General features: G+C 29.1%; 48 protein-coding genes. 25 read left to right on the forward strand and 23 right to left on the reverse strand.

The features are described from left to right. Nucleotides 1–169: 169 nt before the first annotated feature. From ACXLDF_RS08780 to fni, 5 genes are all read right to left on the reverse strand, one after another. Nucleotides 170–1,258, reverse strand: a complete 1,089-nt coding sequence (locus tag ACXLDF_RS08780; RefSeq protein WP_457558141.1) for a hypothetical protein — start codon at nt 1,256–1,258, stop codon at nt 170–172. 106 nt (nt 1,259–1,364) lie between these two features. Next, nucleotides 1,365–2,735, reverse strand: coding sequence for a hypothetical protein (locus tag ACXLDF_RS08785; RefSeq protein WP_457558142.1), 1,371 nt, complete (start codon nt 2,733–2,735; stop codon nt 1,365–1,367). A gap of 43 nt (nt 2,736–2,778) precedes the next feature. Continuing rightward, nucleotides 2,779–5,784, reverse strand: coding sequence for a PEP/pyruvate-binding domain-containing protein (locus ACXLDF_RS08790; RefSeq protein ID WP_457558143.1), 3,006 nt, complete (start codon nt 5,782–5,784; stop codon nt 2,779–2,781). A 116-nt stretch (nt 5,785–5,900) separates the two neighbouring features. After that, complete coding sequence (locus ACXLDF_RS08795; protein ID WP_457558144.1) at nt 5,901–6,890, reverse strand: polyprenyl synthetase family protein; 990 nt, start codon at nt 6,888–6,890, stop codon at nt 5,901–5,903. A 99-nt stretch (nt 6,891–6,989) separates the two neighbouring features. After that, on the reverse strand, nt 6,990–8,081 hold the full coding sequence (gene fni, locus ACXLDF_RS08800) for a type 2 isopentenyl-diphosphate Delta-isomerase (protein ID WP_457558145.1): 1,092 nt from the start codon (nt 8,079–8,081) through the stop codon (nt 6,990–6,992). 67 nt (nt 8,082–8,148) lie between these two features. On the opposite strand from fni, the gene ACXLDF_RS08805 reads away from it, so the two are divergent. Beyond that, entirely contained in the window at nt 8,149–8,628 is a 480-nt protein-coding gene (locus ACXLDF_RS08805; protein WP_457558146.1) for a GNAT family N-acetyltransferase, read from the forward strand. 27 nt (nt 8,629–8,655) lie between these two features. Here the strand turns inward: ACXLDF_RS08805 and purD are convergent, their stop codons facing one another. After that, nucleotides 8,656–9,978 (reverse strand): phosphoribosylamine--glycine ligase, encoded by a 1,323-nt coding sequence (gene purD, locus ACXLDF_RS08810; RefSeq protein ID WP_457558147.1) that lies wholly within the window; start codon nt 9,976–9,978, stop codon nt 8,656–8,658. A 137-nt stretch (nt 9,979–10,115) separates the two neighbouring features. Between purD and ACXLDF_RS08815 the strand changes: the two genes are divergently transcribed. From ACXLDF_RS08815 to ACXLDF_RS08845, 7 genes are all read left to right on the forward strand, one after another. Beyond that, nucleotides 10,116–10,889, forward strand: coding sequence for an exodeoxyribonuclease III (locus ACXLDF_RS08815; RefSeq protein ID WP_457558222.1), 774 nt, complete (start codon nt 10,116–10,118; stop codon nt 10,887–10,889). A gap of 64 nt (nt 10,890–10,953) precedes the next feature. Next, the gene (locus tag ACXLDF_RS08820; protein ID WP_457558148.1) at nt 10,954–11,925 is read left to right on the forward strand and encodes a carbohydrate kinase family protein; all 972 of its coding nucleotides are present in this window, start codon (nt 10,954–10,956) and stop codon (nt 11,923–11,925) included. A 234-nt stretch (nt 11,926–12,159) separates the two neighbouring features. Continuing rightward, nucleotides 12,160–12,387 (forward strand): hypothetical protein, encoded by a 228-nt coding sequence (locus ACXLDF_RS08825; protein WP_457558149.1) that lies wholly within the window; start codon nt 12,160–12,162, stop codon nt 12,385–12,387. Continuing rightward, the gene (locus ACXLDF_RS08830) at nt 12,384–13,832 is read left to right on the forward strand and encodes an ATP-binding protein (protein ID WP_457558150.1); all 1,449 of its coding nucleotides are present in this window, start codon (nt 12,384–12,386) and stop codon (nt 13,830–13,832) included. Before ACXLDF_RS08825 ends, ACXLDF_RS08830 begins: the two co-directional genes overlap by 4 nt. Before the next feature lie 48 nt (nt 13,833–13,880). After that, on the forward strand, nt 13,881–14,240 hold the full coding sequence (locus ACXLDF_RS08835; RefSeq protein ID WP_457558151.1) for a hypothetical protein: 360 nt from the start codon (nt 13,881–13,883) through the stop codon (nt 14,238–14,240). 463 nt (nt 14,241–14,703) lie between these two features. Next, nucleotides 14,704–15,705 (forward strand): hypothetical protein, encoded by a 1,002-nt coding sequence (locus ACXLDF_RS08840; RefSeq protein ID WP_457558152.1) that lies wholly within the window; start codon nt 14,704–14,706, stop codon nt 15,703–15,705. 101 nt (nt 15,706–15,806) lie between these two features. Continuing rightward, entirely contained in the window at nt 15,807–17,246 is a 1,440-nt protein-coding gene (locus ACXLDF_RS08845) for a phosphoglucosamine mutase (protein WP_457558223.1), read from the forward strand. An 18-nt stretch (nt 17,247–17,264) separates the two neighbouring features. Here the strand turns inward: ACXLDF_RS08845 and ACXLDF_RS08850 are convergent, their stop codons facing one another. Beyond that, nucleotides 17,265–17,996: a YkgJ family cysteine cluster protein gene (locus ACXLDF_RS08850; RefSeq protein ID WP_457558153.1), complete on the reverse strand. Its 732-nt coding sequence runs from the start codon at nt 17,994–17,996 to the stop codon at nt 17,265–17,267. A gap of 64 nt (nt 17,997–18,060) precedes the next feature. On the opposite strand from ACXLDF_RS08850, the gene ACXLDF_RS08855 reads away from it, so the two are divergent. The 3 genes from ACXLDF_RS08855 to ACXLDF_RS08865 all read left to right on the forward strand — a co-directional run bounded on the left by ACXLDF_RS08855 (nt 18,061) and on the right by ACXLDF_RS08865 (nt 20,834). Next, a complete protein-coding gene (locus tag ACXLDF_RS08855; RefSeq protein ID WP_457558154.1) occupies nt 18,061–18,807 on the forward strand; it encodes a class I SAM-dependent methyltransferase in 747 nt (248 codons plus the stop codon). A 20-nt stretch (nt 18,808–18,827) separates the two neighbouring features. Next, complete coding sequence (locus tag ACXLDF_RS08860; RefSeq protein ID WP_457558155.1) at nt 18,828–20,150, forward strand: transglutaminase-like domain-containing protein; 1,323 nt, start codon at nt 18,828–18,830, stop codon at nt 20,148–20,150. 63 nt (nt 20,151–20,213) lie between these two features. Further along, complete coding sequence (locus tag ACXLDF_RS08865; protein ID WP_457558156.1) at nt 20,214–20,834, forward strand: ADP-ribosylation factor-like protein; 621 nt, start codon at nt 20,214–20,216, stop codon at nt 20,832–20,834. A gap of 138 nt (nt 20,835–20,972) precedes the next feature. Here the strand turns inward: ACXLDF_RS08865 and ACXLDF_RS08870 are convergent, their stop codons facing one another. Beyond that, nucleotides 20,973–22,382: an ADP-ribosylation factor-like protein gene (locus ACXLDF_RS08870; protein ID WP_457558157.1), complete on the reverse strand. Its 1,410-nt coding sequence runs from the start codon at nt 22,380–22,382 to the stop codon at nt 20,973–20,975. An 85-nt stretch (nt 22,383–22,467) separates the two neighbouring features. On the opposite strand from ACXLDF_RS08870, the gene ACXLDF_RS08875 reads away from it, so the two are divergent. Continuing rightward, nucleotides 22,468–23,286, forward strand: coding sequence for an NERD domain-containing protein (locus ACXLDF_RS08875; RefSeq protein WP_457558158.1), 819 nt, complete (start codon nt 22,468–22,470; stop codon nt 23,284–23,286). Here ACXLDF_RS08875 and ACXLDF_RS08880 read toward each other — a convergent pair. Beyond that, nucleotides 23,283–24,119, reverse strand: a complete 837-nt coding sequence (locus ACXLDF_RS08880) for a TIM barrel protein (RefSeq protein WP_457558159.1) — start codon at nt 24,117–24,119, stop codon at nt 23,283–23,285. The two genes, ACXLDF_RS08875 and ACXLDF_RS08880, sit on opposite strands and share 4 nt — an antisense overlap. Before the next feature lie 78 nt (nt 24,120–24,197). Between ACXLDF_RS08880 and ACXLDF_RS08885 the strand changes: the two genes are divergently transcribed. Further along, nucleotides 24,198–25,700 (forward strand): hypothetical protein, encoded by a 1,503-nt coding sequence (locus ACXLDF_RS08885; protein ID WP_457558160.1) that lies wholly within the window; start codon nt 24,198–24,200, stop codon nt 25,698–25,700. Nucleotides 25,701–25,754: 54 nt separating this feature from the next. Here the strand turns inward: ACXLDF_RS08885 and ACXLDF_RS08890 are convergent, their stop codons facing one another. Continuing rightward, nucleotides 25,755–26,291 carry a hypothetical protein gene (locus tag ACXLDF_RS08890; protein WP_457558161.1) on the reverse strand — a complete coding sequence of 179 codons (537 nt, stop codon included), beginning with the start codon at nt 26,289–26,291 and terminating at the stop codon, nt 25,755–25,757. A 463-nt stretch (nt 26,292–26,754) separates the two neighbouring features. On the opposite strand from ACXLDF_RS08890, the gene ACXLDF_RS08895 reads away from it, so the two are divergent. Then, complete coding sequence (locus tag ACXLDF_RS08895) at nt 26,755–27,168, forward strand: hypothetical protein (protein ID WP_457558162.1); 414 nt, start codon at nt 26,755–26,757, stop codon at nt 27,166–27,168. A gap of 49 nt (nt 27,169–27,217) precedes the next feature. Here ACXLDF_RS08895 and ACXLDF_RS08900 read toward each other — a convergent pair whose 3' ends face one another. Beyond that, nucleotides 27,218–27,508, reverse strand: coding sequence for a hypothetical protein (locus ACXLDF_RS08900; protein ID WP_457558163.1), 291 nt, complete (start codon nt 27,506–27,508; stop codon nt 27,218–27,220). Between the two features lie 229 nt (nt 27,509–27,737). Between ACXLDF_RS08900 and ACXLDF_RS08905 the strand changes: the two genes are divergently transcribed. Both ACXLDF_RS08905 and ACXLDF_RS08910 read left to right on the forward strand, forming a co-directional pair. After that, nucleotides 27,738–28,877: a hypothetical protein gene (locus ACXLDF_RS08905; protein ID WP_457558164.1), complete on the forward strand. Its 1,140-nt coding sequence runs from the start codon at nt 27,738–27,740 to the stop codon at nt 28,875–28,877. Between the two features lie 54 nt (nt 28,878–28,931). Next, the gene (locus ACXLDF_RS08910; RefSeq protein ID WP_457558165.1) at nt 28,932–29,147 is read left to right on the forward strand and encodes a hypothetical protein; all 216 of its coding nucleotides are present in this window, start codon (nt 28,932–28,934) and stop codon (nt 29,145–29,147) included. Nucleotides 29,148–29,209: 62 nt separating this feature from the next. Here ACXLDF_RS08910 and ACXLDF_RS08915 read toward each other — a convergent pair whose 3' ends face one another. From ACXLDF_RS08915 to ACXLDF_RS08925, 3 genes are read right to left on the reverse strand one after another with little or no spacing between them, the layout of a single operon-like run. Further along, complete coding sequence (locus ACXLDF_RS08915; protein WP_457558166.1) at nt 29,210–29,791, reverse strand: hypothetical protein; 582 nt, start codon at nt 29,789–29,791, stop codon at nt 29,210–29,212. Between the two features lie 53 nt (nt 29,792–29,844). Then, nucleotides 29,845–31,302, reverse strand: a complete 1,458-nt coding sequence (locus ACXLDF_RS08920; protein WP_457558167.1) for a glycerate kinase type-2 family protein — start codon at nt 31,300–31,302, stop codon at nt 29,845–29,847. A gap of 14 nt (nt 31,303–31,316) precedes the next feature. Then, the gene (locus ACXLDF_RS08925) at nt 31,317–33,746 is read right to left on the reverse strand and encodes a DNA polymerase domain-containing protein (RefSeq protein WP_457558168.1); all 2,430 of its coding nucleotides are present in this window, start codon (nt 33,744–33,746) and stop codon (nt 31,317–31,319) included. A 120-nt stretch (nt 33,747–33,866) separates the two neighbouring features. Here ACXLDF_RS08925 and ACXLDF_RS08930 point away from each other — a divergent pair, with 120 nt between their 5' ends. Beyond that, nucleotides 33,867–36,008 carry a thiamine pyrophosphate-dependent enzyme gene (locus ACXLDF_RS08930; protein WP_457558169.1) on the forward strand — a complete coding sequence of 714 codons (2,142 nt, stop codon included), beginning with the start codon at nt 33,867–33,869 and terminating at the stop codon, nt 36,006–36,008. Continuing rightward, nucleotides 35,998–36,633: a 2-oxoacid:acceptor oxidoreductase family protein gene (locus ACXLDF_RS08935; RefSeq protein WP_457558170.1), complete on the forward strand. Its 636-nt coding sequence runs from the start codon at nt 35,998–36,000 to the stop codon at nt 36,631–36,633. Before ACXLDF_RS08930 ends, ACXLDF_RS08935 begins: the two co-directional genes overlap by 11 nt. 32 nt (nt 36,634–36,665) lie before the next feature. Here ACXLDF_RS08935 and ACXLDF_RS08940 read toward each other — a convergent pair whose 3' ends face one another. After that, nucleotides 36,666–37,379, reverse strand: a complete 714-nt coding sequence (locus ACXLDF_RS08940; protein WP_457558171.1) for an alanyl-tRNA editing protein — start codon at nt 37,377–37,379, stop codon at nt 36,666–36,668. Between the two features lie 186 nt (nt 37,380–37,565). On the opposite strand from ACXLDF_RS08940, the gene ACXLDF_RS08945 reads away from it, so the two are divergent. After that, complete coding sequence (locus tag ACXLDF_RS08945; RefSeq protein ID WP_457558172.1) at nt 37,566–39,188, forward strand: hydroxymethylglutaryl-CoA synthase family protein; 1,623 nt, start codon at nt 37,566–37,568, stop codon at nt 39,186–39,188. A 542-nt stretch (nt 39,189–39,730) separates the two neighbouring features. Here the strand turns inward: ACXLDF_RS08945 and ACXLDF_RS08950 are convergent. The 4 genes from ACXLDF_RS08950 to ACXLDF_RS08965 form a co-directional block, all read right to left on the reverse strand. Then, nucleotides 39,731–41,446 (reverse strand): permease-like membrane multi-spanning protein, encoded by a 1,716-nt coding sequence (locus ACXLDF_RS08950; protein ID WP_457558173.1) that lies wholly within the window; start codon nt 41,444–41,446, stop codon nt 39,731–39,733. Between the two features lie 60 nt (nt 41,447–41,506). After that, nucleotides 41,507–42,322, reverse strand: coding sequence for an ABC transporter ATP-binding protein (locus ACXLDF_RS08955; RefSeq protein ID WP_457558174.1), 816 nt, complete (start codon nt 42,320–42,322; stop codon nt 41,507–41,509). A gap of 330 nt (nt 42,323–42,652) precedes the next feature. After that, nucleotides 42,653–43,477, reverse strand: a complete 825-nt coding sequence (locus ACXLDF_RS08960; protein WP_457558175.1) for a GNAT family N-acetyltransferase — start codon at nt 43,475–43,477, stop codon at nt 42,653–42,655. Between the two features lie 138 nt (nt 43,478–43,615). Next, the gene (locus ACXLDF_RS08965; protein WP_457558176.1) at nt 43,616–44,374 is read right to left on the reverse strand and encodes an SIR2 family NAD-dependent protein deacylase; all 759 of its coding nucleotides are present in this window, start codon (nt 44,372–44,374) and stop codon (nt 43,616–43,618) included. A 780-nt stretch (nt 44,375–45,154) separates the two neighbouring features. Between ACXLDF_RS08965 and ACXLDF_RS08970 the strand changes: the two genes are divergently transcribed. Beyond that, on the forward strand, nt 45,155–46,444 hold the full coding sequence (locus ACXLDF_RS08970) for a M28 family peptidase (protein WP_457558177.1): 1,290 nt from the start codon (nt 45,155–45,157) through the stop codon (nt 46,442–46,444). A 13-nt stretch (nt 46,445–46,457) separates the two neighbouring features. Here ACXLDF_RS08970 and ACXLDF_RS08975 read toward each other — a convergent pair whose 3' ends face one another. The 3 genes from ACXLDF_RS08975 to pyrE form a co-directional block, all read right to left on the reverse strand. Continuing rightward, nucleotides 46,458–47,393: a DNA-methyltransferase gene (locus ACXLDF_RS08975; RefSeq protein WP_457558178.1), complete on the reverse strand. Its 936-nt coding sequence runs from the start codon at nt 47,391–47,393 to the stop codon at nt 46,458–46,460. Between the two features lie 51 nt (nt 47,394–47,444). Beyond that, on the reverse strand, nt 47,445–48,227 hold the full coding sequence (locus tag ACXLDF_RS08980) for a signal peptidase I (protein WP_457558179.1): 783 nt from the start codon (nt 48,225–48,227) through the stop codon (nt 47,445–47,447). Nucleotides 48,228–48,307: 80 nt separating this feature from the next. Further along, the gene (gene pyrE / locus ACXLDF_RS08985; protein WP_457558180.1) at nt 48,308–48,982 is read right to left on the reverse strand and encodes an orotate phosphoribosyltransferase; all 675 of its coding nucleotides are present in this window, start codon (nt 48,980–48,982) and stop codon (nt 48,308–48,310) included. 332 nt (nt 48,983–49,314) lie between these two features. On the opposite strand from pyrE, the gene ACXLDF_RS08990 reads away from it, so the two are divergent. Further along, nucleotides 49,315–50,205, forward strand: coding sequence for a PadR family transcriptional regulator (locus ACXLDF_RS08990; RefSeq protein WP_457558181.1), 891 nt, complete (start codon nt 49,315–49,317; stop codon nt 50,203–50,205). 87 nt (nt 50,206–50,292) lie between these two features. On the opposite strand, the gene hsp20 is transcribed toward ACXLDF_RS08990, so the two are convergent. After that, nucleotides 50,293–51,069: an archaeal heat shock protein Hsp20 gene (gene hsp20, locus ACXLDF_RS08995; RefSeq protein ID WP_457558182.1), complete on the reverse strand. Its 777-nt coding sequence runs from the start codon at nt 51,067–51,069 to the stop codon at nt 50,293–50,295. A gap of 313 nt (nt 51,070–51,382) precedes the next feature. On the opposite strand from hsp20, the gene ACXLDF_RS09000 reads away from it, so the two are divergent. The 4 genes from ACXLDF_RS09000 (at nt 51,383) to ACXLDF_RS09015 (ending at nt 57,629) form a co-directional block, all read left to right on the forward strand. After that, the gene (locus ACXLDF_RS09000) at nt 51,383–53,278 is read left to right on the forward strand and encodes a P-loop NTPase family protein (protein WP_457558183.1); all 1,896 of its coding nucleotides are present in this window, start codon (nt 51,383–51,385) and stop codon (nt 53,276–53,278) included. A gap of 174 nt (nt 53,279–53,452) precedes the next feature. After that, nucleotides 53,453–55,564 carry a glycoside hydrolase family 2 TIM barrel-domain containing protein gene (locus ACXLDF_RS09005; protein ID WP_457558184.1) on the forward strand — a complete coding sequence of 704 codons (2,112 nt, stop codon included), beginning with the start codon at nt 53,453–53,455 and terminating at the stop codon, nt 55,562–55,564. Nucleotides 55,565–55,617: 53 nt separating this feature from the next. Beyond that, the gene (locus ACXLDF_RS09010; protein WP_457558185.1) at nt 55,618–56,574 is read left to right on the forward strand and encodes a GTP-binding protein; all 957 of its coding nucleotides are present in this window, start codon (nt 55,618–55,620) and stop codon (nt 56,572–56,574) included. A gap of 104 nt (nt 56,575–56,678) precedes the next feature. Continuing rightward, nucleotides 56,679–57,629 (forward strand): hypothetical protein, encoded by a 951-nt coding sequence (locus ACXLDF_RS09015; protein WP_457558186.1) that lies wholly within the window; start codon nt 56,679–56,681, stop codon nt 57,627–57,629. Nucleotides 57,630–57,671 lie beyond the last annotated feature (42 nt).

Consider the following 57,671-nt stretch of genomic DNA (forward strand, 5'->3'; position numbering starts at 1 on the left):
TGTAGCGTTTCAAATTCGCAAGTTCGGGTCATAATACATGAAGTAACATTCAAAACGATATAAATCTTTCAAAAAAGAGTTGTTATGAAAAATGATTTTTGTCGGTCATGGGAATTTGGAAATTCTCTATAGTTAAAGGAAAAGGAAATAAAAAATTTTTTTATTTAATTTATAATTTCATGATATAACCTTTTATTACAAAATCATCCAAAATATCTGGTACACGAGCATAATCGAATTTTAGTAATTGATCTGCTGCAATTTTTCGTAAATCATCAATCAAATGTTTTAATGTAATTGTTTTTTCCTTTCGTAATGTTCGTAACGTATGTTTTTCTAAAAGATCTGGTAACATCTCTGCTTGTCTGATATGCGTTTCATCATTATACATAAATAAGGTTTTATCATCCAATTTTAAAACGATTTCTGCTTCACCCTCAACTTTTTGAAGTTTTTCAATAATTTCATTTCGATCACGCATTAATTGAATTAAATCAGGTGTGAAGTATTCTGCTTGTCGAGGATATTTTTTCCGGAGGGTTTTTTGAATTTTATCTGTTTTTTGCAAGTCTTCTTTTTTGATTTCATCAGAAAACTTAATAAGATAATCAAAGAAGTTTTTAGCATATACAATTTGGAGCTTAGGAGGTGTTTTCTTAATCATATCAAATAAATATTCTAAAGGTTCAGTAGCAATAGCACTGAAAGGTTTTTGAACAATCAATTTATAAACTACATTATAAATTGTAAATTTTTTCAGTTTTTCTTTATGTGAATCATTGTATTCTAAGAATTGATCGGCTGGAAAAATCTTGGCATCTCGCGCTACTGTTGGGAATAATTTCGAGAGATATGTAAATAAAACGCAAAATCGTTCAGATTCTGTATCATTTTCAATTAAAAGTAATTGCGTACCGATAAATCCCGCAAATAGCAAAATGCGTAAATCATCTTCGCTGATAAATTTGGTTACATTAGCATAAGTAATATTAAATTCATCAGCACGTCGTAAAATGTCATTTTTTAGATTTTCGACTTTCTTCTCATCATCCATTAAGGAATATTCCAAAACTAAATAATCGCGTACATCAAAATTTTTATCTACATATGCATAAAATGAATGTTCGCAGACCATTCCTGCTGGAATAAACACTGATGTCGCACCTGTCTCTTTTTTCTTAACAACATCTACAGGAACGGGAATTCTCCCTGCATTTTTACATATAGGACAAATTACATTTATTCTTCGTTCACTCATATGGGCCCACTGTTTTTCTAAATGCTCTATATTCTTTCTTACTATTGTATTAGATTTTTAGGTGTTAAAAAATTTCGTTTCCCTTTAGCTACTTTAATGTTGAATTTTAGGAAGAATCAAATTTAATTTTATTCAATTTTTGTAAAAACTCAACAATTCGAGGTGCAACCTTAGAATATTCCGTAAGTATCCCAACGAAAGGATGATTTGTCAGATTCACCAAAAAAGGTGCTAGTTCAGAAAATACTTTTTTACGTAATTCTAAGTTACCCTCTGCTAATAAAGACAAATAATAATCATTTATATGTGAAAAAATGATAAAACGATATTGTTGAAACCCTAACTTGACTGATATCCATTCGGGTGTCATTAATGTATTTGCAAAAGTGTTTGCAGCAATTGCTTCTACTTTAGCTGTTATTATTGCTTCTTGAAGTTCAATCATATCATCAAAATCATCTTTGTTTACATTCGAAAGAGGGGGTAAATCTTTAAGTTTTAATTTAGTTGTAATCATTTTGGATAAAACACCAATTGATTGATAACTAAGACCGAAATAATCTACCCTAAAACCTTTTGAAAGTGTTTTAATTGGAGAAGAAGTAAAAACATCATTAAGATCTATAATTGTTTCTAGAAGGAATTTAATTTTTGATCGGAATTTTTGACTGATTTCATATTTTTCTAATTTAGTCATTTGACTAATATCTTTATTTTGAAAATAATCCTTTACAGCCATAATTAGTTGTTGTGTAAGCCAATTTGCCTTTTTTTCAGGGATTTTTCCATATAAAATAAAAAGAATTTCTTTTTGTTCTGCAAAGTAACAGATTTCTTGTTCTTTTTTATCGCCAGAAGCTAAAAACATTCTGTCTAGTTTACCACTTAAAATAGAAGTTGCAATATATTCTAAATTTATAGATAAATCAAGTAAATATGTAAAAGTTTTATTTAAGCTGAATATTTCTTCACGATCTTTAGTAATAATTCCAATATATTTAATATACTCACCTGAAATTCCCAAAGGTATCTTTTCTTGCTCAATTTGTACACGGGTTACTTTGGTATTCGTTTTTAATTTAGCAATAGATTCATCGATTTTTAATTTTTGAATTTTAAAATCTTTTATTTTTGTGGAATTGTTATCTTCTTTCTGGCTAGACTCAAACGAACTGGAAACGATCTCTGGATTTTTTTGAATTTTCAAAGATTTTATGAAAGAAAGATGTGCATTTTTTTCACTAGAAACCTTTGATTTTTTAAAATTTTTTTTTTTTTCTTGGAATTTTTGAATAGATGGATTTACAACATTTTCAAGAAATTCTTGGTTTTTTTTTAGAAAAAATTCAGGTGCAGTAGATTTTGCGATTTTATCTAGTTGAAAACCACATTGTGGACAAATTACAATTAAGCAATCTGAGATCTCTTCTCCACATCGTGGACATTTTCGTTTTTTAATGGGTATATTAAAAACCATCTTTCTATACTCTCTTTTTTCAATTTTTATGAATTTGATTTTATTAATTTTTATTATTATCTTTTATCTGATTTTTAGGTTTTTGAATCAATGCAATTTTACGTTTTCCATCTAATATGATGGTTAATGGTTTCGATAATTCTACATGGGCAAAATATTGCTTATTTTCAGATATATTTTGGTTTTTAAGCCATTTCCAATCAATAAAATCTGATTCTGAACTATGGTTTATATATAAATAACCAGTTTTAGTGCTAATCATGTTTTGAAAAAAATGTGTTCCTTGACTTTTTTCTATTTGGAAGTCTTGTGTTCCTGTTTCGATAATTACTTTTGCTCCAGTGATATTATATTCTTTTACTGGAATTCCTAAAAACTTATCAAATGTGCCCAACCGTCCAAATACTATTAGTAAATATGGTTTTTTCTGAGAAACTAATTTATTATTCAAATCGTCAATCTCTACAACCATATCTATAGTTTTGAGAATATCAAAATTTGATGGTTTAATGTATACAATATCTTGAATATTTTTAATAATATTATTACCTGAAAAAGAAGAAGAATATGCTAATATTTTTTCCTTTCCTACCATTTCAATTTCTTCAAGTTCTTTTTGGAAAATTTCGATACTTGGTCGAATTTGAAGTAAATTAAATGAATGCTTTTCTTTTTCATTTTGCCTAAAATTTCCTGCAAATTCAATCTCAACAGGGCACCCCATAGTTCTTTCACCAAGAATAAGTATTTCTTTAATTATTTTGGGTAATGGAAACGAATCGTCATACAATAATTGTCGATTAAAAGTGATTATTGGTGGACCTATTTTATCATCCCAATAACCTGATTGAATAATATCATTTTGGATATTATATGTATCAGCAATCATCTCCAAGCTGCCATCTTTTTTTGCATCCAGAATATTCAATTTTACAAGAAATGACTCCTCATTTTTAATATGTTTAGTTTTACTTGATAAATCTATTGCAAAAAACTCTGTTTGACTATTCTTCAATTTTTCTTTTACATCAGAACAAATCTGAAGTTTTGGATAACTTGGACAGAAAGTTCTGGCTAGACCCCCATTAACAATCGTTCTCCCTAATCCTAACGCTAAAAAAGCTATACCATCATGTGACTTCATTTTACCTACAGGATAATAATTATAGCTACTTGCAGTTCCAGAGAAATTTGGATAATAGTGTTGGCTATTTGCATATTTTCGACCAACAACTTTCTGAATTAATACACCCATTTTTACTTCATCGATACGTAAATTTAGCGCTTTGCTATTAGTTTTTGCCATTTTCGAGAAAGTAGATGCATATACCATTTTTATAGCTTCAAAAACTCGATCTAAACGTGAATTTATATCTCTTTCTTGGTTTGATATCATATATGTCCCAAATACCCCAGCAAATGGTTGAAATTGCGAATCTTCTACTATTGATGAGCTCCTTACAGCAATTGGATGATTTTTCCAATCTTTTAAAATGATCTTTAGATCTTCTTTCAAACTTTTAGATAATTTGGCTTTTTTAAAAATTTTAAAAAGTTCTTCTTCTTCTAGTTCATTGGATAGAGAAATTTCATATAAATGGTTTCTTTTCATAAAATTATCGAATTCATCAGTACCAATAGCAATCGTTTGCGGAATTGAAATTTCAACTGTAGGAAAATGCGTAAGATTGTAAGGATTCAAAATAAACATGAGAAATGCAAGTCCTCTTCCCTTTCCCCCCAAAGAACCAGGTCTTAACCTTATAAAATTTGATTCTGGATTATAATTGTGTCTTCTAAAATCAGTTACCACATTTTTCTGTTGAACTAGTAAATATTGAACAGATTCCAGTAAGAATTTTCTGATCAATTCTAATGATTTAAAATCCTCGATATGTTTTGATTTTAGTATTGAAGCAACTCTAAATTCTCCCCGTGCCATCAACCATCCAGAAAAATTATCATGAGTTGCGTGAAAATACAGAGATTCAAGTGGAATTCGTTCTAGTTCCTCTTTAAATTCTCGTAGATTAGATGCTTTGCCTACTTGTTTGCCATTTTCCAATCTGAAAATAAAATCACCAAAACCCATGTATTGGATCATAAAATTCCTTATATCTTCTAATAATGTCTTAGATTCTTTATGGATAAAATAAGCGTTGATCTCATGTGCTTTTTTCTCATATTGGATATTGCTAGATTGTAAAATCGCAGGAATTGTTGGAGCTTCATCTTTTACCATTTTAATGAAATCAATTCCAGCATTTTTATCGATTTTACTATTTCTCGGAAATTCAATATCTGAGATTATTCCTATTATATATTCTTTATATTCTTCATAAAATTTCATAGCTTCTTCATATGTATGTGTTAAAACGATTTTTGGCCTTGCTTTCATTTGTAATAATCGATAATAATCATTTACACCTTCATGAATTAAAAATTGAACTTGACGCATGATTTCGCTGTAAATTAAAGGTAGATATAAGGAATAGAATCTAATGGAATCTTCGATAATGATTATTACACGCACAAGTCCGTGTTCTGTATCGTATTTCAAATTCATACGATCTTCAATTAACTTCGTTAAAGAGATAAATATTGCACTATCGCCGTTCCACAGAAATGTTAGATCAATACCTTCTCTCTTTTTACAAAAATCTGGAAAAAAATTGATTTCTGAAAGACTTGTTAGCAATAAAACAACAGGAATGTCTTGTATTTCTTTTAGTTGTTTTCCAAATTCATAAGGATCTATCTCAAAAAGGCGTCTCATGGTAACAACTAAATCAAATTTCTTTTCCTTAAGTTGATTAATTGCTTCGTTTACAGATGAAACTCTAGTTATATGAGGTAATGTCCTTAAGTTTAAATCGTGAAATTCTGCATATATTTGATCAGATAATCTACCATCTTCTTCCAGGATAAAATTATCATATGCACTTGATACAAGTAAAATCTCCTTTATACGATTCTTCATCAAACTATGAAAGATTTCATATTTCGGTTTATAATCAAAGTTGGATTCTTCATCGGAAAAATCAATCATTTTACCAATAATATTATGATCCCATTGATTTTTTAAATTTTGCCATAAATCAGTGCATTCAAAGATAAATTTGAAATTATTGTTTGTTTTTCTACCGCATTTTAATTAAATTATTCTCAGAATTTTCTATTTAATGATTTTTTAGTTAATTGAATTAGATTATTTTTACCATTACTTGATGGCAATTTTTCTAAATTATCAAGAGCTGAATCAAGATATTTATTTGCCAAAATTCGTGCGTTATCAATTGCCCCCGAATTAGAAATTATTTCAATTCCTTTTTTTAATTCTCCTTCTGATAAATTTTGAGTTCGTAATATGTCTTTTAATATTTTTTGTTCATCATCAGAGGTATTTTCCAAAGCATAAAGAATTACAAACGTTTTTTTTCCTTGTCTAAGATCACTTCCAATGGGTTTACCTAATTTGCCTTGATCCCCAATAATCCCTAAGATATCATCAATGATCTGAAAAGCAAATCCATATGCTAATCCAAAGTTACTAAGATTTTTAATCATGTTTTCATCAACTTCAGCCGCAATTCCCCCCGTTCGGGCACTTAATGCAAGAAGTTCTCCTGTTTTAAGTGAAATCATTTTTAAATACTCATTAATAGTAACATTTTCTTGTTTTTCAAATTGGAGATCCATGGTTTGACCTTCACAAATTTTTATTAAAGTCTCAGAAAAATCTATCATTATTCGAGTCAGAATTTCTTTGTTAAAATCTGATTGACTAATTATTGAAAAAACTAAAGAGTGAAGGACATCTCCTGCAAGAATGGCAATATTTTGACCCCATTTTGTATGAACTGTTGGAAATCCTCTTCTAAATTTATCTTGATCCATAATATCATCATGAATCAAAGTAAAAGTATGCAATATTTCAATCGCTGAAGCAATCGGAGTAATAGGAGAACTGTCTGTTTTAAATAACGAGTATACAGTTCTCATAATATAAGGTCGAATTCTTTTTCCTCCAGCATTAAATAAATGAATACAGGCTTGAAAAAGAGTTTCATTTTCAATTTTAATATTATTTACGATATATTCATTAATAGATTTTATATTTTGATTAATATCTTCTTGTAATTCTTGATAACTCATTATATTTTTTCCTCTTTTTATCTTCAATCTTCACATTTTTATTTTTTAACTCTTAATACTTTTATTCTTGAGCTTTTTATTTCTTCTGAAGTATCTTATTTATTTTAAAGATAAATTTCTTTGTTTTACCCAATTATCTAATGGAGATAATAAAACTTTTGGAACATTTTGAATTTCTGAAAGTTCTTTAGTTCCTGAAAGAGCCATTAAGATTTGCAATTCATACAATAATTTCTCAAAAAAATTTTCTAAAGCATTTTCGCCTTGTTGAGCATATTTGAGGAATGGAAATGCAAGTCCACAAAGATTAGCGCCTAAACTAAGACATTTTCCAATATCCAAGCCTGTTCTAATTCCACCACTTGCAATTAAAAAGGCATTATTTTGAATAACAGATTTTGCTTCGAGAATACTTGCTGCAGTAGGGATCCCCCAACGAGCGAAAGTCTGACCTGAATAATAAGTAATCATTTCATGTTCTTCCTTAGCTCTATCACTTTCCAACAGAGTAAAATTTGTTCCACCAAAACCTGAAATATTAAATAGATTAAAACCTTTATTATAGGTTTTTAAGATAAATTCTTTTGACATACCTGTTCCAACTTCTTTTAAGATAATTGGAATTTGTAAATAATCTCGTAATTGAATTAATTTTTCAATCCCTTGTGTTAAATGTAGATTTCCTTTTTTTTGAATTAATTCTTGTAATGGATTTAAATGAATACAGATACCATCTGCATCGATTAATGAAATAATTTTATCAATATTTTCAAAAGATTTCATTTCAATTACTTGAGATATTCCAATATTTCCTAATACAACACCAGTTGGGTTTGTTTTTCGAACTATTTTAAAACTCTCGATACAATCTCTGTTTGTTAAGCATATACGTTGACTTCCAACCGCAATTGGTATATTTTTTTTTTCAGCCAATTTTGATAAAGTATGATTAATTTTATAAGATAAATCAGTTCCTCCGGTAAGGGCATCAATTAGAATAGGTGAACAAATCTTTTTATTTAAAAAATGAGTTGAAGTATCAATTTCTGAAAAATCAAAAAGTGGTAACGGATCATGAATTAATTTCACAAGATCTAACCATGTTGTTTCATTAGAATATCCATTATTCTCTAATGAAAGTAAAATATGGTCATCTTTTCGTTGATGGATGGTAGGATCTAACCCGTTCATATATATGTTTATTAAGAAGAGATCCATTAGAATTTTATGGTAAATTAAATATTACTTTTTATTAGTAATGATTTCGAAAAATATCCAAAAAGAAGAAAAAAGTCTAATTATTAGGCAAATTCAAAGAAATGAGACAAAATTAGCTCAGAATATAATAATGAAAGGATTAAAGGAGCGATGGGGTGTTTTGGATATGTCAAAAAATCCTGATTTAAATAATATTTATGAATTTTATTGCACAAATAGTCAAATATTTGTGGTAGCAATCTATCAAGGTAAAATGATAGGTACAGGTGCAATAATAAAAGAATCGGCTAATACAGCACGAATTGTTCGTATGTATGTGATGAAAGAATATCGAAGACAAAAAATTGCCCATAGAATTCTTACATTTTTAGAAAATTATGCAATTTCAGAAGGTTATAATCAAATAGTGCTTGAAACTTGCCATAATTGGATTTCTGCCATGACTTTTTACCAAAAAGAAAATTATCAAATAATCTTTAAAGATAGTGAGAATGCTCATTTTATAAAGGAATTATTCTAAAAAAAGATGTAAAATGAATGGATATTTTCATTTATGCAATATAAGATTCAAATGCTGAGTTCTTTTATCGATTACTGTTTGAGTTCCGATATCCGTTCTGTGAAATAAATCACCTTGAATATATTGGGTGGCTTTTTCTGCAATTTTTTCCGCTTCATCAATTGAATCAGCAATTCCCAGTACAGCAATAGCGCGAGAAGTGGAAGTGTAAATCTTTCCTTCTTCTTCACTAACTGATGCATAATAAATTTTAGCACTAATTTCTTTCAAGGCTTTTTCATCAATTATTATTTCACTATTCGCTTTAGGATTTACAGGATATCCATCAGGTACTAAGTATTTACATACAGTAGCTTTTTTATCAAAAATTATTTCATTTTTAAGTGTTCCTGCTAAAATTTGCTGGCATATTTCCACGAAATTTGATGATAAAATGGGTAGAATATTCATTGCTTCAGGATCTCCAAACCGGATATTGAATTCAACAACTTTTATACCCTTATTGGTTTTCATAAATTGACCATAAAGAAATCCTTTGTATTCGACTCCAGTTTCATTGTGGACTGCTTGAATCACTTTTTCCAGTTGATTTCTGGCATATTCTACATCTTCAGCTGTAATAAATGGAAGTAAATGATCAGGAAAAGAAATTGATCCCATTCCTCCTGTATTTGGACCTTTGTCTCCATTATATGCTCGTTTGTTATCTTGAACTATCGGAGTTCCAACCACGTGTTTTCCATCAACAAAACAAATATAAGTAAATTCTTCTCCTTCTAATTTCTCTTCAATAACAACGCGCCCATTATGATCAAAAATTTCTTGGCAATAATCATAGATCTCCTTTTCAGAATGAAGGTGATCTCCCCATACTTTCACGCCTTTTCCACCCGTTAAACCATCAGGTTTAACAACTACGTTTTCTTTGCCTATTTTCTCAACAAATTCTGGTATAGATTCCATATTTTTGAATGTTTCAAATTGAATATTTGATTCAATGTGATATTTTTTTAATAAGGATCTGGCAAAAATTTTAGAGCTTTCTAATTGGGCGCATTCAATAGTGGGTCCTACTGTTGGAATTCCTTGAGCTTTTAATGCATCGACAATTCCCATCGCTAGCGGTGCTTCTGGACCTACAACTGCAAATTCAACCCTATTTTTATTTCCAAAAGTTGCAATTGCTGCAAAGTTTGTTAATTTTCCCAATTCTACGTTTTTATTACAGAGTGCTGAAATACCTGGATTCATTTTAGCCATAAAGGCGCAAATTTCAGCATCACCTTTGACAAGTGCCTCTGCAATTGCATGTTCACGGGCACCATTACCAATTAAAAGAACTTTAGTCATATTTATCATCTCTATTAAATAAACAAAAGTGAATTAGTGTAAATTAGTTTATGATCAAAAAATCAATTTTATAGGTAATTTTATGGTTGAGTTATCAAAAACTTTTTTCTATATTTGAGTGATATAGTTAAATGCGCATGAAAATTATTTCTTGGAATGTAAATGGCTTAAATTCTGCCTTAAAGAAAGGTTTGCTGAAATTTCTAAAAGAAGAGGGTGCGGATATCTATTGCCTTCAAGAAGTAAAAGTATCTGAAAAAACTATTGATCCTAATTTTATCGAAAATCCTATTATGAAGAAATATCAGATGTTTTGGAATCCAGCTAAGAAAAATGGATATTCAGGAACTATGGTGTTAACTAAAGTTGAGCCTAAAGCAGTAATGTTTGGTATAAATCATGAAGAAGATCTAGATCTCGAAGGAAGATTAATTACAATGGAATATGAAAAATTCTTTCTCATCAACGGCTATCTTCCCAATGCAGGTTATGGATTAAAAAGATTAGAATTTAAATTACGCTATAATCAAGCTTTATGGGATTATATTGATGAATTAAAAGTTAAAAAACCAATAATTTTAACTGGAGATCTTAATGTTGCACATAAAGAAATAGATCTTGCAAATCCTGCATCAAATAAAAAGCATGCAGGTTTTACAAATGAAGAACGAATTTCTTTTTCCGAACTCTTAAATCGTGGCTATATTGATACGTTTCGATTTTTTAACTCTGATGGGGGGCATTATACTTATTGGTCTTATCGATCAAACGCGCGAGAACGTAATGTTGGCTGGCGGCTTGATTATTTTATTGTAAATCATGAATTTATTCCACAAGTTAAAGCGAGTGAAATATTGGATCAAATTTATGGCTCTGATCATTGCCCAATTCGATTAATTCTTAAAGAATAAAGTGAAAAAGCTTTTAAGATATTTTCTTAAAAATCTTTAAAAATTACAGAGTTATCGTGATTTCATGAGAAATGTATTCTTCTGTATTGGTTCATTGAATTGGGATCAATATATACTTGCAAATGGGGAGAGTATTTCTTTTTTAGGAGGGAGTGCTACAAATACCTGCTTTTTTCTACTTCAATTAATGAAGAATACTCTTTATCCACTTGATTATAAAGTGAATCTTATTTCTACAATTGGAACAGATAAAATAGCTGAGAAAATCTTATTAGCTTTAAAATTGGCAAAAATGAGTGCTGTAAATATTAAAATTGTGGAAGGAAATTCCGGTCGAACAAAAATTAGATTGGATTCTCACGGTGAAAGATCAATTAAACGATTTCCTTCTGTATCATCTAAATTATCAGAAATTATTTGTGATCCATTTTATTCTAAAATTCTCCAAAATACATTAATTCATTTCACTCATTCTCAAAAAACACTTGAAAATTTGGTAAAAATACAACCTTACTTATTTTCAATGGATATTAGTGGTATTTTACCGAAAGTTGATGATTTGAATGATATGAATAAAGAGTATTTAAGGAATTCATTATTTTGCCTATTTGAAAAAATATCTTTGAGAATAATGTTGGGAAATGAAGAAGAATTTGGAATCCTTTTTTTCTTATTAGGGAATGTAAAAACATTAAAATCATTCCTCATTCTTTCAATTTTCGAAAAATTCTGTATTTTACATGATTTTATAAAAACTGTTAATATTGGATATCTTTGCATGAAATGTGGCAAGAAAGGAGCAATATTAGTTGATAAAAAAACATATTATTTTCAGAAACCACCTGATAATTTAATAATTAAAGATACTACTGGAGCTGGAGATGCATTTAATGCAGGGATAATATTTGGTATACTTAATTCATTTTCGCTAGAACGAGCGTTAAAATTGGCTGTTTTTCTTGGATCAAAGAAATGCGAGGTATTAGGTGTTCCGAATTTTAAATTTCAACCAAATAATCTCTTATCTTCTTTTTAATTAATTATTCTTCACATATTATCTGGATCATCTTCTATTCTATATTTTACCTTTTTTCTTATTTAATTGATATAAATACTTCCTTCTTTTTTACTTAAGTATCTTTTTTTTTAACTTAAGTAAGTGATATATATTAGATTATAATTTCTTAAAAAAAACCCTTAGATTAATATACTTAAGTTTACTTAAGTAATACTTAAGTAGGTTATAATATATTTTTTAGGTGTAGATATTTTGAATCCAAAGGATAAGAAAACAATAGGTATTCTAGTTCCTATTCATTCGAATTTAACAGGAAGAAACTTAAAAAAAGGTATCGCTCAATTATATGAATTTTATGAGCGCTTGACTCAACTTTTACATAATTCTAATAAAATAACAATAGACTCTTTTTTAAAAGCCAGTGAAATATTGGATCGAGATTTATTGAAACTTATTGAGCAGGATGTGGTTAAAAATTGAGTTTCTTGGATGATCTAGAGAAATTAAAACACACATCAAAGGTACCAAAAAAAAAAATATCAAAGAAAGAACATATTGGAAAAAAAAAAGGAAAAATTGTTTCACATAAAAAAAAAGAAGATTCACCCTTGAAATTTGTTGAAACAGAGGAATATAAACAATTAAAAGATTCAATTCTGGAATCAAATTATTCAGTAATTCATATATATGGATTTTTTCAAGTCGGGAAAACGACTTCTGTTTTAAATATTGTAAACAATAATCCATATTTGTATTTCTATGTTCGAAAAAAAGATGAATTTGATAGCTTTCTTAATTTTATTTTCAATCTTTATCCTGATTTGCGATTATTAGACCCTCAAAAAGTTTTATTTTTCAAAACATTAGAAAAAAAGATTCAATATCTGATAATTGATAACGTAGATAAATTTGATGCTTTGAGTTCTGAAATTTTTAATGAATTTTTCATCCAATTACTCTCTAATACATATATTAAAATTATATTTATTCATAGTTTATCTACTAATCAGCTGAATTTAGAACAAATATTTCCCCAATCATCTTTTACCCAAATCAAATTTCAATTAATGCCGATAAAAATAGATGAATTATCTCTTTTTCATCCAACAATTTCACAGGAGGAAGCGCTAATTGTATTTGCTTTATTTGGAGGAATTCCCAAGTATTTAAACCAAATTTCAGTTCCGATATGGGATTTTTTACATTCTAATTTATTTCTGAAAGCACCTTTATGGAAAATGGAAGTGGAGTATTTTTTATTACAATATTTTAAAAATCTAAATATATATATAGAGATTTTAGCATGTATTGCACAAAATAAGAAAACACTGAAAGAAATTAGATTGCAATTGGGTATGAAAAGTTCTGATTTATCTCAATATATTCAAAATTTGATGCAATTTTCAATTATTAAGCGTGAATTACCTCTTTTAGCAAAAAAAAATTCACGTAATGGGCTTTATTTTATTCAAATTCCTTTTTTGCGATTTTATTTTGGATTCATTTTTCCAAATTTTAGTAATATTGCTATGCAGAAATTTTCTATAAATTCACTTCATCAAAATTTAAGTTTACTGATTATTGATGTAATTTCTGAACAAGTTTTGATATATCTTCCAAAAATGGCTTTAAATTGGTTTAATTTTGATAAAATCGGTTCTTGGTGGATAAAGTCTCGATTTTATCCAATTGTAGCTTGGAATACTAAAAATCAAGAGTTATTGATAGGTAAATGCTTGTGGCATGATAATCGCCCTATTCCAATTATTTTAAGTGAGATAACTGCTTCAGTTTCTTATATTCTTGATTTTTTAAATCCAAAAGGATGCTCTTTTTTATTAATCGATTTTCATAATCATGAAATTAAATCATCATTTAAGGGATATAAAATATTTTCACTCACATATGAGCAAATTTTTTTTTAAAGAAATGCGAAAATTTTAAGAAATCTTAGGACAAAATAAACATGTACCATGGGATCGATTCAAGAATTTATTATTGCTAATTTAGAATATATTTATCTTTTTATAGGTTTAGGAATTATTTTTCTCTTCTTAAATTCAATAACTAAACGAAAATATCGGCAATTATTCCATTCCGTTTTCTTTCTTACAATAACTATGATTATTATTTTTCTAATTAAGAATAGTTTTGTATTTATCCTATTACCCTTTTTTATCTTTTTTATCCAAAACATCTTTAATGATAAGAATTTTCACTCTTTGATTACCATTGAAGAAAATGAGTTATTTAATGAAAATGAATCTGTTATTTGGGAGAAATTTGAAGTCGCTCCTGAATTAAAAAAAAGAGGAGATGAAACAAGTGTTTGAGGTTCTTTTAAATAATTTTCCAATAATGATCTTATTTCTTTCTTTATTGCTGATCTTCCCTGCTATGCATCAACCAAGGTATTCTTTCTATCTTGTGAATATATGTTTGATTCTTGTTTTAATTTTGCAAAATTTAATTCTCATTTCCCCAGCTTTGCAATTTTTAAATTTCTTAACCGATTATTTTCCCGAGGATTCAACGAATTGGTTAATTGCTGATATAATTTTGGTAATCTTTCTAATTCTTCATATTGTGAATAAACATCAGATCTTGAACTCACATTCAAATCAAAATATATCCCTCTTGTTCATGCTTATCGTGATTTCAACTTTATTAATTGAATTATCATCTAGCATTTTTATAATTGCACTTTCTTATATAATACTAATAAATTCAATATATTTTCTCAGTTTCACAGGAGATTATAAAAAAGATCCCATTTATTTTAGAGAATTTAGAGAAATGGTTTCTTTTGTTATCTTTCTATTAATTATTCTGATATTGTCAGTCGCTTTTGACTATTTTTCCTATAATTTGGAAGATCTTTCATATAGTTTTACATCTGTTCCTTCAATTCGAAAATACTTGAATTATTTTGGATTCTTTATAACACTAGGTTTGTTTTCAGGATTTAGTTTTATATTTTCACGCTCTATTAGAAAAAATTATGCAAATTCATCTTCTTTTACTATAGGGATTTTAACTTTAGTTTTTTTTCCATTAATGGGATTATTTATTTTTCAACTACTAACTATTTTTATCAGTTTTGATCATACTCTGGCTTACATCTTTTTTGGAGTGGCAATTATAAATTTAATATGGTTATTTGTTGAATTAAGTAGAGAAAATAATAAAAAGAAGGCACAAAATCGGATAAAGTTTGCAAAAATCTTAATTCTCTTATCAGGAATCGACTTTCAAGTATTTTTGTTAATTCTTTCTGGTTATTATTTTTCTGGTCAAGCAAAATCACTATTTTATACAACCGCTATAATTTTTTATATTATTGTTATTGTACTTAACAGTATTTTATTTGCTTTGCTTGAACCATTATTAAACGCTTCTGATAAAAATTATTTAAGTAAATTATCAATATTAAAAAAGACTCCCTTAGAGTTAATATTTATTTTCTTAGTTCCTGTTATGTTCTTTTTTAAGAACTCTCCCGGTTATCAATTTTTTGAAATGTATTATTTAAGTTTGCTTAGTACTGCGCAAAATTTATTACCTAACTCTATTGATCTTATTATCTTATGGATGATTTTGATTGTTGGAATTGGATTGGTTGTTTTTAAAACCTTAAGTATTATTTGGATTTATAATTCACTTTATTTTAGGAAATCTGAAATGAAATCACTTCAAATTCCTCAAATGGAAAAAAATAAAAGATCATCTTGGATAATAGTTTGTATTTTTTACATTTCTATTATTTTTTATACTCTTTTTGAATTCAAAATAAAATAAATGGATAAAAAAAGGTAAAGAAAGATAAAGAGACATCAAGATTGCGCGCTTAAATATCCAAACATTTTTCTTTTTTTATATATTCCATTTATTTGAATGCAATGTTTGGAACATGTGGAATACGAAAAAAATTTTCAACATATGATAAATCAGAACAAACCTTTACCCCAAATATGGCACTTCGCCTTGGTGAAGCAATTGGAACTGCTATAAATTCTGGTAAAGTTGTTATTGGTAGAGATATTCGCACAGCTGCACTTGCAATCGAATATGCGATTATAAGTGGTTTAGTAAGTACTGGATGCAAGGTATATACTATAGGAATGGTCACAACACCAACTTTGGCCATGTCAATCGACTTTCTCGATGCAGATTGTGGAGTAATGATTACTGCTTCTCACAACCCTCCTGAATATATTGGTGTTAAGCTTTGGAATAAAGGGGGTTTAGGTTTTAGTCCTGAACAAGAAGCTGAGATCGAAACAATTTATAACAAGAGAGCTTTTGTTCGAAAAGAATATAATGAACTTGGTGTAGTTACTCAGATCTTTGGAATTAATGACAGACATATTGAACATATAATGAAACGAATTCAATATCATTGTAAAGATGATCATTTTACTGTTATTGTAGATCCAGGAAATGGGAGTGCATCTGAAATAGGTCCAAAATTGCTTAGTGCATTAGGTTTAGATTTTATTACTTTGAATTCACAACCAGATGGAACTTTTCCAGGTAGACTCTCTGAGCCAAGTCCAAAAAACTTAGAAGATTTGCGGTTGTTTATTCAACATTCACCAAAAATACAAATGGGGATTGCATTCGATGGAGATGCAGATCGGGTCGTGTTTTTGGATGAAAATGGTAATGTTGTTGAACCTATACGAATTTTAACCTTTTTAGCCAAGGAATATATCAATTCAAAATATCCAAATTTATCGTCTCGACCACCATTATCTGTTGTTACTCCTGTTAATTCATCTGGAGTTATCGAAGCTGTTTTAGAACCTTTAGGAGTAAATGTATATAGAACAAAAGTTGGAGATATAAACGTTTCGCAAGCAATGTTAAAGTATAATGCCTTTTTAGGAGGGGAAAATTGTGGTGTTTATATTTGGCCTGAAAAAACTGATCATAAAGCACCAGATAGTTTAGCCACTATTGCGATTTTGTTAAAATATCTTTCACATTATAAATGTAAATTCAGTGAATTATTCGTAGACATACCAGAGTTTCCATATTTAAAAAAGAATGTTGAGCTCGAAAAAGATTTACATTTTAGATCTCAAGATTATCTAACAATAGCTAAGAAATTAGAAAAAAATTTAGAACAAGCTGGATACAGCAACTTCAAACGCACCTTAGTTGATGGAGTACATTTACGGTTTGAAAGCGGATGGATATTAATAAGGAAATCTGGAACAACCCCAATTTTACGTATAACTGCCGAATCACAAACAACTATGAATGAAACAGAGAAGTTGGTCCAAATTGGAATTGATACTGTAAATTCTTTAATTCCATTAAAAATTAAAGAATAAAAAATCACTTATAATAATCTATTTATTGTGACTTTTTTTTTCTTTCAATTTTCGTTTTATAATTGATTGATAATTCTTTTTTATTGATTTTTTATTAATTTCTATCTTCTTTTTGTTATCAAATAAGTTTAAAACTATTCGTAAATAATTTTCTGCTATTGGTTTAATTTTTTTTTCTTCAACTGCTTTATTCCATTTTTTCACCAATATTGCTTCTTTTAAAATGGCTGCTGTTGCCATTTTTCCTATATCTAACCAATAAAATTTATCAATTTCTCTATTTGAAGATAATCCAGGACAGTATTCAATAGCTTTTTGAGTCAAATTCATTTTAATATCCAATCCTTTTTTTGGTTGAGAAATTGGATGAGAATGAAAATGAAAAGGAAATGTACGACATAAATTAGGTCTGGTAGCATAGATTTTACATTTATTCTTTTTTGATAAAAAAATACACCTACCATTAGGTTTTTTACGAATTCCAACAAAAGCTAATCCTCGTTCAGTTTGAATTGGAGGGATGACCATTTGTTCCAATTCTTTAGCTGTCAGAATATGATTAAAATGATAAAATCCAATTATTTTTAAAAAATCATTTAAACTATAATTTAATTCTTCTTGTATGCGTAAAATATCACTGTAAGTTAAATTTACAATTGTATCTGGATCAGAACAGCATTTCCCACATTGTGTGCATTCAAAATAATATGGGGACCCAAGACTTTTAGATTCCGGTTTTTTTTTTTCCAAGTTGATCGCCACGATAACTTTACTTTAAAATATTAATTTATATTAATTAATTTAATGAAGAGAAATGTTTGATAGAATCGCACAAGATTGGAGTAATAAACGCCAACATCCATGGCCACCTTTGATTTCCATTTTAACACCTTATTTAACTGAATATTTCCAAAAGAATCAATACTTTGATCAAAAAATTAATCAAAAATCGTATATTTTTGCTGATTTAGGTTCAGGTTCTGGGCGACATTCAGAATATTTATTAAAATACTGCCGAATCTTAATCGATCTTGATCAATCAAGAGAAATGCTTAAAAGAAATCAATCAAATAGTATGAAAATCCAAGCAGATATATGTGCTCTTCCATTTCGATCAGATTCTTTAGATGGAATTTTCGCAATTGCCAGCATTCATCATATCAAAGGTAGTATTACTCGAGAAAATGTCATGATTGAGTTTCAACGAATATCTACAATAAATGCCTTAATTGTAATTACTGTATGGAGATTTAAACAAAAAAGATTCATCAAAGAATATTTACATCAAATAACAAAAATGACTTATGATACATGTAAAGAGAAACCTTATTCTAACAAAAATATAGATTTTGAAGTAGGTGATGTAATTGTTCCTTGGAAATTATCAAGTACCCAAGGAAATTTGAGTATTAATCGATTCTATCATCTATTTAGAGCTGTTGAATTTAGAAAATTGATAAAATATTTTACTCCAATATTAATACAAGCATTTGGAGCGAAGAAAGAAAAAAATAACTTTCTTTTTATAGGAAATAACCCACAAAAAAAAAAGGATGGATAATTTTAGTAGCTTGATCAGATATGCTTAAAAAAATAAAGAAATCGCACATCTATAATTTTGATAAAAAACGTATATTTCTATTTGTATTATTTCAAATTTTATTTTTTTCAATTATTTCTTCATCACAAGCATCTTCTAGTTTTATACCTGTTCCGTTTCAATCTGATGAATCTGTAAATATAGAAATAACTTATAATATTGATTATATCGCTCAATCGCCTTATCAAAGTACATTTAAAATATGGATTCCTCGATTGAAATCATGGGAAACTGGAAATAAAAATCAAACATATATTCAATCATCTAATTTAATAGATTTTAAACCCCCTGCATTTTATCAAAATTATTCATTTGATCCCAGTGATGTGTACAATAATTCATTCGATTATTATGAGGCAATAATGAATCCATACCAAGATCGTACTGAATTTTCCTTTTCTGCAACCTATAACGTTACCTTAAAATCAACTTCCTACTCTATTCCTTTAAATTTATCCTTGTATGATTATAACACATCTGATTGGCTTTATCAATTCTATACTTCACAACAACCATATTATGAAATAAATGATTCACAAGTTCAATCGCTGATTTATTCTATTACACATAACTCAACAAATCTAAAACAGTTAGTTGAATCTATTTATCTTTTTGTTGAAGAATCCATGAACTACACTGATTCTAAAGATGTTTTAACATTGAAGGAAATAATAAACACATTTTCAGGAGATTGTTCCGAGTTTTCAACTTTGATGGTTGGTTTACTGCGTGCTGTTGGAATTCCTGCAAGAAAAGTTTTAGGAATTGCCTTAATTGATGGCTCATTATCAGATCCAATTCCAAAATATACTCTTTCATCTGGAGATAAGTGGAGTTATTCTATTAATTCAGATAATGAAATTCCTGGTCATGCTTGGGTGCAATACTATTTACCAACTTTAGGTTGGGTTAGTGCTGATCCGACATGGGGGAAACCTTATTTTCATTATGGAAATGAATCCGCTTTACAGTATTTATATCAAATGGATTATGTTCATTTGATTACAACTATAGGTGGATGGTATGAAGAAGGGATTGATCCACCTTTAGATCTGATAACGAATGATACTGATGGAATTCCTGAATTTCCATTTTTATATCCAATTGGAAATTCTCAAAAATATCATTTCGATTTTCAAATGGATTTTGAAATAAAAACCACAACAATTGAACCTCAATCAGTATTAATATTTAGCGAATGGTTGAAAATTATCTTAAGTTTAGGATCTTTTCTTTTTATTTCTTTGATTTTTGGATTATACATAAGAAAACGAAAGCAAAGAAGAAATTTTGTTAAATACTAAAAAATTTATAATTTTAAAAGTTAATGAAGAATTAAAACCATATAATTTGGGAGATTAAATAAAGTGAGAAAAACAGAAACTGGAGATAAATATCTAAAAATCGTATATTGGGGTTGTTATGCAAGTGGAAAAACAACCGCAGTTGACACATTATTCAAGATCATACAAGAAAGACCCGATTCTTTAATCAGTCCTGAAGGAGAATTAACAAAAATTGCGACACCATCAGGTGCTACAAATTACTTTGATCGCGGAATCGTTAAAAGTGTGAAGCAAAATCAATTATTTTATCATATTTATACTGTCGCTGGGCAGAAACGGTTTTTACCATTACGAACTAAAGTTTTCTTTGGTGCAGATGCAGTAATTTTGGTTCTTGATGGTCAAAAGGATAAAATGAATGCGAATGAAGATTCTATTGCTGAATTGACAGAAATTTCTGAATTACCTCTAGTTGAAAAAATTCCATTAGTTGTTATGATAAATAAGCAAGATTTGAAAAATGTTGTTTCAAAAGAAGAAGTAATAACTTTATTAACTAAGTATAATCTTTATTTTCCAGAAAATCATATAAATGCTTCGAAAAATCCTCAAATATTTGAAACAATAGCATTATATGGGCAATATGAAAATATCTATGAGAGTTTTATAAAAATAATCGAAAAATATGAGAATTGGCGTTAATCATATTTTTTTTCATGACCTTTCACATTAATCTTCACCATCTAAATGAGTGATATTATGTCAGAGTGCTAGATGAGGGAGAAAGATTATCGTGAAACTTCATGTTTTTTTTTTAATCTCCATAAAGAAATTGAATTATTACAAAAATGATTTTAATAAAGGGAAAATTCGATTCTCGAATTCAGGTAAAACATTATCTAAATCTGATAAAATTTTAGAATTATTCTTTACTAGGCACATTAAAAATACTGGCTCTTGAGGTAAATTTAATCGAATAAAAAGAATTATTTTTTCATCCATCTGCCAAATTGCCTGGCTTTTCTTTAGTAATTTAAACTCTGAAAATGTCCGATACAAATTTTGAAAATGTGGTGCAGAAATCTCTGAAACTCTTTTAGTAAGCTCATTTACAGAGTAATCAGATAGTATAATTGAACTATTATTTAATAATAAAATTGCTTCAGCATTTATGTTATATGCCAACCAACGAATTTGGCTGCGCAATATTTCTCGGTTTGGGCTCATGGCACTCAAACCTTCAGAAAATGACTTGGTTAAAGAATATGGATTGAATATGGATGTTTTAAAAAATTTAATTTGAAATTTCTTTCCAATTTTAAGCAGGTTTTCTTTTACTTTTGGAATATTTTGTATTATTTCTTGATCAAATTCAATATCAGGATCAATTTTATGCAAATTGACAATGATTGGAGGATACTGGTTAAAAGCTTCCAAAATTGAAATTATTTTACCAAAAAAATCATACATTTCAGAAAACCGTTTGCTATCCCGCATATCCACTAAGAAAAATAATAAATTTGTATCAAATAAATAAAGGTCTGCTTGTTTAAGGAAAAATTGGCGATATTTTATCTGTCCTCCGACGTCCCATTCCATTAGGTCTTTCCCTAATATTTGTTCTTCATAGCGATCAACTCCACGAGTTGGTTTAATATTGGTTAATTCGCTATATTTTTGTTTGATTGCTCGTAAATAACTAGTTTTTCCTGACGCATCAAGTCCAGTAAAAAGAATTTTTAAATTTCTTTCACTACTAATTGGAGTCCTAACTTTATTCAAAAAAGAATCAATGGTTTCATATAATCTTAAAATTATTTCATATGTTTGTTCTGATGTGGTCCTTTTATTTATTTGATTAGCACTTTCAGAGATAAAAATGGATAGATCTTTCATTTGTTCATACAAAATTGAAGCCACAGAGTCTTTAATTAATAATGAAATTGTAGCTGCTTTTGCTTTACCACGGGCTGATTCGTCACTAATTAAGAAAAAGTAAGTTAATCCTGTAAATTTCATATCTGGGAAAGGCAATATCCCAAAATACTTTATCGAATCAATCTCTTGCCCATCTTGGTACACTTGTTCTCCCATTAATAAACTAATTGATTTCATGGAAATCAAAAGTTGTTGGTGTTCAGGGATGATTTCTGGAATACACACTATTGGAATTGGACCTTCACTTTCAAAAACCGAGAAAATTATTCCTTTGATTATGTTTTCACTCGATTTTTGCAGAATATTCACCATTCCTTTTAAGATATATAAAAATTTTTTTTCTAATATATATTAAAAATAATATTTTGGGTTTCTTTAATAGATTTGGAGTGTAATTATGACAGATCCTTCATTATCTATTACGGAATTAAAAAAGAAGTTAATCATCGTAGAAGAATATGATCCACCAAAGATTTTTCCTCTTACTTATATAACTGCACAAGAACTTCGCGAATGCAGTAATATAAGCCTAAATTTGGATGTTTTACCTTCTGATCTACTTAGGGTAAAAGAAGTGAAATCATTTATTCCTCAAGATTTAATTTGTACTAAAGAAGGGTTCTATATTTTTCGCCCAACATCTATGCAGTATCCTTCACTTTTTGAATGTATCCAAGATTTAGCTAAAAATTATTCATATTCTAACATTTTTTCTTCAATTTCATGGCAAGAATTTGAAAAATATTTAGTTGAATTACTTGAATCAATTGGTTATCAAGCCTTTAGATCATTTAGATTTTCTGCAAACAACCGAAAATATGAGATTGATTGTGTTGCACTTAAAAATAATCATATTTTATTTATTGATGGCAAAAAATGGAAAAATTCAACAATTTCTCCTTTAAAATTAAAAAATGCATTACAAAATCAATTTGAACGTGTAAAAGTACTTTCATCAATTCCCATGATTTTGAGTAATCTTCTTTCTAAATTTCATCTACAAATAAAAATAACTTATCGTAATAAAAAGCAAAATTCAAATGTAAATTCATATAAACTGCTTAATTTGTATTCAATAATATTAGTATCTAATAAAATATCAGAGGTTATAATTAACAATGAGGGTGTAATTCTTGATTATTCCTTATTAGATGATTTTATTAGAAATTTTGATGAATACCAGCAAATACTGCATCCAATATCGATTTCAATTTAGAATATTTTATTTTTAATTACTAAATATAGAATTGGAATTAGATTAATTCCTAATCGAAATAATTTCTGGATATAGATTCTCTTATTAGTTAATCTATGCAAAAGTAAAAAAGAACGAACTAAATTAATCATATCTGCTTTACTAATCGGCCGTATTTCCATATTAATAATTCGTGAGAATTGTGTTTGTTTTAAAAATTCTTTAAATTTATTAATAGGTAGACTCCCTCCTGCTGTATAAAACGGCCAATGACAATCATTTATTCCATCCAATTCTGAAATGTGAATATAAACAATTTCATTCAAAATCTTTTCTGGAATATCAAAGATATGAGATTTTCCATTTGACAAATAACTATGTGGAATATCAAAACAAACTTTAATTACCGGTTTTGCCATGTTTTTTATGGAAAAATACCACTTTTCAAAATTTTTCCAAGATTGTCCAGGTAAATTTTCCAATAAAACAGTTACTGGGATTTGATTAATATTTTTAAGAAAAAATTTTTCATCTGAATTTGGATCTTTGGGAGGATGGACAACAACAGCCTTGATTCTTAGTTCTTTGTAAAATTCATTGAGATTTTGAAGGAATTTTTCTATTTTATCATGTTGTTGCTTGCTGGATAAATCATATCCCCAGTCTGAATAATATGGTGAATGAAGAATTACAGATTTTTTTTTAGTATTTTTAATTAACAATGAAATATCGTTAAGATCTAAAAAAATTGATGGATCATATTCAATGTGATCAATACCTATTTTTAGTGCAATTTTTGTATATAAAGAAGGTCTTATATTTTTATATTTTTGAATGGTTAAACCGATAATCATTTTTTTCAACAAAATTTCTTGATCTTTATTTAGTGGTTATTTTTTCGTAATTTAAAACTTCATATATAAAAAATTAATATGAAAATCGAAATTCAATCTTTAGAAACGTATCATAGTGTAAATTATGAATTTAAAGAAATTTTTCTTGGAAATTCAGAAAACCTACATCTTTTAGAAAAGAAAATTTTAGAAAATATCTCGTTTGTTAATAGAGAAAAAACACTTAGTTTTTTAGAAAATATGAAAAGAACAAATTCAAATAAAAGATATATTGAAATCTCTTCTATTAGAGTAGCCATTCAGTATAAAATTTTACCGAATGAATTAAGATTTGTTGGGCTTTTAATATTTAGACATATTCCTAGAAAATTTGGCGAAACTCAAACAGAATGGATAAACTGTATTTGGATGATTGATCCTAAAGAATTACCAATCTTAATCAAAAATTTTCAAAAATCATTTTTCTCTTCTTTTTTTTCTAAAATAATTCTTTCCTATAGATCAAATATTTCATACATTTTTTGGGAGTTCCCTGAATCTTCATTATTACAAGATTTTTATCAGAAAAATAAAAACCCTTTATCAACTAATTTATCCGTGTATTTATATCCATATAATGAAAAATTTATTCAAAAAGATAGTAATCGTATTTATTATAGGTGCACTTATGGCTTTATTTGGAGTAATCCTAAATTTAATCCATTAAATGTGCCATCTGATATAGTATTTCTATGGGAAAAGGCAAATGCTCTCTATTGTCACTTTAAAAATGGAATTGATTTAGATTCACCTATTATGGCAAATAAATGGAATATAATATTAAGAAGAAAAAAGTTCCATAAAAAAAAAGCAATGATTATACAGAAAAAATTAGAAAAAATCAAATTTTGCTTTAAAAAGAATTTTTCTGATCCAAATTTTTTTCAAATGATTATTTCAATAATGAAAGAAATTGGATTAACTTTTCAAATTCTAAAAATTCCTATTAATAATCCATCGAATCGGCAATTATTAAAAGATTTTCAGCTAGATTTGATAATAAATATTATAGAATCGATTCCAACACAAGGATCATTATTCACAAAAATTATTAAAAAAAATGGTGAAATCAATCCTGATTTATTCGAAATTTCTTTTTTGGAAAAAATTTTTGGAAATTATGCTGTTCTTCTATTCCTAAAAATTGACAACGAAGATCAGATATGTTTAGGTTATTCAAATGCCTTTTTAAAAAAGGACCCTGAATATCATTCCCGACAAATATTTAATGGCATAATTATTGGTGAACAATTTCGAGGTTATTCATTAGGTAAAATTTTTGCTTATGTTGGTGCACGTGTAGGAAGTAAATACTGTGATATTTTTTATGAAGATTCAACAGTTCTCAATAAAGGAACTTTAAAAATGATTTCTCCTTTGAAATTTATTGATTTTGGGATTCTAAAGAATTTTAAATTTTATTATAATCCAGAGAAATCAAAATTTCAGAGTGTAGATTTAAACAGAAAATATTGGATCAATCCTGATTTCTATCGAAAAATTAAAAAACAGAAAAGAATACAATTAAAAAATATTGATTGAAAGAAAAATGATATTAAAAAAGATATTAAAAAAGATATTATCCAATTTGATATTTTAATCAATTTCTATATCTAAGAATTCAAAGAAATCATACCCAAGTTGTCTGGGCATCGAAGCAAGTTTTATTGAACCGTCTACTTTTAACTCTCCACTAAAGAATTGAGCATCAGTATTTGGATTTCCCATCATTATTTGAAGCTGACAGCTTGGAACCCAATCCATCCAAACATAGTTTTTTGCTTCAATCGCTTCTTTAGCTGCTTCTTTATCCCATTCTCCTTCCCACAATCCTATCTTTTGTTCATCTTCGCTTAAATAGAAGATTATTTTTGGCCCACCTTCAGCACGAATTTCAATGAAATAAGCAATAGATTCGTATTCTTCTAAATTGTCGGCAAGGTTTTCCCATAATTCATATTTATCATCATCTTCGTCCATTTCTTTGGATGAATAAATCGTCCCAAAAGTGGCTTGGAAATAAAATACTGCATCTTTTAAACCATCAAGATCTTTTGATTCGAATCTGCTAGGAAATTGTTTCATTGCTTCCAAACATTCTTCTTTGGAAAACCATTTAGTTATTTTCATCATTATTTATCACTCTGTGTTTTAATTTTTGAAAAATGTTGGTCAAAAGAATCAAATTCGATCCTTTTAACTTCAGCAAATTTACTTTTTATTCTTCGGTTAAAAAATGTTTTGTTCTTATTCTTACAGAAAAAAAGAAAATTCATAAATGAAAAATTAGCAGAAATTTTTGAATTATATACTGATATTAATTTCATAAATAGATTCAAAAATTTCTGTTTTCTAACTTAATTAATCCCTATTTTCATGAATTAGAAAAAAATAGTTTAATTTCCCATTTTTTTTTAATAATTATTAAATTTATTGTTTAATCTATTACTGAAATTGTAGATTAATATAAAATTTCTATCATTTCATTATGCTAATAGAATAAAATTCAAATAAGGTTAGATCACACTAATAAGTAGGTTAAAAGTTAAAAAGTGGCTATTAATAATAAAATTAGTTTTTATAGAAGAGGGTATTTATGGGTTTGAAATCTATGTTAATTTGTGATAATGGGGGATTGCCTTTTTATTCACGAAATTTTGATGAATTTATCCAAATCGACGATGCATTATTATCTGGTTTACTTAGTGCTATTGGAACAATAGGAAAAACACTTTTCAAACAAGATATTGCCACAATTAAATTTGGTGAAGGAAATGAGATTTCACGCATTTTAGTTATCTCACGTGATTTATTTTCTACAAATCGACAGATTTTTTTTGTGTTTTTCTATACAGGAACAATTAATGTAAAAATACTTCGATCACTAACCACTATGATTTTCATGGAAGCAAAAATTAAATTTAAAAATCAAACTCCAGAGACGAAAATTGTTGCAAATATAATAGATCGAGTTATTGACAATAAATTTAACGGATTAAAAGATGTTTAGAGAAAATAAATTAAAAAAAGAATAAAAGGATGAAAATCAGAAGAAAGTTTTAAAAATCTTCTTCTGAATCTTCTTCTAAAATCTTTAGTTGCTTCAGCAAATCTTTGACTGTTGAACTAGTTTTTTTTACAATTTCATTATCAATAAGTTTGGAATCTTCAAGAAATTTGTCAGTAAAATTTACCCAAGCGCGAATTGCACTAATATTAAATTCTTTTATCTGATATTGAGTATTTTCTACAAATTCTCGTCCTTTTTGACCGAAAACTTGTTCTGTCATATCCAATACTGCCTGATTTAATTTATCAAATAAATTTTTTCTTTCTTTTTCTCTCTCCATTATTTTTTTCACATGAAATTATTTATCAAATTATTTAGATGTTTTCTCTGTATATCTGTTATATTTTTTAATAAGAATCCTTCTATAAATTATTTACTTGCTATTATTTTCGCATTACAAAAATCTTTTTTTATGGAAAATCTTCATTATATTAAATAAATAATGTTTCCTAGAGTGATTCTTTTAAAAATAGAGGAAATTAACGAGTTTTAAAAAAGAGATAATATTTATGATTACAGGAATTATTGCAAGATTATTTGTTTATATAATATTTGGAATGCTAATTTTCTCAATATTAAAGATTTCATTAAATATTTTTAAATATCAAAATAGTTTAAGACAAGGAGATATTGATTCTCTGAAAAAATTAGAGACTCGTCAAGAACCTCTTAATCTAATCGGAATGATTCTTGTTCTTTTATTCATATTTATTCTTATTAATATTAAAGTTGGATTTGAGTTTGATGGCACTGAAGGAGATCTTCCAGGAAAGATTCTTGCTTTAATACCGGCAATATTCAGTTTACTTATTCTTATTAACAGTATCTTTCAAAAACTTCGAGGTAAGAAAAAAGTTAGGCGATATGGCTTAGTTAATGAAATTGCTCAAACTGAAAATACCCAAGAATTAAAAATTGATCTTAAACGAAAATTCTATCATATTTTTGTTTTCTGTTTAATCTTTGGTTTTCTTCTCTTTTCATATCTTATTTTGCAATCAAATGCAAATAAAGTTCCAGATTCAGATTTACATCAAGATCTTCTTAATTCATTTTGGGGATTTCAAGATCCATTTCTTTTTATCAAAATTATTTTTATTCGACAATCATTACCTTTGGGTCAAACTATTACATTTCTTTTTATGTATGGTGCAATGATTGTTCTCCTTTTTAATGATCTTACCCGATTATCCCAAAATCTTCAGTTTATTATGCATAAGGAATCTCAAAAAATAATGCGATATAAAGAATTAGATACACTGGCATCGTACACCCATTTTGCTGTAGCTTACCTATTTTCTTCTATTATGTTGCCTCCCATGCTATTTTTGGCCGCATTATGTCTGGGGAGTTTTGCAGATCCCGCAGCGAGTATTTTTGGATTGAAATTTGGAAAAATAAAATATAAATGGAATTCTAAATCTTTGGAAGGCACTTTAGCAGGATTTTTCTTTGCTATAATCAGCATGATCTGGTTTGTTGGGCCAATATATACTTTGGTTGGGGCATTATGTTTCGTGATTATCGATCTATTTACTCCAAAACCTGTTCAACTTTCAGATAATCTTTTATTGCCAATAATAATTACAATAACATTTATTATTCTTGCCCTTTGTGGACTTCCACCAATAAATTATATTCCTTTATAAGCATTCTAAAGCTTTATTATTCCTAGTGCGTATATATAGAACTAGTTGATTATAATGGTGGATATCCAACTTGAAATTGAGCATTTGGTGTATATTTTTATTACATCTATTACTTGGTTATTAATTACATTTTGGGGTAGAGCCCAATATCTTGCTTTATATGACCCAATTCCAAGCATTGGACAACTTTTCATTACAATTTCTTTTTGGATTGGTGGTATTGGAATTCTTATTGGAGTTCTTCTTGTATTAATTACTATATTTGAATAATATGGTAATTTTTAAAGATTGTTTATTATTATTTTTATTAAATTTTTTAAAAATTCCCATATTTAGATTATATTTATCTGATCAAAAAACCTTGGATAATGACTTTCTAATGCCAAATTTGAATAAAACCAAATATTGCCGATGATATCAATAATTGCTCCAATAACCATGAATAAACCACGAGGCCAATCTTCTTTTTTAGTCACTCGTGGATCAAATGCAAATAATGGGATAAGAACTAAAACAATCGCTAAAATTAAATTATGAAAAGTAAAGAGTTGAAAATAAAATAGTCGACTTTGAGTTGCATAAAAATAAACGGTGTAGAGAAAAACTGGTGGGTGTACTGTCAATCTCTCCAAAATTAACCATCCTTTATTAGTCATTGAATAACGACAATCTTGAAAATAGAAAGGTAAATCAAAAAATAAAAAAGCCATTACCATTGCTGGTGCTGACACTACTGTGATTAATGTAAAAAGATTATTATCAAATCCTGTGATCATAGCGATTAAAAAGTAATAATTAATGAATCGGCTTGTATGACCCCTTTTTTGATTCAAATCTTTGTCTAACTTAAATTCACATAACCAAAAACGAAATAAAAATCCTAAAGCACCAGCTATTTGCACATAAATACTCATGGTTATTCAATTGATTGAATAAAAGATGCAATATTAAAATATTCTCGCATTACCTATAAATTTAGAAGAATTAAAATCATGTCATTTACATTCGTTCCAGTTTGACCTATTATCAAAGCATCACCTAGTTTTTTAAAAACTTCAAAAGAATTGTTTTTTTCTAAATTTTGGAGTAGATATTTATTTAAATCAGAATAGGATTTTTTCATTCTTTCTAAAGTACTTGAATCAATAATTGCACCAGTTGCAGGACTATTACCTTCTAGACCATCAAAAGCACAAGCAACTATTACAAAATCATATGTATTCCAAATAGATGAAGATGTTTTTGTTTTGTTTCGTAATAAATTCAGCAGAAATGAAAGCAACATTTCTTGGTTTCTACCACCCTTTCCGTCTCCTTTGAGGGTAACTGTTAATTCTCCCGTTCCTATTAATGCATATGGAAATTTTTTAGAGAGTGATGATAAATTCTTATTTACTAAATTTTTTCCAAATTCTTTTGCTTCACCTTGTAATGCTGAATTGAAAAAGCTAACTGAATAATTTTTTTGAATTAGAAAATCTTGAACTGCATTTGCTGAATTAATGGCACTACCAATTAAAAAATTATATGTATTTGTAAAAATAGATGAGTTTTTTTTTGGGTTTTCATCAATTTCTTTATTTAATCCTAATTTAAGATGATTTCTAACCGAATTAGGAAGTTTTTCCCAGAAATGATATTGTTGAGCAATTTCTATTGCATCTTTATATGTCGAACTATCAGGAACAGTGGGACCTGAAGCAATTACATCAAGTTCATCTCCAACAACATCAGAAATAATTAGCGAAATTAATGGATTTGGATAACACTTTTTTGCAAGTTGTCCACCTTTTAATATTGAAAGATGTTTTCGAATACAATTAATCTCATTAATAGATGCTCCAGATTCAAGTAAAATTTGATTAATTATCTGCAATTCTTTTAATGTAATATTTCCAGCAGGTGCAGTAAGTAAAGCACTTCCTCCTCCACTTATTAAAGCAATAATCAAAGTCTCTGGTGTTTTTTTTTCAATTTGCTTAATCATTTTATATACACCTTTAACTCCCGAAGAATCTGGTATTGGATGTTGTGCAAAATTTACTATGATTTCTGATTTGTTCTTGGATGATTTCATATGTTTAGGGAAATCTTGACCATAGGGGATATTAATTATTCCTGAGAATTCTATTTTTTTTGGAAGAAGATCAATTAAGCTTTCTGTCATAAAACCTGTTGCTTTTCCGCCACCAATAATTAGAATTTTGGAGTATTTCTGAAGATCAAAAGATTTATCTTGAATTAATAAATTGGAATCTTCAATTTTAATTGCACTTTGCATTAAATTGTGAGGAAGAACACTTTCTATACCAATCATTAATGCTTTTAGAGCATTTTCTCGCATTTTTCGAAGTTTTAATGGAATATTTGGTTTTTGCGCAATTTTCATAACATTATTCCAAATTATTGGTGAAAGCTTTTTCATATTTTATTATCAATTCATTTTTCTCTTTGAAATCTTCTATATTTTGATAAGAAAATTTGTTCACTTTTACTTAATGGTTCTGGAAGAAGATTATTCATTGCGCGTACTAAGAGTTCTCTGTATTTTAATACGTCATATGTTTTGTCACGCTGTAGATAAAATTGAATAGGTAATGCTTTATCTAGAGGATTCTGTGATTGATCATCAGTAATTATAAACGAAATTTTCTGTCCAGGACCCATTTTTTTTCCGTGAGCTGCTAAATGACGTGCAGCAATAACTTGATAATTATTAACTTTGTATTCATCTACATTTCGAGTAAGTCGTATTGTAATTGCGAGGTCATCTATCAAAACTTCGCGGGAATCTAAACGTTCAAAGAAATGAAACAGAATAGGTAATATTGTCCGTTCAAGGAGTTTTTTCGAATTATCTCTATATGTTGAGTTAGCAATTGCGGTAATCACGTTTTGTTGAAACAATTTTATAAATGGAGGCGAATCGTGTCGCCGAAGTTCGATTCCGCGAACTTTGATTTTTCCATCATGTTTTATACCCCAGTAACGGTTAAGTGCACCTATCTTCGGTTGCTCTTTTGTTGGAAGAAAGGTGATAAATTTGAAATAATCAGAAGCAGGAGTATATTCAATAGGAATTTTTGTCTTTTTTTTGATTTCATTTACTATTGAAATACATCGTTGATGAAATTCAGAAATAGGCATATTTTTAGGTGCTTGAACATACAACGAATCAACAATTCCATGCAGGAAAATAATTCCATGTTTCTCGACAATTTCCATGGCTTGAAGAAGAAATTCGCGGGAATATGCGCATACTGCTTGATGTGCTTCAATACGGCCAAACCGGGCATTCCTAAATCCAAGATAACCGAAACACACGACTAGTATCCATTTTAAAGCGCTTTGCATTTGGGAATAACGTTTAGCTAAATCGGGAGAACTATGTTTAATTCTATTTTTATAAATGATGCGTTTTTTTAAAGGCAGTTCAAGAGAAAGCGGAACTATTCCTTTGCTTTTTTGACAGATATGATAAGGTAATCCAGGGACTTTGTTTTTAATGGGATCGCAGCATTTGCAATTAATTTTTTCTGGAGACACATTGTATTTGACCATGAGTGCAGGGTACATTGATGTGAAATCCAATTCTGCGACATTTTCAAACATTCCGACCTTTGGATTTAATATATGGCCACCACGATCAGAGAACAATAAGGTTGATGCTTGTCGAAAGTGTTCTACATTTTTCTTTTCTTCTGGAATTAAAATATCTTGTTGATATGCATGAAAAAACTGCATGGATTGTAACGCACCACCTATTGTAATTCGGGTCAAACGTTGTAATGTTACGTATGAAATCCGAGCGACTTCAACAATTCCATAAAGATTTCCATCAGAAAAATTTAAACCGCCCATTATTGCAGAGTCAATATGCAATCTACCATGAAGATAAAATTGAGTTTTTGATCGGTGGAAAATTTGACCGTATGACATATAGGAATTTGAACCATTGAAAGAGAGTAAAGCGCGGGAGATTGGAATTTTCTTTCGGGAAAGTGAATACCCTCTATCTAAATGAAGTGCTTTTAGTCGTGCAATAAGGTATGGAAAAATTAGTTCATCACCTTTTATTGTAAAAATGATATCTGGATCTAATAGTTTAATTGCACGTTCAAGTTCAAGAAGTGTTTCATATTCTTTTGCTTCTCTGATACGGAGTTGAAGATTTCCATAGTTATCTTTCCATATCATATCGTCTGGAAAAAATTGATAGAAGTTGATTTTTTTACTATCTGGATCTAGAGTAAGACGACATTCATAAATTTGATCTTGCTTCTTTCTAGCAAGATTTTCCAATTTTGATTTTATTTCAAACCATAAAATACGTAAAGGTGGATGTTCATAGTCGACAGATTCATTTGAATCAAGTAAAACAAGATTTTTGAGTTTTTTACTTTGTAGATTATCGCTAAATACTGCTCGACAACGGGCAAAAGGAAAAAATTTTTTTTCATAAAAGAATATTTGAACCACAGGAATATCGGTGTTATAAAGATCAAAAAAATCAAACGAACGAAAAAACTTAATTAAGCGTTTGAATCTGGTAGGAGAGATTGGGGTTATTTTCAAACAAAGAGAAGTTGAATCATCATGAGCATGAATTCGGCGCTCAACAACAGAAACATCCTTTATCTCTTCATATTCAGAAAATTTTAGTGCATAATATTTATACTTTTCATGTATCGAAGAGAAATCTTGAATATGGTATTTTGTCGGGCTAAATACTGCATAAAATGAGGGATTGAAAGGGAAGATAGCATTTTGGCAATTTCCTTTTTGATCTTTAAGCCATAATTCAATGCCTTGAGGATGTGGATTTGCATCTAATATCCAACAAGGATCAAGCACGTTTCTTTTTCGCATTCTTCCTCAATGGGAGTTGGAAACTCTTGTGGAAAAATTTTAACTGGCAGCTAATTTAGTAGAATAGAGGAGATTTCATATTATAATGATACTTATGAAGTGTAAGGTTTGAGGTGTAAAATGAAGTATCACATATCACATCCAAAAGAATTATTTATGCCAAACCTGAATGGATCTCGGATATTAACAGGAAATGAAGCATTTGTTCGAGGATTATTTGAATCAAATGTGCAATTTCTTGCTACATATCCTGGTACACCAGCTTCAGAAATTGGTGATTTATGGGAATGGTATGCTGATGAAAATCCTGAAATTTTTTATGATTTAGCTGTTAATGAGACTATTGCTTTTGAAGCTGCAGTTGGGGCTGCGTGGTCAGGAGTACGCGCTGCTGTTTCATTTAAACATCTTGGAATGAATTTAATCTCAGATGCACTTCATGCTGTTATGTATTCAGGAATTGATGGAAAGCGTAAAGCAGGCTTAGTTATTCTTTGTGGTGGAGATCCTGACATTAATTCATCTACTAATGCTGTAGATACTAGACTTTTTTCATATCATAGTCAACTTCCTATTTTAGAGCCTAGTTCCATCCAAGAATGTAAAGATATTGTGAAAGATGCTTTTAATCTATCTGAAATGATTGATTTGCCAGTAATGATCTATTTTCCCAGTCAGATTGCACATGCATCAGGAGTAGTGAATATTTTTGAAGTAAGAATTGAACTTATTTCTAAGTTAAAGCGAAAATTTCAGAAAAATTCAGGAAAACTTTTAAATGCAATACATTGGGCAAAGAACAATCAATCAATGTTGTATTCTAAAATATTCAAATTAGCTCATGGGTATTATGAACTAAAACCCCATGATTTACGATGGGAAATTAAAGGAAAGAATACAGGCATACTTACGAAAAATCGGATAAATATAAACCAACCTTTACAAGTTTCAAAATCAATAGATATTTTAAATAAGGTTGAAGATCAAGTTTCTTTCGAACGTGAACCAATATTGGTTGGATTTATCGGGTCAGGATTAGGTTGGTCATTGATTGAAGAACTCTCATTGCGTATTTCTGTTGATTTTCCTCGACTTCGCCTTAAACTCACCTATCCTTTTCCAATTGAAGCTATACTAAATTTCATCGAACAATTTGAACCAGAATTATTGGTTATTGTAGAAGATTTAGAACCATTTTTAGAAAAGGAAATTCAAGAAATTCTTTATCAAATTCCTGTATTTATTCCTATAATTGGAAAGAAATCCTTTCCCAGAGTCGGTGTATTAACACCAGATATTATTCATAATATTTTAGCTAATCCCTTAGTAATTCAAGATGAAACCTTTTTTTTCCAAGAATTTAAAGATCATTTAATTGAACCTTCTTCATCACTTAATCATATTGCTTCTCAAATTCCAGTAAGAGAACCAACTTTTTGCCCTGGTTGTTCCCATCGCAATGTTTTTTACTCACTTCGAAAAGCAGTTAATCTTTATTATAAAAAAACAGGAAAAGAACCCATATTTGGTGGAGATATTGGATGTTATACTATGAGTATGTCAAAACCATATGAAACTATGGATTGGCTTATCTGTATGGGTGCAGGAGTTGGAATCGCTAATGGAGTTTCACACATTGTAGATCCAGACAAACAACATGTCATTGCTATGGTTGGAGATAGTACGTTTTTCCATTCTGGAATTCATGGAATTATAAATCTAATAAAGAATAATGTTGATGTACTAGTTATCATATTAGATAATTACTACTGTGCCATGACTGGGCATCAACAATCTCCTTCAACACCACTCCAATATAAACATAACTCAAAAATTTCAGCAGAAATCGTTTTTTCAATTGAAGAAATTGTCCGATCTTTAGGGAATGTTTTTATTCAAAAAATGGATGGATATTCGATTAAATTGATGCAAAATCAATTTTTTAAATTATTTAGTAAACCTGGTGTGAAAATTGCCTTAGTACAAGCAGAATGCGCTTTACAAATGACTCGACGAAAAAATAAAATTAACTCTCTTTTCTCAAAACAGAAATTGACATATCTTTCTATCTCAGAAGATTGCACTAAATGTGATGAATGTTTTCGTGTTTTAGGTTGTACTGCTATCCAAGAGCAGAATGAGCGCTATTATATTGATATTAATCGTTGCTTAGTTGATGAATGTGCTAGTTGTATAGAAATTTGTCCAAATTCTGCCATCCAAATTACACAAATTATAAAAGAGATGAATAATGATGAATAAATTAATAAGACTTTACAATATCTTGATTGTTGGAGTAGGAGGTCAAGGTGTAATTACATTGGGAAAATTTTTTCAAGAATATGCGTTTTTTCAGCCAAAAATCCTTAAATTTGCTGCAATTGAAAGTAGAGGTGTTTCACAACGTGAGGGTTCTGTTTTTGCTTCTATTCGCTATCTAATTTCAAATAATTCTCCCAAAAGTAATTCTGAAAATAATAATGATGGAAATCTAAATATTAAATCAATACACTTTTCAGGAAATCCTCCCAAAGGTCAAATTCATTTAATGATTGCCTTAGAATTTTTTGAATTTCTAAGAAATGCCAATTATTGCCATCCACAAGGTATTGTTCTTTTAAATTTGCACCAAATTTTTCCAAAAAGTGCAGTAAAGCAAAAAAGACTAATATCTCAGGAAATGAAATCATATCTACAGCAAATTAGGGATACTTTACCTAATTTAAGAATTATTACTCAAAATTATTCTGAAATGCTAAAAACAAAAATAAAAAATACTTCAAATGGACATTTGAATTCTTATATGCTTTCACAATTGTTAGATCTTAATCTTTCTTTATTTCCAGCACATATTCTGAAAGAGGCTTTTAATAATTTCTTTAATTAATTCAATTTTTTCTAAATGATTAAATTATTTAATTATACCAAGGTAAAATATAATCTCCTGTTATTTTTTCCTTTATTTTTAATGCTTGTAATTTGAATTTCACCAATTTCTCCCAAATTCTTAACGTGACAACCTCCATCAGGCTGTTTATCTATTCTAATATCAACAATTCTAACTTTGGTGATTGATTTTGGCAGTCCCATTGCCAGTTTTGTCAGTGAAGGATCATTATCTAATTCTTTTCGAGAAATATATGTAATTTTTACTGGAAAATTTTGTTTGATTACTTTATTTGCTTTTTCAACAAAATTTTCCACTATTTCTCTGTTAAAATTTGGAAAATTAAAATCTATTCGGCCCTTTCCGATTTCTAAATCATTTCCTGTTACTTTTACATTTCCTTCATTAAAAAAAATTCCACTTAAAACATGCGCTGCAGTATGATAACGCATTAATTCATGTCGCCGTTTCCAATCTATTTTTCCAATAATTTCATCACCTTCTTTGAGGCCTGGTTCAGCTATCTGGTGGTAAATTCTTCCCTTGGATTTTCCAGTAAAAACTACAGTAAATTCTTTTTTATCTGATTTTCGTATTAATACACCTTTATCACAATCAACTCCACCAGATTTAGGATAAAAGGCTGTTTGGTCCAAAAATACAAGCGTTTCATCTTGAATCTCTTCTACATTTGCTGAAAATTCTTTTAAATACATATCATCTGTATATAATATTTTTGACATCATCGTTCATTTTTCAGATAGATTACGAACTTTTTTAATTTTGTCTTCATTTGGAATTGAAATATTTTGAAAAGTCAATATTATTTACAATTATTTGATAAGATATTAATATTCAACGATTTTTATTACGTTCCTTTTTTTAAATATTAGTAAATCTTTTTTTATATTTCATCTTTTATATAAATAATCATGCCTTCATCTTCGCAGGCGGACTTATTTTCTAAAGTTGGAATCGACTCAGTTGGTTTTTACACACCTCCTTATTATGTATCACTAGAAGATTTGGCAAAATCACGCCAAGTTAATCCCAAAAAATTTGAAGAAGGACTAATGGTTCGAGAAATGCGTGTTCCTGATGCAGGTGAAGATATTGTAACTATGAGTGTGAAGGCTGCTCAAAATGCATTAATTAGAGGAAATGTGGAAGCAAGAGAAATCGATGCGGTTTTTGTTGGAACAGAAACAATTACATATGCAGTTAAATCAGTTTCAAATATCTTAGCAGAAATACTTGGCGTTTCTGCTAATTGCTTAACTCAAGATATTTATAATGCATGTGCAGGAGCCACTTTAGCTGTTCTAAATGCTATTGGCTTAATCGAAAATGGAATTATTCACAAAGCTCTTGTGATTGGTGCAGATATTAGTTCTTATCCATTGCATTCTCCAGGAGAACCAACACAAGGAGCAGGTTCTGTTGCTTTAATAATTACAAAGAATCCTAGAATTGCTACTTTTAGTCATAAATTCGGTAAAGTTTCAGGAAATGTAAATGATTTCTTTCGACCTGCAGGAGAGAAGGATGCTCAAGTATTTGGGAAGTATTCTGTAAATTCATACTTAAATTTTCAGCTACGAGCTTTTGACGATTTATCAAGAAATCTTGGGAAATTTTCTGCTGATTATTATGTTTTTCATGCGCCCTTCTCTAAATTACCTGTTAAATTTCTACAAAAACTAATCACTGAGCGTTCAGAGCATTTTATTGAACATGCATTAAATTGGGAGTATAAACCTCCACGATCACGACTTTCTTCACATTTGCCTTCAATAAGATATAGTGTGAAACATTTTCCATCCATAATAACGAATATTTTGCTTCATCATGGATTTTCACGTCAAGCAATTTCAAAACTATTGAAAACTGCAAGTAATCTAAAACATTATTTCTTTCCACAGTTAGAAGTTCCCATGCATTTTGGAAATATATATTCTGCTTCAGTTTGGGCTCAAATTCTTTATATTTTTGAGAAATCTGCTCGACCGGATGATATTTTATATTTTGGTTCATATGGTTCAGGAGCAACTTGTATTAGTGGACTAATGAAAGTTCAACCTGAAATTGAACAAGTTGTTAAAAATGAACCCCAAATGGAACATTTTCTACAACATAAAAGAAAATACTCGATAAAAGAATATGAACGTATACATTTAGGATTAATAAAACCACATTTTTCAATAGGAAAGATCGAGAAATTTTCACCTAATGACAATCGTGGAATTATACTGCATTTTTGTGATGAAGGCTGTCTTATTCCAAATATTCCTGGATTAAATGAATGCCCTCAAGGTCACTCAGGTTATCACAGTGTTTTTTATCCACTTTATGCAAAATTGGTTTCAGACCCAATAGATGAATCTACATCTCAGAATTATACTTTTGTAAATCATGGGAAAGTAAGAATCTTAGGAAATCCTCCAAAAGGGACAAAATTGGAATATAATATGCGAAGAGTTGATGCTCCACCTGGGAATTCTTCTGTTAAAGGACTTCTTAATTGGATTCCAACATATATGCCTGTTGATTGGTAAATAGAAAAGAAAAAATTAATTTGTAAAAAGTAAAAACAAGAAAAAGAAAATAAATAGTAATTTTTCAAATAGATGGTTGATTTATAGGATATCATGCTAATTTTCAAAGAATAAGGAAGAAATAATTATTTTTTTTTATAAAATTTAAATGGATTTTTAAAAACCCTAATTATTATAAAAAATTAATGATTTCAAATAACAAATTATTTTCACTAAAAAATTCTGGAATTTCCTTTATTATATCAATCTCAAAAACCATAATAATCTCTCAAATATTAGCGTTGAACACCTCACTTTTTCAAATTAGCCCGTTTCTATACTAAATTCAATATTTACATAGAATTGAAGAATCCCTGCTCTGAAATAAGGAATGAACCTTAATAAGTTGTTATTTTTTAATTCATCTTTTATTTTTACTTAAAAAAGAGTTTTTAAGTTTTAAAATTCAATTTGTAATAATAAAGAGAAAAAAAAGACCAAGTTATTCTCAGTCTGTGGTCATGTGGTCATCTCTACCTAGATGAATTTATTTAGAATCATATTTACTTTTTTTTTGGGAACATTTTATTAAAAATAAGATATACTCCAATACCAAGTACAATTTCTATTGCAACTAAAATTATTGCTGCATAACCTAGAGATGTCTTTGTGAGTAAATATCCAACTAATATCATGTAAGATATTGCAACTATCAAACCAATTATTATTATTATTATAATTTTTCCGACTTTACGTTCAATATGGACTTCATCTAAAACGAATTTAAATTTCATCTTTCCAAAGAAAAATACTTTAAGTTCCATAATAAATACTGCAAATACTATACCCATTGGAATTATTATGATAAATTCTGAAATAATTTCGCCATAAATTGGTTTTCCAATAAAAAATATAGTTGGAAGAAGGTTTGCAATAGGAATAATAATCAATGCCCATAGTATTTTTGCTTTTGCTTGTTCACGAATTTTAATGGGAAGAGATGCTAACACTGTTGAGCCTGACTTTTCTATATCAATCACACCAATTATCAGCATAAATGCACCCATAAACATGTAAAATATAGTCAATACATATAATACATCAGTTCCAGACTCGCCTCCATTATTTTCAAACGAAGTTCCAGAAGCCATAAAAGCAATTAATGGTAAAATTATCGGCATAAGTACAAACATTAGGGATTGAATGTCTCGTGTAATATTTTGTGCGTCCTTCAAGAAAAATGCTTTCATTTGATTAGTAGATTTAACTTTGATATCATCTATAGTAGAGATTTTCCCTGTATTTTTAACTCCTTGCTCTAATTTTATAGATTGATAAAAAATATTTAAAGCATGTTTTGCTAGTCTGTAATCAACAACAAGAAAGATTAAAATTCCTCCGAAAGCAAAAAGTAAAACTTCTGTGCTAAATGTAGAAAAGCCAATTACACCCATTGTAATTAAATATCCCGCGTTCAACGGGAAAGGTATTAAGGATAACCATTTATTAAGTATCAAAAGTTGATCTATTGGAAGAGGCATAGTAGCTAAAAATTTAATCATAATTGGATTTACCATCTGGATCCCTACAGAGGCCATTATTGTGCCAAGTATATAGCCAAAAATTACTCCAATTCGAATTAAAGTAGCACCTTTGTTATTTCCGACATTGCTATTAATAAGTCTTGTAAATTTTGCTCCAAAAATAACTAAGAGAGCAACAGAGAAAATTGTTACCAAGAATGATTCAATTAATGCAATAGTTGTCAATAAAGGATTCATAGTTATTATTAGAATAGAAATTGGAAAAACCAATGTCATAATGACAATTTGAATATTCATTCCTCGAAATAATGTGAATAATCCAATTATAGGCATTTTTTTTCTTTCAATTGGTAAGGTGGATAACCATCGATAGCTTTCCGGCGTGAATAGTCCAGTAGAAGAAAATAATCCAAACATTAAAAGATAAAAAACCTGCAAAAATAAAAATACACCAATCATACCACTACCAGCAAGCAAAATTTGTGGAATAGGTGTATTTTGTGAAAGCGCAGACTTTATCATTCCTAATGATTGAATTGGTACAAAGATAAAAAGTGCCAAATAAATAGCCATTACTATCTTGGAGGTTAAGCGTTGATTTCTGAGATATTTTGAATTTTTTTTTAGTCTTTCTAAAATCTGTTGCTGATTCGCTCCTGCCATATTTAAAGTAGATTCTAAAAAAGCTTCATCATAGGAGTATTTTGAAATTTTGTACAATTGTTTTGTATTCATTTATTATTCACCTAATATTTTATCAATCTAATTAAACTAATCTACACCAAAATTCTCCAATTAGTTATTTCCATTTGTAGATTTCATGGTAACACGTAATTTTTTAATGATGTCTTTTATAGATTCGTCTTGTTCTGTTAATTTTAAGAAAATATCTTCTAAATCCATAGTTGAATCAATATCTTTAGCCATATGTCTAAGTTCTTCAAAAGTTCCCATTGCAACCATTTTTCCACGATTAATAATTCCTATTCGGTCGCAGATATCTTCAGCAATTTCCATTATATGTGTTGAAAACAAGACTGATCCACCACGTTCTGTGTGTAATTCTAAGATTTCCTTAACAACTTTAACTGATTTTGCATCTAAACCTGCAAGAGGTTCATCCATAATAAGTAAATCAGGATCGTGAAGTATTGCTGCAATTATTTGAATCTTTTGCTTATTTCCACGAGAAAGAGTTGAAATCAACCTTTCATAATATTCAATTGCTCCCAGACTTTCTAGATATTGTGCCAGCTTTGCTGAAACATCATCACCGTTTAAATTCCTGATTGATGCAATAAAATTGAATAACTCTCGGGGAGTTAGCGATTTATATATAAGTGGTTCCTCTGAAACATATCCAATCCGTGATTTTAATGCTACTTCATCTCTTTCAGGATCAAACCCCAGTATGCTAATATTTCCTTGATTTGCTTCTAACAATCCGAGTAAAAGTTTTACAGTGGTTGTTTTCCCTGCGCCATTAGGACCTAAAAGTCCAAATATTTCACCTTTCTTAATATTAAAGGAAATTCCATCAACTGCTTTCACTTCATCAAAATGTTTAACTAAGTTTTTTACTTCAACCATAAATTCTGTGTTTTCTACCATTTTTTTCTACCTATTTTTCAATTAAAAAATTGATTGTAACCAATTTTCATAAGCTGGAAATAGTTTTTAATGATCTATAGACCATTTTTAAAGATTTAGAGTATGTTTTTTATGATTTAGACATTATTAATGAATTTAATATTTTTAGTAATTACATTGAAATTGCTTCAAAGAAAAATTTTTATCCAGATGAGGAAAATTTACATCTTTATTTGGAAATTTTATAATTACTTTGTGAAAATAATATTTAGAGCGATTCATTAAACTTTTGCTGGTGTTTCATAAGAAAACATGTGGTGCCATAAGGAAAAAAAAAATTTATTGATTTTATTAAAATTGATATATTTTCTTTCCACATTCTTCAAAATGCAGACTTTTTATTAATTTATATGATGGAAGATTCTTTTCATATACTTCACAGCGAAGTTCTTTTACATTTCGTTGTTTGAAGTAATCCCATGCTGAAATTCCTAAGAATCTTGCAATTCCGCGGCGTTGCCATCTAGGATCTGTTCCTAACCCGCATATTATACCAACTTCTTCATTTTCTTCCAAATCGATTATTATAAATCCTACATCTTCATCTTGGATAGAAGCCAAGAGAACAACAGTTGTTTTATGCTCTAAAATTTCTTTAAACTGTTGTTCGGTTGCAGGGCTCCATGGATCTGAACCACGCATGAAAGCACGATTATATAATTTTACAAAAATCGAAAGATCATCTAATATTGCTTTTCGTATTTTAATTCCAGAAATTCTATAATGCTCTAGTTCTTTAGAAAATTCTTCAGTAATTTCATTCATATCTAATTTCATTTGAATATATGTATAATCTTGAGGTATATATCCTGTTTCTTTTTTCTCTTCTCCTGGATGTGCTTGATATTTGATTAATTCGGTTGTATAGGCTGGCGTAAAAATGTGAAGAAGTTTTCCTCTAAATGGATTCTCGTTAATTGATAATGAGCTCTCTTTATTCTTTTTATTTTGATTTTTTTGTTTCTTTTTTACCTTTTTTTTTTCATTATTATCAGTAATAGGATATTTTTCAGGAGTTATATAATCAAAATTATAATCTGCATAATGAGTTTCAATTTTTCCAACTGGATTTCGTTTTTCTATAGATTTACTTTTTTTTTTTTCACTCTTTTTCATTGATTTCTCCCCCTTATCTGGCATTAATTTTCAAGTTTTTTTATCATTTTAATCGACTCAATTGTATATTACAATTTTGATATTCTTCCATTTATTTTAGTTTGTATCTTTCAATTTTTGGCTTTTTTTCCCATCTCTTTAAATAGAATTAATGATCATTGGTAGATATGTCTCTAAATTTCCCAACATTCGTAAAGTGGCATATTTATCCATAAAAGTAGGATCCTTATTTATAAAAATAAGTTTTGCTCCTGCTTTTCGAGCAAGTAAAGGAATTTGATTGGCTGGAAAAACTGTTAGAGATGAACCAAGTACAAGCATGATTTCACAATCTTCTGCATATTTAGTTGCTTCTTCTAATAAATCTTCAGCAATTGGTTCATTAAACAACACTATATTAGTTTTTATTCGTCCTCCACATTTCGGACATACAGGGATCCCAGATTTTCGCTTCAACCATTTTAAAATGTAACTTCGCTTAATTGGAATATAACAATCCATGCAATATGCGTGATTCATGTTTCCATGAATTTCAACTATAGGAACCTTTGAACCTGCATCTTGATGGAAATTATCAATATTTTGAGTTATAATTGCTTTTAATTTTCCTTTCTTTTCTAATGAAACTAAAGCTTTATGTGCTTTATTCGGTTTTGCATTTTCAAATTTGGGAATTAATGCTTTCTCTAATTGCCAATAGTATTTAGGTGTTTTTAGGAAAATGGAATAATTTGCATATTTCAGAGGATTAAATTGCGTCCAAAGTCCTCCAGGTGATCTGAAATCATCAATACCAGATGCTGTTGAAATTCCAGCTCCAGTAAAAGCTACAATTTTATTGCTATATCGCAAGAGGTCAATTGCAATAGATATTTGTGGATCAAAATATTCTCCCATTCGTCTAATTTAGTAAGTTACAATAAATCTTAAAAAATTCTTTTATCTTCATTTTTTAAAAGAATGAATTTATGAAGAAAGTATAAATGAAGAGATTTTAAATAATGGTTGATTTTTGGAAATCTAAAAAATTTAAGATGATTTAGATTATTAAGACTAATATCTCATCCTATCTTCCAGAATATTTTATAAATTTTTAAAACTAAATTATTTAATTCACATATTTTAAAAAACATAAAAAAAAAAATTGACTTGTTTCCGAAGAAATTCTTTTTAGCTCATTCATTTTTGGAAGAACTCAATAACTAGATTTCGCCTTTGATTAATCAACCAATTAATAAGAAAATTTTATCAAAGGAAATCAAAGATCGTTAATCACAATATGATGAATTTTATTGTATTTTTGTTAAAATTTAGGCACTTTTCTGGATGTTCAGAAAATTTAATCGGATAACCCATATTGATATGAGTATTTACCGATATATGTTTCTAACCAAGCATGGAAATAACCGTTTTGATAGTAATGTTTATATATGTCTCACACCAATTATTATATAGGTTGGGATGAAAAAAGCTCTTTGAAAAGCTTAGCCATAATAATCGATAATCCTCCGCAAATTTATCATGATTATTGTATCCTGACCTATTTTATCTTTTTTTATTTATTTTTTATCATTCTCTCATTTTGGCTTAAATCTAAGTTGTTAGGTAAATTTTAAGTTCAGAGCTAGATTTTTAAAAATTATTATCTTAAAAAATTTTTTTTATAATTGATGTTTGATGGAGATTAAGAATATAAAATCATATATTGTTGCTATGCTATTAACAGGAATACTTATTGGGAATTTTAGCACTCTCCTTTTTAATGTATATCCTTTTATGTTCCAAAGAGGGAAATTTCATATTTATTCATCAATAGAAGAACAAAATAACCCTTTTAATCAACAAAATCCAAAGCATGCATCATCATTTTCATCATTTTCTACATTAAATGAAGAAGACCTCTTGTTAATTAATTCTTATAATGAATCGAATGTATATGATATGATTGCACAACAACTTGATTTTGGATATAGAATTCCAAGTTCAAATGCCAGTGATCTATGTATATCATGGATTTCTTCAACAATGAAAAATTTTACTAATGTAAGTATATATCCATTTACTCTTATTAGAAATCAAAAAGAATGGCGTTGTAAAAATATTATTGCAAAATATAATGAAGGGAAAGATAAAATCTTGGTTTTTGCTGCCCATTTTGATTCAAGAGCCGTGGCGGAGAAAGATCCTGATGAAAGTCAGAAAGATTTTCCGATAGAAGGTGCAAATGATGGCGCCAGTGGAGTTGCAGTTTTAATGGAAATTGCCCAGCTTATTTCTCAATCTGAGGTGAAATGGGATTACGAATTTTGGTTTTTGTTTTTAGATGCAGAGGATCAAGGCTTAAGTTTAGGGAAATATGGATTACCTAACTTTAGTTGGTGTGAAGGAAGCACATATTTAGTAAATGATATGAAAAGTCATCCAAATAATTATTTTAGTGCCAATCAAAGTTTGAAATCGATTAAAAGCTTTATTCTTTTAGATATGGTCGGTGGAGAAGATTTAGAATTTATACATGAAACTCATTCCAGCCCTGATTTGCAAGAGCGATTTTTTAAAGTTGGAAATCATATTGGGTATATGCAGACTTTTCCACTTGAAGCAGAATCATATTCAATTTTGGATGATCATGTCCCCTTTTCACGAGAGGGTGTTCCTACATTAGATTTAATCATCAAATTTTGGGATCCATCAATATCTTGGTCTTTTCATCATACACAAGGTGATAATCTTGAACATATTTCAAAAGAGAGCTTAAAAATTATTGGTAAGACTCTAATGTATTTTATTTATTTTACTTATCATCCTTCTTTGGAAGGATTTTCCGCGGATTTTTCTTCACCTAGTTTTTTCGAAGAGAATTGGCAAAGTTTGGTTTTAATTTCTGTTGGGATCATTGCAATTGGTATATATATTTTTTCTAGATTGCACACAAAACGTATCAAGATCACTCAAATTCCTAGTTAAAGAGTAATAACGATTAAGCTATATCTTTTTTTGAATATATTTTATAGGCTTTTGGATACTTTTTCTTTAATTCTTCAATATCTGGAATTCGTTCTTTGTATGGTTGATAGAACTCACCTGGTCTAACAGATTTTATATTCTCTTCGATTAGTGTTTTAAGATTGTGATTAATTTCAAAGCCTAGAAAATGCCGAAATTCGCCTTTAGCAGCCATTTGAGTTGTTGCATTTCCTGTAAATGGATCTAGTACTATATCTCCAGGTTTTGAACTGTAATTAATGCATTTTCGCACCAATTCTAATGGTAATTTTGTTCCATTTTTTTTAGTATTAGGTGCATATTGGCGGGGAATCTTCCACACATCTGTTTCGTAATGCTGAATTCTATTAAAGAATGCTTTTCTTTCATCTTTTACTAAATAAAGTAGATGATAATGAGCAGTAGCAAATTTCTTTTTTGTAAAAACTGCAAAGTTATATTCCCAAATGATATGATTTCGTAATATTAGAGATGTTTGTGATAATGCATTTAAAATTGACCTTAAATTGGTCCATCCTGAAAAAATGTAAACCGAACCAGTTGGTTTTAAAATTCTAGGTAACAATTTAATCCAATTGAAGGAAAAAGAATTATAATCTGAGGGTGAAATCTCTTTATAATCTGGAATTACTAAGTCTGCTTTACGATTATAGAGAGGTTCTTTTCCTGAGAATTCAAGTCCAAATGGAGGATCTGCAATTACTAAGTCAATAGATGAAGATTCAATAGTTGGAATTAAGTCTAAACAATCTCCATATAAAATTTTATCTAGTTTTTGATTTAGATTTGGAGTCTGATTTAGAACTTGCTTATAAAGACGTTGTGCTTCTTCAATACTCCAATCAGAATCAGGTTTAAAGTAAAATTCTGCTAAATTTGGAATGTATTTGCGCTTTCTAGGTGATGACATAAGGGATCTCAATAGTTAATTAAATAATAAAAAAGAAAAATAATGATTTTGTTAAATTCCTAAATCAAAATCTAAAGATTGTTGTTTATCTTCTGTATCCTCTTTTTTTGATGAACTTATTGTTTTATTATCTTCTTTTGTTTGTTCAAGAATATTTTTCTCTTTAGTCACTTTATCTTTTTTAGTCTCTCTCTCTTCGTTTCCTTGTTTTTCTATATCTTCATTATCTTCTTCAGGATGTAAAATATCTTGAACAATACTAATTACTAATAGAACACTTAGAATTACAATTAAAATCCAAGTTAATCCTGAATTATCTAAAAACATTTTAATTTTTCCAACTTTAGGAATTTGGTAAATTACAACACCTAATACATTATCTTCTGGCACAGGAATTTCTGATTTGCCGTTTGCCATTCCTGGAGGGTCTGTATCAAAATTATTATCTCCTTGTGTTATAAAATAATAGCGATTTTCTGTTGTGTTAAAGTATCTACCAACAACCCTGTGTACTACTGGCTCTGATATTGCATCTTCTCCCCAAATTCCATGAGTATCATATATAATAATACTGCCTGTGCGGTTTTCATGATCTCCTGGAATTATCTCTGAAGGATCTACGCCCTTCACTACTAAAAGATCTCCAACTTCAATATCTGGTAACATTGATTCTGAAGTTACAACCACTAATGGATAATCTGTATGTAATGCTAATTTCACTAAGCCCATGGCTCCGAATGTACCACCAATAACTATAACAACAATGATAATAGTATTGATTGCCTCTTTCCTCTGCTTTTTCGTCATTTTCTGCCAAAATTCTGGTGTTTTCATTGTAATTTCCCATTTTGAGTATTTATTTTAAATAAAAAAAATAAATTTATTATAAAAGTAGTTTATGGTTCAAAATAAAATTAGGTGCTACAGTATTGAACCCTGTATTGATTCATTTTTTCTAACTGCTGATCATCAATCAAGATTTTTCCATCTATTTCTCGGTTATAAAGATACTCAATTATATCATTTAAATTTACAATAGAACATGTCTTCATGTTAAATTCTGTTGCGAGTTCTTTTAAGGCACCTTGATTTGTTTTTCCCTTCTCCATTCGATCTACTGATACTATTAAACCAACTATTTCAACTGAACCTTGAGATCTTAAAATTGGGACAGTTTCTCTAATTGAAGTTCCAGCTGTAGTAACATCTTCAACAATAATGATTTTATCACCATCTTTCAGTTTAGCTCCAATTAGTGTACCTTTTTCTCCATGGTCTTTTGCTTCTTTTCGATTAAAACAAAATTCAGTGTTATAGTGATATTGGTTGTTCAAAGCAATAGATGCTGAAACAACAAGTGGGATTCCCTTATATGCAGGTCCAAAGAGAATATTAAATAAAGTTCCAAAATTTTCTTTAATCGCTTTAGCATAGTATTTACCCAATTTTTCCATTTGTTCACCAGTTCGATAATTGCCAGTATTAATGAAATATGGGGTTTTCCTTCCAGATTTAGTTATAAAATCACCAAATAAAAGCACATTTGATTTTACCATGAATTCAATAAAATCTTTTTTGTACTGCTCCATAATCATGCTAAAGAATTTGAGGTAATTTTTGAAATTTTGGAGTATTTAAGAAATATGATATTGAAATACTGTGATAAGTATTCATTAAAATAAGTATTCATTAAAACTTTTTTCATCTAGTAAAAAGAAGTAGAAAGGATTAAATATTGGAAGTTTTGAAAGTAGCATAATGAAAGTGCGAATAAATTTGAGATATTTGATAATTTGAGAAGATTTATTTAACTTATTTAAATAGTTATTGATAATGTATTAATTATCAATATGTCTGTTTTTGATATATGTCCATTTGGACACATTTAAATACTAGTAATTCTTTTAGTATATTGATGCTTATGAAACCACAACATCAAGATAGCAGAAGGTTTAGACCAGATGATCCACATGCTCATCTACATCATGAAATAAATTCACCAATAGGGATTAGACGCCGTCAGCTACTCCATCGGGACTCATTTCGTGAAATGCAGCTTTTAGTAATCTTAACTAAAATTCAACAAGAAACAGATGGTATTACAGGATATCAACTGCAAGAATTATATGCAATACCAAGAGGAAGCCTAATTCGTCTTTTAAAATGGCTGGAAGAAAAGAATTATGTGGGAACTCGTGAAGAAATTGTAAACGGCCGCACAAATAAATTTTATACGATAACTGAAGATGGTGCACAGCATTTGGAAGAGATAAGGGTGAAATGGGCAGAAAGAGGTGAAATATTAGATGATTTAGCCCCATTTGAACGTTACGGAATGGGAATACCACTACATCAACCCCCTTTACATCCGCCAGATTTGCATCCTTCACACTCACATCATCGGCATTCTCATCTACCACCTCAACACCAACCACATCATCATCCACCACATCATCATCCACCACATCATCACCAACCACCTCAACACCAACCACCTCATCAACCTCATTTGCATATGCCATTTATAGATGAAAATATAAAGAATTCTCTATTTTTTCGAAAACCAATAGATCAAGCTGACTTAATTGAAATCATTCTAAATAAAATTGAATTATTCCAGAATAAGGAAGAAGTCATAGATTTTCTTAGAGGTCATCGATCTCGCTTAACTCAAGTGGAACACAAGTTGGAACTAAGATTACAAGGAATAAAAAAAACAAAAAACGAAATTGATCTTTTAATTGATCAAATTGAAAAAATGGAGATATTTGATCCAAAAAAAATCGAAGATTTGTTCCCAAAAAATGATTAATTATAAATTCTTTGAAATTTAAATTTCTGTGAACAGAATTGAGTAGATTATTTCCAAATTTTCTGTTCTATGATTTTTTTTATTTTTTTAATCAATTTTAATTCGTTTTTTAGATTGATGAGAAGTGCGCTTTTCTAATCGAACCTCTAAGATTCCATTCGTATATCTTGCTTTTGCTATATCTGGATTTATTTCTGTTGGAAGTGGGACTACTTTACGATAATTACGGGCAGATTTCCCCGCATTTAAAGATGATGCTACAATTTCTAATTCAAATGGAGATGCTTTTAGTTCTATGTTTTCTTTCTGAACACCAGGAACTTCTGCTACAACTACTAAATCATTATCTTCTTCAAAAATATCTACTAATGGGTCACGTTCTACTTTGATTTCTGGTTCTCCTCTCGGTTTAGGTTTTACATTACCAAATGAATTAATAATTGGTTTTCCATCTGGTCCAATTCCAAAATTCATTCCAAAAACGAAAGGTCCTTGAAAACCAAATCTATTCTTTTGAATGAATTTTTGAAGTTCTTCTGGAGAGAGGTTATTTATTTGATGTGGATCCAAATTCATTTTCTTAAAAATTTCAGTAAAAATCTTACGCATAGATTTAGCATCAAAATTAGGAGGAATAATTCCTGGAAATGCTTTGAAAGAATTTCTCATTTGATCATTCAGCATTTTAAAAAAATCATCACTTAAATTGAATGGATCAAATTGTTCATTTACATGGTCGTCTTCATAATCAAATTCGTCTTTATTATTTTTCTCATAAACATTGTCATCTTCCTCATCGTTTGAATTATTTTCAGATTTATCCTTTGATTTATCATCTTTAGTTTTACGTTTCCGGGAATTCATTATTCTCAATAATAATCACTAGAGCCGTCCTAAAAAAACTTAATTACTTCATCACTTATATTTCCTTTATGATTTTTCTCAAATATTTCAATAATTTTATCCATAGTTCAATAAATTGGAATTTTGAGTAATTTTTATATCAAAAACTTAAAAAATCAAGATTTTATCAAAGAATGATAAAAATATTCTATGATACTCTTAGAAGTTGTTGTGTTTATTAGATCTGTTAATGCTTCTCACTTTTATAAAAAAATATTATAAAGATCAAAGATAATTGCTATATAGATAAGCGTACTAAAAAATGGAGATTAATATGAATATATTTTCTGAGATGGATCCAGATGAAATCGATCTATATTTGGATGTGTTAAAAGAAGGAACCACACCTTTTGACAGATTTGTAGCCAGAGGATCAATGGAAGATGTTGTAGATATTCCCGGACCTCGCTCTAAGATTGATCGCTTTTTATTTCGTGCAATCCGTCAGACTCAATCAGATCATTCAACTCGAATGCTTCCGATTATTGGAAGTGCAGGGACTGGAAAGACACATGCTTATTGGGCTTATAAGTCTATCGAACGTAAAATTCGACAAAGATCCCAAGGAATTGAAGTGGATATCCCTGAAAATATTCCAGATAATTGGACAATTGTTTATGTCCCCAGCCCACCTGCAGCAGTCAGAATTCTTCTTCACGTTTATACTTGCTTACTTGATGAACTTACTGCTGAAATTCTACATACTGTCGCTGATAGGCTTGTTGAGCGATGGGGTGGTCATAAGAAAAAGAAATTGGGGTTATTTGGAGGTCAAGATTTAGAAGAGACAATTCAAAATGGAATTAGAGAATATCCTGGCATTTTTGCTGATTGTGTTAAAGCTCTTTGTATTTTTTCATTAGATAAAGATAGATCGGGGCTAGCCGAGCGATGGTTATTGGGAGAAGATCTCGAAGAAAGTGAACTTGACACTCTTGGAATTAATTCTGTAATTGAAAGTGATGATATATGTCTTGCTATGATTAAATTAATCTGTGAAAATGCAGGTCAAACGATTTTATTATATTTCGATGAACTTGAATCCCCATACAGGATGATTGGACCAGAAGCTGAAGCTAAATTTCTAGAAACTTTGAAACGAATTTACAATGAAATTAAAAATTTAGTAATTGTGCTAGCAGTTCTAAAAGAAATTTGGCCAAGAGTGAAAGAGACAGCTGATCAAGCCATGCGTTCTCGAATGGAAGAAGACCGTGAATTAGAGTATTTTAAATTTGATGATCTTCTTCTCTATTTTGCAAAAGCAATTGAATTTTTCTGGGCACAGAATAATTTAAACCCTCCAATATATCCATTGTTTCCCCTTAATGAAGATGTATTGAGGGCAATTTATGATAAAACAGATGGAAATCAACGTTCGATAATCAAGCTTATTCGTCTATTTGTTGATAAAATTGTTTATGATGAAATGTCTTTAGATGAAGTCATTAAAAGCACAGCCGCTGAAGCAACATCTAGTGCAAAAGCAATATCATCAGAAGCTGTACAATTAAAAGGTGCAAAAACAACTCAAGCAAATGCTCCAAGTAAATCAATATTGGATAAAATCGAAGAATTAATGCAAGATGAAGATTATACAATTGAAGCCAATCCCCAATCTGTTGCAGGTGCTGCTTTGAAATCAATAAAAGTATTAGCAGAACGATATGGAAAAGATATTAATCTTGTTACTCCTCTCTCTTTTACATTTAATAAACGAAATTACAATTTAGCAGGAATGATTGAATTTGAAGGAGTGAAATATGGAATTGAGATTCCTTCAGTAAAAACATTTACAAAAAGTGGTGGGGTAGCCGCTTATTATGCAGCAAAAAGAGTTGCAAATGCAATAGGCGAGGGTGCAATAGACAAAGCAATCTTAATCGTGCCAGAAAGTACTGGAGGTGCAAAATACAAATCGATCTTAAATCAATTCAGTGATAAAATCACAGTTTTTGAATTTAACGAAGATTCAGCTAAGTTTCTTATTTCTCAAGCTATAAAACAACCATCAAAAGAGGGATTATTTATGGCAGAATCAATATTTGGTAATTTAGCAGATTATGAAATTCCTGAGGCACCTTATGAAAAATCAGTTGATGAAACAGGTGAAGAAGAAGGCGAAGAAGGAAGAGAAATTGAACCAGAATCAAATAATCAATCATCTTAAATCAACCAATCCAATCTTGACATTTTAATGAATCTTAAAGATGAAATATATAAAAGAAGAATTTTTGCATATTGTTTTTTTTTAAATTGTTTTTTTCTAGTTCTCAAACTCAAATAATATAAGATATATTGGTGAATAAAAAAATAAAGCTTTGAAGAATGAAGGAGTGAGCCTATGGATATTTATTTAGATGGAACTTGGGATTTTATTGTGGATACTGAAGATATTGGTTTTAATTCCCAATGGTATTCTTTAGAATGGTTGAAAAACCATAAGAAATCTTTCAAACAAATTCAAGTTCCTTCTAGCTTTAATTCAATTCCTGATTTAGATAGATATGCCGGGGTTGTATGGTACATAAAAAAGATTCCTGAAATTCCATATCGACCAAAATCTCATGAATATTCCATTGAATTTGAAGCTGTCAACTATGACACTCAAGTTTGGCTCAATGGGCATTTTTTAGGCGAAAATAAAGGAGATTTTTTACCATTTAGATTTATTTTTAACCCAAGATTGATATCAATAACAAAAGATAATTATCTTGTTGTTAGAGTTTCAAATAAGCTAGATCGCAATGGAATTCCATCTGATTTATGTGATTGGTACCATTGGGGGGGTATTCATCGTTCAGTAAAATTGCTTTTGCTGGAAAAAACAAGAGTAACGAGAATAAAAATTTATTCACAAGTGATGCCGCCAAATAATTCAAGTGCTCGAATTTCTGTTAGTTTTAGCATTAAAAATCCCCAAGAATTTTTAGATCGTTGCTATGCAATGCAGATTGAACCACAAGTTGAATGGGAATTATATTATTTAGGTCAATTTTTTAATGGTGAACAACAATTTAACCAAATTTTAATCCAAACAGGAATTCAAGATGTTAATCCAAGTACTTTACAAAAATTAGCTCATATTTCTCATGATTATGACTCTTTACAAGAATATTTCAAAGATATTTTTGATGAAATCGAACGTGAAGAGGAACCATTAGATTTAGAATCATATTTTTCGCAAAATCCACGCGGTTTAGCAAAAAAGGGAATCAAAAAAGACCGAAGAGATGAATTTTTTGCTGATCAATTTAATGATACGCCTGATAATCGAGAATTATTAAATAACATTCAAATAACATTGGATAATCCTTCCTGCTGGACTCCAGATACACCAGATCTTTATTTAATTAAACTTCATTTAAATGGCATTGATGAAGATAAAGAGATAAGATTTGGAATTCGAGAGATTAAGACTTTAAATAATTCTCTTCTTTTAAATAACAATCCACTCAAATTAATTGGAGTTACATTACATGAAGAAAAACTGCCATTCGGAAGACATTATTCACTTGAATTACGTAGAAAAGAAATAATTCGTATGAAATCTGTCGGGATTAATTTTCTTTATACACATTATCCACATGATCGAAAACTGTTGGATCTTGCTGATGAAGAGGGGATTTTAATTATGGAAGAATTGCCCCTTTTGTGGGATGTTAAGTTGAAAAATCCAGAAACAAGCAATTTGGCAACTAAAATGCTTTATACAATGATAAAAAGAGATTTTAATCATCCAAGTATTATTATTTGGTCTTTAGGATATGAAATTCCAGTAATGAATTATACTTTTAGAAAATTCTTGAATACTATGATTTTTTTAGTTAAAAGGTGGGATTCTAGTCGATTAGTAAGTTATATTGGACATCATTTTGTCCTTGATCCTATTCGTCGAAATGTGGATATTGTGTGCATGAATTTAAAATTCGGACTATATTATAGTGGTCTTAATCAAATTTCATGGATACTTGATCTTCTTTATAGTTCTCAAAGAGATAAACCATGGATAATAACAGAATTTCCAACTATATACGATAAATTACAACTTTCAAGATATAATATAAAAGAATTTATGGATATACAACAAATCCGATTGTATTATAATCATTTATATGCATTTAATAGCAAACCATATCTTTCAGGTTATGTTTTGGGATATTTTCGCGATTTTCTCTCACCGATTAATTCGAAAAAAAAAATGCAAGGATATTGTCAAAAAGGCATTTTTACTAAAGATGATAAACCAAAGAAAATTTTCTACGCAATCCCTCATTTACTTAAATTGAAAAATCAAAAAATTCAGAATTTCCATTTTAATGTTTATCTAATTCGATATTTCATGCTTGTTTTTGAAATACTAAATATTTTAGGAGCAAAATTTAAACATTTTTTCTTGAGGAAAAAAATTCATCGGTATTATACTAATAACTTGACTTTAGAAAAAAAGAAATAACAAATTTTTTTTGATATATGTTCATTACCAACTTATTACAATTGTGAGCACTTATGAACGATACAGAAATGTTTGACAATTTAATAACCCAACTTATGGCGGAAATAACTGAAATTCAAGCATCAGCGATTGTAGATCGTGATGGATTGATTATTTATAGTAAATTACGTAATACACAAGCAGAAGACGATGCAATAGGTGCAGTTACAGCTGTTTTTGATTCTTTTATTGCTCGAATAAAGACAGACTTGGGATCAGCAAAAGAATTTGTTACTATTTTATCTGTAGATCAAAATAAGATGCTATTTGTGTCTGCTGGTAATGAAGCTATTTTTACTGTTTTAGCTGATAAATCCGTGAAAGATAATAAATTAAAAGTTTATGGCGAACATCTAGCAAATAAAATTCGATTAATTTTAGAAGGAGATAAAGTAGATCTTGAAATTCCTCCAATCATTCATATTCTTGCCAATCTACAGCGAAATGAATTTCCTGTAGGTAATTTTTCTGCAAAGATTATTGTTTTAGGAGATCCAATGGTTGGTAAAACATCTTTAATCAGAAGATTTGTAGATAATAAGTTTGCAGAGAGTTATATTAGTACTATTGGAGTCGATATTTTAAGAAAATCGATTTCATTTAGTGAAGAATCATCAGTAGTCTTATCTATTTGGGATATTGGAGGGCAAGAAAAAAATCTAACTCCTTATCGAAAGCGATTTTATCAAGGTGCTGATCATGCATTTATAGCTTTTGATATATCTCGCCGGAAAACATTTGAAAGTATAGATCATTGGCTTGAAGATATGCAAAGCAGTCTCGATCGCAGAGTTTTTATAACTTTAATTGCCACCAAAATGGATTTAGAAAATCAAGAAATTACTATTGAAGAGATTCAGAAAAAAGCAGATGAACTTGGTTGTCCATACATTTTGACATCTGCCAAAACTGGAAGTAATGTCTATGATGCATTTCAATATGCTTCGTATAAATTCATTGAACGATTCTAAATCAAATCCATTTTTTATTCAATCTACCAATATTTGATTTTATTATTTATTGAAAATAATAGAGTGTATTTGAAATCGATAAATTTTTGCACGTTGTGGATGAAATGCTGGTTGATATTGATTACGAAACTGTTTGTGTAAATTGTAAAGAAAAAGGCTATTCATTTGGTTATACTTTAAAAAATATATCATATCAAAAGAAAATTGTTTTAGATCTACCGCAGCGCTATCTTAATGGTCCGTGTTTATTTTTTAACTTTCAAAATATTCCTATTTTTATTAGAAGTTTGGAAAATTCTCATGCAATTGGAGTAAAAGCTGATTTGCCCGTATTTTCTATGATAAATGCCAAACATAATGAAAATTCAACTCTTTCTAGGTTTACTTATTGTTATTCTTTATATAACCATCCAAAATTGCAAAAAATCTTCCAAGGAAATATTTCACATCATGCTCAAATCTTTGAATATGTAGATGTTTATCGATTTATGAACCAACCTTATGTTATTTTCTTCTATTCATTTCTTAATGCAACTGATTTGCCTCTAACTGATTTTAATTTTTATCAATTTTACGATTTTGATATTTATGGTCCTGATTTCTATGATTCTGATCAAGTGAAGTACAATCAACATTTAGGAGTGATTTTTCAATATGATTCACGATTTTCATGTGAGGAAAGTCTCATAGCTGGAATTGCATCCACACCAGAAAGGATTCCAACGCATTTTGAAGGAAATTCACCATCTGATCTTTTGATTTCTCCAGAACGACTTCATTTACGAGATATTCTAAATCCAAAAATTGGTGATCAAGCAGTAGGGTTGCAGTGGAAGATTTCTTCGATAAAACCAAAAGAAATTGAGATATTTCCTATAACTATTGTTATGGGAATCGGTGAGCGGGAATTTCTAAAGAATGTCCAAGAAGCACAAAGACATATGCAAAAATTGATTCATTCAGTAACTAAAGCTATCAAAGTGAAATCCAGGCAAGAGATTGAGCCAGAATTACAAAAAATGGCATTCTCAACCAAAGAATGGTGTAAAAAATAAATCATACTAAAAGTGCGATATTTATCAAAATATAATTCAGTT

This window comes from Candidatus Harpocratesius sp. (assembly GCF_054039255.1).

Coding starts and splice junctions, on each gene's coding strand:
- ACXLDF_RS08895 (WP_457558162.1), top strand. CDS start 26,755: ATGGGTTTGAAATCTATGTTAATTTGTGATAATGGGGGATTGCCTTTT.
- ACXLDF_RS08870 (WP_457558157.1), bottom strand. CDS start 22,382: ATGGTGAATATTCTGCAAAAATCGAGTGAAAACATAATCAAAGGAATA.
- ACXLDF_RS08820 (WP_457558148.1), top strand. CDS start 10,954: ATGAGAAATGTATTCTTCTGTATTGGTTCATTGAATTGGGATCAATAT.
- ACXLDF_RS08990 (WP_457558181.1), top strand. CDS start 49,315: ATGAAACCACAACATCAAGATAGCAGAAGGTTTAGACCAGATGATCCA.
- ACXLDF_RS09010 (WP_457558185.1), top strand. CDS start 55,618: ATGAACGATACAGAAATGTTTGACAATTTAATAACCCAACTTATGGCG.
- ACXLDF_RS08950 (WP_457558173.1), bottom strand. CDS start 41,446: ATGAATACAAAACAATTGTACAAAATTTCAAAATACTCCTATGATGAA.
- ACXLDF_RS08840 (WP_457558152.1), top strand. CDS start 14,704: ATGGTTTCTTTTGTTATCTTTCTATTAATTATTCTGATATTGTCAGTC.
- ACXLDF_RS08940 (WP_457558171.1), bottom strand. CDS start 37,379: ATGATGTCAAAAATATTATATACAGATGATATGTATTTAAAAGAATTT.
- hsp20 (WP_457558182.1), bottom strand. CDS start 51,069: ATGAATTCCCGGAAACGTAAAACTAAAGATGATAAATCAAAGGATAAA.
- ACXLDF_RS08880 (WP_457558159.1), bottom strand. CDS start 24,119: ATGATTATCGGTTTAACCATTCAAAAATATAAAAATATAAGACCTTCT.
- ACXLDF_RS08845 (WP_457558223.1), top strand. CDS start 15,807: ATGTTTGGAACATGTGGAATACGAAAAAAATTTTCAACATATGATAAA.
- ACXLDF_RS08960 (WP_457558175.1), bottom strand. CDS start 43,477: ATGAAAAAGAGTGAAAAAAAAAAAAGTAAATCTATAGAAAAACGAAAT.
- ACXLDF_RS08860 (WP_457558155.1), top strand. CDS start 18,828: ATGCTTAAAAAAATAAAGAAATCGCACATCTATAATTTTGATAAAAAA.
- ACXLDF_RS09015 (WP_457558186.1), top strand. CDS start 56,679: ATGCTGGTTGATATTGATTACGAAACTGTTTGTGTAAATTGTAAAGAA.
- ACXLDF_RS08905 (WP_457558164.1), top strand. CDS start 27,738: ATGATTACAGGAATTATTGCAAGATTATTTGTTTATATAATATTTGGA.
- ACXLDF_RS08975 (WP_457558178.1), bottom strand. CDS start 47,393: ATGTCATCACCTAGAAAGCGCAAATACATTCCAAATTTAGCAGAATTT.
- ACXLDF_RS08980 (WP_457558179.1), bottom strand. CDS start 48,227: ATGAAAACACCAGAATTTTGGCAGAAAATGACGAAAAAGCAGAGGAAA.
- ACXLDF_RS08910 (WP_457558165.1), top strand. CDS start 28,932: ATGGTGGATATCCAACTTGAAATTGAGCATTTGGTGTATATTTTTATT.
- ACXLDF_RS08835 (WP_457558151.1), top strand. CDS start 13,881: ATGGGATCGATTCAAGAATTTATTATTGCTAATTTAGAATATATTTAT.
- ACXLDF_RS08805 (WP_457558146.1), top strand. CDS start 8,149: ATGATTTCGAAAAATATCCAAAAAGAAGAAAAAAGTCTAATTATTAGG.
- ACXLDF_RS08970 (WP_457558177.1), top strand. CDS start 45,155: ATGGAGATTAAGAATATAAAATCATATATTGTTGCTATGCTATTAACA.
- ACXLDF_RS08790 (WP_457558143.1), bottom strand. CDS start 5,784: ATGATTGATTTTTCCGATGAAGAATCCAACTTTGATTATAAACCGAAA.
- ACXLDF_RS08935 (WP_457558170.1), top strand. CDS start 35,998: ATGATGAATAAATTAATAAGACTTTACAATATCTTGATTGTTGGAGTA.
- ACXLDF_RS08925 (WP_457558168.1), bottom strand. CDS start 33,746: ATGCGAAAAAGAAACGTGCTTGATCCTTGTTGGATATTAGATGCAAAT.
- ACXLDF_RS08885 (WP_457558160.1), top strand. CDS start 24,198: ATGAAAATCGAAATTCAATCTTTAGAAACGTATCATAGTGTAAATTAT.
- purD (WP_457558147.1), bottom strand. CDS start 9,978: ATGACTAAAGTTCTTTTAATTGGTAATGGTGCCCGTGAACATGCAATT.
- ACXLDF_RS09005 (WP_457558184.1), top strand. CDS start 53,453: ATGGATATTTATTTAGATGGAACTTGGGATTTTATTGTGGATACTGAA.
- ACXLDF_RS08930 (WP_457558169.1), top strand. CDS start 33,867: ATGAAGTATCACATATCACATCCAAAAGAATTATTTATGCCAAACCTG.
- ACXLDF_RS08900 (WP_457558163.1), bottom strand. CDS start 27,508: ATGGAGAGAGAAAAAGAAAGAAAAAATTTATTTGATAAATTAAATCAG.
- ACXLDF_RS08920 (WP_457558167.1), bottom strand. CDS start 31,302: ATGAAAAAGCTTTCACCAATAATTTGGAATAATGTTATGAAAATTGCG.
- ACXLDF_RS08795 (WP_457558144.1), bottom strand. CDS start 6,890: ATGAGTTATCAAGAATTACAAGAAGATATTAATCAAAATATAAAATCT.
- ACXLDF_RS08945 (WP_457558172.1), top strand. CDS start 37,566: ATGCCTTCATCTTCGCAGGCGGACTTATTTTCTAAAGTTGGAATCGAC.
- ACXLDF_RS08815 (WP_457558222.1), top strand. CDS start 10,116: ATGAAAATTATTTCTTGGAATGTAAATGGCTTAAATTCTGCCTTAAAG.
- ACXLDF_RS08965 (WP_457558176.1), bottom strand. CDS start 44,374: ATGGGAGAATATTTTGATCCACAAATATCTATTGCAATTGACCTCTTG.
- ACXLDF_RS09000 (WP_457558183.1), top strand. CDS start 51,383: ATGAATATATTTTCTGAGATGGATCCAGATGAAATCGATCTATATTTG.
- ACXLDF_RS08955 (WP_457558174.1), bottom strand. CDS start 42,322: ATGGTAGAAAACACAGAATTTATGGTTGAAGTAAAAAACTTAGTTAAA.
- ACXLDF_RS08875 (WP_457558158.1), top strand. CDS start 22,468: ATGACAGATCCTTCATTATCTATTACGGAATTAAAAAAGAAGTTAATC.
- ACXLDF_RS08785 (WP_457558142.1), bottom strand. CDS start 2,735: ATGGTTTTTAATATACCCATTAAAAAACGAAAATGTCCACGATGTGGA.
- ACXLDF_RS08915 (WP_457558166.1), bottom strand. CDS start 29,791: ATGAGTATTTATGTGCAAATAGCTGGTGCTTTAGGATTTTTATTTCGT.
- ACXLDF_RS08855 (WP_457558154.1), top strand. CDS start 18,061: ATGTTTGATAGAATCGCACAAGATTGGAGTAATAAACGCCAACATCCA.
- pyrE (WP_457558180.1), bottom strand. CDS start 48,982: ATGGAGCAGTACAAAAAAGATTTTATTGAATTCATGGTAAAATCAAAT.
- ACXLDF_RS08780 (WP_457558141.1), bottom strand. CDS start 1,258: ATGAGTGAACGAAGAATAAATGTAATTTGTCCTATATGTAAAAATGCA.
- fni (WP_457558145.1), bottom strand. CDS start 8,081: ATGAACGGGTTAGATCCTACCATCCATCAACGAAAAGATGACCATATT.
- ACXLDF_RS08890 (WP_457558161.1), bottom strand. CDS start 26,291: ATGATGAAAATAACTAAATGGTTTTCCAAAGAAGAATGTTTGGAAGCA.